Below are 57,671 nucleotides of genomic sequence, written 5' to 3' on the forward strand. Positions count from 1 at the left end.
TCCTGATTTAGATAAACCGAACCATAAAGCTCCGGCAGCACTGCACAAAGCACGTCATGTTTTTCCAAATCCATATTAAGATCTGACCACATTTTTCTGTAATCTCCCATAATATCCCTCCAAAAAATATCTTATAAATTAATTATACACTTGGAAAATATTATGTAGGTTTTGATTTATCTATAGTTCCAACGTATCTAATAGATAATTTCTATACAAAAATAGAGCATGTATTACGCTTACATGCTCTATCAAATACCAGTATAAATTTAGATTGCGGCTTCTCCTTCTTCTCCTGTCCTTATACGTACGGCTTCTTCCACATTATAAACAAATATCTTGCCATCACCTATTTCACCTGTACGGGCGCTTTTCATCAGCACACTTTTTATAATTGGCACATCCTCATCCTTTACGACCATGTCTATTACTACTTTGGGAAGCAAATCCATCTCGAATTTCTCACCGCGCCATGCCTGGATTATGCCTTTTTGCGTACCCTGTCCCATAATATCGCTTATCATTACGCCTCTGTAGCAGCCTTCTCTTTCCAAAGCCTCCCGAACATCTGCCAATTTCTCTGGTTTGATAACAGCTTTTATATGCTTCATGGCAATATCCTCCCCTTTCTATATAGCTTTCTTGCTAACATCATCTATTTCGGTATTTATATCTTTTGAAATCAGAGAATATGAAGGCCGGTGAGTCACAAATTCAGGATAAGCCTGATTGCCATGTTCGCCGATATCCAAGCCTTCGATTTCTTCCTTGAGGGATACGCGTATACCTATTGTCTTTTTAATCAAATACCATATAACAAAAGAGCTTATAAATGTAAAGGCACCTACACTTACCACGCCTAATGCCTGTATGCCCAAAAGACCAAGTCCGCCTCCGAAGAACAAACCGTTACCTGTGCTTACACCTGCAATTCCATCCTGTGCAAATAAACCTATTGATAATGTTCCAAGGACACCGTGCACAAGGTGAACTGCCAATGCACCGACAGGGTCATCCAATTTCATCTTATCAAAGAAAAGAACTGCATATACTACCAATACACCTGCAATAGCACCCAGAATCATTGAGCTTGTAACACTTACATATGCACATCCCGGAGTAATTATTACCAAACCTGCAAGCAATCCGTTTATCGACATGCCAAGATCCGGCTTTCCTACAACCAGCCATGCAGTTGCGGTAGCAGTAAGAACAGCCATAATACCTGCCGTGTTTGTCGTAACCAAAATATGTGAAATAGCCACAGGATCAGCAGCCATAGTAGAACCCGGATTAAAGCCAAACCATCCGAGCCAGAGTACAAAGGCTCCGATTGTTGCCAGACTCAAGTTATGTCCCGGAATAGGATGTATTTTCCCATCCTTTGTGTATTTGCCTACACGGGGCCCTAAGAGGATAACGCCTGCAAGAGCAGCCCAGCCCCCTACAGAGTGAACCACAGTACCTCCGGCAAAATCCCACATACCCATTTGAGCTAAGAATCCGCCTCCCCAAATCCAATGTCCGACTATCGGATAAACTAATAACGTAAGCAAAAATGAGAAAACAATAAAGGAAATATACTTAATACGTTCTGCTACCGCTCCCGAAACTATGGTTGCAGCTGTTCCGCAGAATACCAGTTGGAAGAAAAATTTAGCCCAGAATGGAATTCCTGTCCAGGAGATTGCAGAATATACACCATTGTAAGCATCCCCTACAGCAGGAGAATTATCCAGTCCGCTTGCCATAAACAAGCCCTTCATTCCTATGAATCCATTTCCGTCTCCAAACATTAAACCCCAGCCTAAAACCAAGAAACCCAAAGATGAAACCGCAAATACGATGAAATTCTTAGAAAGTATATTTACTGCGTTCTTTGAACGGGCAAATCCACTTTCTACTGCGGCGAAGCCTAAATTCATAAAAAATACCAACATGCCGGCCACAAGTACCCATAACGTGTCGAGAATAACTTTGATGTCCATTTTTTATCTTCCCTCTTTCTGTTTTTTGACAATAAAAAAAGACGTCATAAAATCACATTTGATTTAGACGCCTTTGTCCATTACCAAAAACTAAATTATAGATTAATTTTTTGATTTATAATACCAATTATTATAGCATCATTATATATACACTTCAAGCAGATTTTAATTACTTTTCCTTGAAAAGCTGGTTTTAAAAAACAATTTTTCCTTATACTTTTCCAATACCAAAAGCAGTGGATAACCTATGACATAACAGGAAATCAATTCACCGGCACCCACCGTTAAAATTGCAAACCAATAGGGAACGGAATAAAGATAACCTAAAAGGACTCCGACCACCACAGCATTTATTATAACCGGAGGAAGAGGGGCTAGGATCTTTTTAGGCATTTTATAGGTTGCAAAGGCGGCCAGCAAAGTAGCCAGACTTCCGAATATTACATCCCATATTCCCGCGCCTGTGACTATATTGGATATAATACAGCCTACAAAGAGCCCTGGTATGGCTGCCGGTGTTAAAAAGGGGAGTACAGTCATAGCTTCCGATACCCTTACTTGTATCACCTGGGAGCCTAAAGACCCTAAAGCGATGGTAAGTACTGCGTATATGGCAGCAATGACTGCTGCCTGAACCAGGAATTTTAAATTTTTATTCATAAAGCTCTCCTTTTAACAGTTCGTCCTCCTATGTTAAATAAGCACACTAAAATAACCCATTACACAATTAATATACTTTGCATCATCAATGAAAAGTATTCTTTATTGAAAATTATAATAGCAAATAAAAAAGGACGCAGTCGTCCCCTTATAAACATTATCACTACCTTAATAACCTTAAGTCAAATTTCACCTAAGGCAGTGTGCCCGTAGTTTTGTTTATAGACAGGATGGTTTCGAACTGTCTTATTAAATTTATTTAAATTCATTATACTTTAGGAAAATTTAATAATCAACCACTTTCAACGGGTTATAGAAATTTGCATATTATTTTATGAAATTACTGCCCCTGTTAGCGTTGTAATCATTCTTCAATATTATTTATATATTCAGCGTAACCGCTTGTAGGTTTGTCTTTAATTATGAACCACACTCTTACTTTGTCATCCTTCTCATCCCTGCTTCCGCTTCCTGTAACGAAATAGTAACCGGTAGAATTTATAATTGATATAATTCTTTCTTTTTCCCTATAATCACAAAGTACAAAATGCTTGTATTCTCTTCCTTTTTTAAACTTATTTAAAATATATTTTTTACCATCCCACTTATATCGCAGACTCTCATCTCTATCAAAAGACACAATATCTCCGGTCCGGTAAATATCCAACCCCTCATAATTGATATAAATCACAGAACTGCTAATACCATTACCTAGTTCGAATTTTTTTAATTCCTCAATAAAACCGGTAAAATCTGCACCTTCAGGTATACTTGATCCTACAGCACCGGCAACCACTTGAAAAATCCGCTCTTTTATTAAAGGTTCGGAAGCTTCTAGGGCTTGAAGCGAGGATAACGGCGTGGGAAGCTGCGACGGTTTCATACCGGAATGACATAATGGAATAACCGGAATGCCTCTCACGCATCCGGCGCCAGCCTCAAAATTAATCCAGGATCTTTTTATGGATTTTGTACTGCATAATATTATCATCATTTTACAATTTTTTAAATTCTTCATAACTTTTTTATACCAGTCTTGCCCGGCAGGTATGCATTCTGGATCAGAAGACACAAAAACATTTACCATATCTCTAAAGCTTGATATGACTATCTTTCGTAAACTTCCAGCCAAGGCTTTTTCTTCAGCTATATGAGATATAAATATGGTAGGCTTATCCATTAAATATCATCTCCTTATTTTCTATATAATAAGGATAGCATTAATTGCCATATATCTCCATAAATTTTTCTCTATTTAACTATACGAAACAAGCTAACTCGACCTGTTCATTTCCCAATTAAATTCTATGCTTTTATAATTCCAGCTTCCTTTCTCACTTTTTATTTTTTATAAATAGAAATAATGTTATTAGAATTTTAAACATAGTGATTTATAATAATATATAGTATATTGTGTAAACAAACAAAGAAATAGGAGGAATAATGCCATGGGATTAATGGATGGATTATTAGGCAATGCTTCAGAGGTAAAAATAAGTGATGTGCAAAAAGAGTATGCAAACATATTAAGCACAACTGAAAACATAGAAAAAGCTTACAAGCTCATCCGTGATATGTTTATATTTACTGATAAAAGGCTTATACTGGTGGATAAACAGGGAGTGACAGGCAAAAAAACTGAATATCATTCCATACCTTATAAAAGCATAACCCACTTCAGCATAGAGACCTCAGGCCATTTTGATTTGGATGCAGAACTTAAAATATGGCTTTCCGGAATGCCGGTACCCATAGAAAAGAAATTCAATAAAAGCCTTAACATATATGAACTTCAAAGCGTATTAGCTGCTTATGTATTAAAGTAAATATGACTATAGATATCTTAGCCCTGTTTAAATCAGGGCTATTATCTTTATTTAAAGGATTTTACATAATATAAGAATTGGAGCGTAACTGAATTATGGTTTAAAATAAAACCATAGGAGATGTATAATATGATGAAAATTGAAGAAATTATTTTCCGGGAAAGAGAAAATTTTAATATCCATGAATATGCCTTTTTGAAGCCCGCTGATGTTATCTTTTCAGATGAAGTAAGGATGTTTTGTGAAAAGAACGGCTGCGGTATGCACGGCACTTCCTGGGCTTGCCCGCCTGCAACAGGGAGTGTAGCGGAATGCAGAAAACTATGCAACAAATATAAAAATGCTTTTATTTTCAGTTCAGTTACCAAGCTTGAAAGCTCTTATGATATAAAGGGCTGGCGTACTGCCAGAATAACCCATGAAGCCATTACTGATAAAGTAGTAAAAATATTCAGAAGGGAATTTAAAAATCCTCTTATACTTTCTACAGAAGGGTGCACTGTATGCAAAAAATGCTCTTACCCTGATAACCCCTGCAGATTTCCCGACCGTATGTATCCGGCAACAGAAGGCTTTGGCATCTTGGTTATGCAGCAGGCCTCATTGTGCAACATGAAGTACAATAACGGCCCTGAAACGGTGACATATTTCAGCATGGTATTCTTTTAAATTACAATAGCTTTATACCCAAATATCAGGTTCACTTACTATATCTTTCATACAAAATTCACTAAATGGACAGCTTTGGCACCTTGGGTTTTGAGGGCTGCAGTATTCCCTTCCAACCTCCCAGCATAAGCTGTTAACAAGGCCGGGGAATTCAGGGTTCAATTCTCTGGCCTTCGCAATTGTATAAATACGGGCAATTTCCCCGTCAGGCACATAAGGGGTTAGGCCCAGTCTTTGGAATACCTTCAGTACATGGACATCAGGAGCTACATCTATAAAGCTGTAATCTGAGAATTCTATCCCGTAATGAGTATGAAGAATGCCGGCAGCCATATTTGCAACCTTAAAGCCGCATCCTTTAAAATCCAAAAACCTTAAAATCACATTGCAGCTTTTGGGTTTATTGCTCCATATTCTTGAGGCATCACCGTTCATATAGACTGAATCTTTAATTTTACGCACTCCGTTATAAAAAACACTTGCCTTTATTGCCGGATATCTGTGCCATTTCTTCTTTCCGCTGAACATATTCACATATTCCTGTTCATCTATCTTATAAAGCTCTTTTATATCAAAGGTACCTAATTTTTCAAAAACACGGTATGGAATGGTCCATGCCACATCGGAATCTACGCCGGTATCCATAAGACAGGCAAGAACAAAAGCATGAGGGTGTTTTTCTATATCCCTAAGGAGCTTATCTGCATTTTCTATGAAGTATTTATCTTCTGGTGCAAATGCTTTTTTAGTTAGCAAAGACTCTCTTATATAAGATTTATTTAAATATTTTTTATATGCCATATCGACTAAAGGATGCTTCATTATGTTTTTACCTCCGAATCAGACACCCTGTGCCTAAAAAGAGGTGCCGTCTGTTTTCTATTATATAGTTTTTGCGGTAGCTACCAATTGTTTATGTGTAATCTGGATCCCAATTTCTTTCTGAGGAATAATCTTTGCATTAGAAGGCTTGGCTTCTGCCTCTTAGTTGTTATTTATCATTTGCCACTTTTCTTTTGTAATTGCCATTTCATACATATTCCAATAACCGGTGGACGACTCCCTCGCTTTTTCCATGAATTTTTCTTCTGTAAACCCTACACTTTTATAGCACCTAACAGCCGGTTCATTAAAATCAAATACTCCAAGAGTTATCTTCTCAAACCCCATATCTTCAAAACCAATTTTCAATACTTCTTTTAATGCCTTTCTCCCTATACCTTTGCCCCTGTTGTTTTCTTCTCCAATCAGGAATCTGCATACTCTGCCAGTTTTATTACCTTTGTCTATTTCCCGCAATTCAACAGTGCCAATAATTTTATTTGTATGTTCATGCTGTATTTTATAAAGAAATATATTGGCATCCGGCTTTTTTACTTCATTTAAGAAATAGTTCTCGACCTGCTCCAACGTCAAAGGGTAATTATATGTTGGTCCTGCCCATTGCAATAAATAATCATAAGACTTATTTTCGTTCCATTTTACTATATTTATAAAATCCTCTTCTCCCATTATATTAAGTTTTATCATTTGACACCGCCCCAACGTTAATTAGCTCATCAATGCTTTTAATGATATAATCATATTCCTTTACTTTCCCAAAGCCATAGCTGGCATAGACAAAGGGGATATTAGCCAGTCTTGCTGCCTTTAAGTCTCCTGCGGTATCACCGACATATATTGGATGAGCCAGGTTATTCCTTGCCATGATTAATTTTATGTTTTCGCCTTTGGATAATCCTGTCCTTTCGGAATTTTCATAGTCAGTAAAGTATTTCTCCATTTTATGCAATTTAAAAAAGGTTTCAATATATCCGCCCTGGCAGTTGCTTACTATAAACAGCTTTCTTGTTTTTACAAGCTCCTTTAAAGTTTCCTCTACTTTTTCATAAAGAAATGTTGTATATTTCCCTAAAAATATACATTCATCCTTGCAGCACTGCATGGCTATTTTTACCCTTAATTCTTCTTTAATATAAGGGAATAGCTTTGCGGCAACATCCTTAACTGTCAATCCCATAATATCCTTTATATCATCCAAGGTAAGTTTATTTTTCACTTCTTTATACTTTTCTATAGTTTCATTCCAGGAGTGCATTACTCCTTCAGTTGCATCCCAAAGAGTGCCGTCCAGGTCAAAAATAATACCGTCTGCTTTCATAGTTGGTCTCCTTTTGTTTTGCAATAATAATTCCCCCGACCCGAAACAAAAATCATTCTTTATTTCTTATATACTTAAGACTTATGCTGGGATTGCTGGTTTTTATTGACCTTATTTCAAAATGATTCAGTGAAGACACAAAGGGTGTAAGCTTTGAAAATCCGTAGTTCCTGGTATCAAAATCCGGATATCTCCTATTAAGAGTGCTGCCTAATTCCCCTAAAAACGCCCAACCGTCTTCATCGGATATCTCGGTGATAATGGTTTTTATGGCTTCTATAAGCTCATCCTTGCTGGTCATGCCGACCTTTGGCCCTTCTTGTTTATTAACTTGTTTTGTGTTTGAAGCCTGTGCCGGTTTTGAGGACATGGAAGCCAATACTTCCAGGTATTTAAACTTTTCACACGCCGAGATAAAAGGCGTAGGAGTTTTCTTTTCTCCCATTCCCAGCACATACATGCCCGCTTCTCTTAATCTGGACGCCAGCCTTGTAAAATCACTGTCGCTTGAAACAATGCAAAAACCGTCAACGTTTTTTGAATACAATATATCCATGGCATCTATTATCAAAGCCGAATCCGTAGAATTTTTACCTGTGGTATAACTATATTGTTGTATCGGGCTAATTGAATAGTCAAGCAGTACATTTTTCCATGACGCCAGCTGGGGCTTTGTCCAATCCCCATATATCCTTTTATATGTCGGTGTCCCATGATTTGATATCTCATCGATTATATATTTTATGTATTTATCCGATACATTATCAGCATCAATCAAAACTGCAATTTTATTATCCTTTTCCATAGTTTTTCTCTCCTCTACTTAAAATTTTATTTGCTTATCCTTGCTATCAAGTCCTATTTAAGAAAAGTATATTCAGTCCTCCGCTGTATGTTATCTGGCATGAATATTGTCCTGTCGGTGGTTCAAATTTATTATGATTTCTGCAAAATCCTTATTCTCTTTAAATTCTAATGAATCCATATAGTCATTCCTCTGATTTATCATATTACCGCTATCCTTATACTGATTTGCAATAAGCATTTTTAAAACCGGCCCCCGCAGGTATATCATTTAGCATGACATTACGTTCATTTTACAGTATTATTCACCCGGACGGATCTGCCCAATATGCATTTAAAACATGTGTGCAAAGGATATCTACCGGCTGATTCCCGTCTAAAATCAGTGTTTTGCATGATGCGTCTTTCAAGCGAAGCTTATGATTTGCAAGTGAATTCACTGCATTTTCATCAGCAGTCAGATAAGTTTTACACCAGTCTATAAATTCGCAGGTTAACTGATAGTGATCTCCATCTGGAAGCATCCTTTCTCCAAATCTTGAAAACTCTCTGTCATAAATTCTTTTCATACGGATTTCTTCATCTATTATCAATAGTACCAGCATCTCCCTGTCATTGAACCCTTGAGGGTTCCAAGAATGCACCGACCCCGAGACAATATAATACTGATGATTGGCAATGTCATTATTATACATTTCAAAACGTTCTTCAACTGGATAATTTTCAGTAAAAGATGGGTCCTTCCATAGATATTTATCCGTATCAATCCAATAAACACCGGTTTTTTTACTGATATATTTGCCCAGCGTACTTTTTCCTGTACCAGAGGCACCAATAACCTGTATTTTCATATTAATGTTCCTGCCTCCTTTGTAAATTTTATAGATATCCAGATTATGAAAATATTATGAGCTAATGATAACACTTTAAAGTTCAAAGCTTTCACTTTTCTACTGAATAAATTAATCGCGGAATCATGCGTCCCTTTTTGAGAAGAGATTCTACTTCACCGCAATGTATCGCTCCCATGTTCACATAAAAACATTTAGCTTGAGGGCTTGTTACTATGGTAAATTCTTTGATGCCAACCTCTTTACAGTTTCTAATCATATAATTCCATAATAATTTTCCGTAGCCTTTTCCTATGTATTCAGATTCAATAAAGAAATATTCCAATGAAGTCTCATTCTTTTCAGTTAAAATGCCATAGAATCCAACAATCTTATCATTTTCTTCTATAATGGCAGTTATATTATTTCTGATAAATTCTTTACCCACATTGTAAACGGATTTGAATTTATTCATATAATCAGAATCATATCCCCAATAAGCTTCGGATTTTATAGCTATATCCGTTAATATTCCATATTCACTCTCCCTTGCACTTCGTATGTTTAGCATTATGTTATACTCCCTCATGAAATTTGAATCATATTATTTTACAGAGCCAAATTATAAGAACATCCTTTATCTATATTTAGATGCTAAAATCCACATTCTTCATTAACTATAAATAATCTCATTCTATTGATGTCCGACTGCCCCTCAATTATTGAAAGGATATTACATACTCTTTCTCGGGATACACAATCTACACACTTATTTAATGTCACACATGGTGGATTATATCCTGACCGTTTTGCATTCAGAGGACATGCAACATCTTTGACTCTTTTTATTGCTTCATCAACTGTTTCCACTAATTTATTTCTACCGACCACAATGATTACTTTATCCGGTCCAAAAGAAATTGCCGCAACTCTATTACCGCTATGATCAACATTAACAATACGCCTATCAGCAGTTACGGCATTGGAACCGGTGATATACCAGTCAGTAATGAGAGCTTTCTTTTTCAAGGCCTTACTTTCATTCTTCGTTTCTGCAAGTTCTTTATCATACACAATATTTCCTCTTTATATAAGTGATTGTGTAATACCCATCTTTTGCAGTGTCGCTGAATGCCCAATCCCGATTGTACTATCAACAGGTATAATATTTAATATATATAATTTAGCTTCTTCTAAAGTCTCAAAATATGAAGTTTCTATATTCCTCATTCTGCAATTTTCTTGTATTACACTGAACTCTTCAGCATCCATTATTGTTTCTCCTTAACTGCAAGATAAATTTATAGGAGGATTTTTTCATTCCGATTTTCTCGTAAAAAAGATGGCTTTTTTCCCTCCTTCTATTACTGCAGACTTCTATATTAATACAATTATTTTCTGATGCAATATTTTTGGCTGTCTCAAACATCATATGTCCGATACCGGACCCTTGCCATTCCTCTGTAACAATTAATTCCTGGATTTCAGCAATACTTCCTGCATGGTGCAAAAGCTGCTGGATGTGGATACTTATGAAACCAATTATTTTTCCCGGCTGTTCTGCAACAATGTAATGTATTCTACTATCCGAAAGATTATTTAGATATACAGTACAAAAATTGCTTTTATCCATCTTCCTTTCCTCCAACTCACAAATCAAAGAAAAAACATCTTCCATATCATTCTTTTCTGCTTTTCGGATATTCATAATAATCATCCCCTTGTCAAATTAGCTAATAGGAAATAAATTCTACTAATTTACATTAAATCCTTCATTATATAAATAAAAATGCACCAATTAAACAAGGTGCATAATTGATACTAAACTTTTATGTTTCGGCAACTATTCCGCCTATATCCTTTATATAACCTGCTTTTTCACAAACCACTACCAACCCCATTTACTTGTTAAAATCCATATGTTTGATTTATAAGAATCACTTTTATCCTATCTTTAATAAATTGTCCCGTGATGAGAACAAAGTCATTGCAAATCCTTTGCTCATGCCTGCAATCGATACATTTTCCCAGCTTTGTACACGGCGTATCCTTTTTAAGCCTTTTCGCATCTAAAGGCGCAGCAATCTGCCTCGTACGTTTGATAGCATCTTCTACGGTATCCGTCAGTTTATTGATGCCTGCTACAACAATTACCTGCTTTGGTCCGTACAGCATGGGAGCAACGCGGCTTCCGTTTCCGTCAATGTTGAACAGCTTTCCATCAAGGGTAATGGCGTTTGTACCTGTCAGGAATGTATCCGCATCAAAGTTTTTCAAGTATATCTCACGCTTTTCGTCCGGTGTCAGCCCCGGCTGATGTTTGTCATAAAAAATAAAGCCGCCCTTTCGAATAAAATCAAACACCCCCGTTTCCTCCAGCGTAACAGAATCTCCCCATCCAACCTTCTCGCCCTTTTTAACCAGTAAGGCCATGAGATTGAGCAATTCTTTCCTGTTCTCAACAAAGTAACCGGCCATATTGTTTCGCTGCAAATTTGAAATTACTTTTTTTATCCTTTCGTCCATACATACCTCCAGGGACCGTTTCTACGGTGATAAAGAAATAGTTATATAAATTAATCTAATATATCATAAAATTTGCATGGCAAATTTTGTGTCGCAATAAATTCTGAAAGAATTTATTATATCATATTTTAAAAATTGAGGGGCAAAAAGGCAAAACATTTTTATCGGATACTACATTCTATCGGGAACTTCTATCCCTAATAAATCTAAACATGTAATTAAAACATTTTTTGTTAAACTAATAAGATTTACCCATGAATATTGTTTCTGGGGGTCCCGCTCTGAAATGATTTTATTTTCATGATAGAATTTATTGAATTCATTGGATAAATCATAAATAAATTGGCATATTTTATGGGGAGAATAGTCCGTAAAGCTGCTTATTACGACCTCATTGAACTGAGTAAGTTTAAGCATTAAGCTGCCCTCACTTTCACTGCAAAGCAATTGTAATGATATTTCCCCTGTTTTATATTCAGGATCCATGGATAAAAATTTATTAAGTATGGACTTTATTCTGACTACCGTATATATAATATACGGCCCTGTATTTCCTTCGGAGGAGGTAAATCTATCCAAATCAAACATATAATCTTTTGATATTTGATTGGATAAATCACTGTATTTAAGGGCCGCCAATCCTACTTTTTTAGAAATTTCTTCTGCTTCTTCTTCCCGGATTCCTTTATTTTCGATGATTCTTTTATAAACTTTGTCACTGGCCTCCTTAATAAGATGCTCCAGACGCATTACTCCTCCATAGCGGGTTTTAAAAGGTTTACCGTCTTTGCCGTTCATTGTTCCAAAACCCAGGAAGATAAGCTTTGTATCTGGCGAAACGAGTTTTGTTTTTTTTGCACATCTGAAAACTTGTTCAAAATGCAATTCCTGTCTTTTATCAACGATATAAATGATCTCATCCGGCTTGTATAATTCCATTCTTTCTATAATGGTTGCCAAATCGGTTGTGCTATATAAGGTTGCCCCATCTGATTTTACCAGTATGCATGGAGGCACCTCTTTTGTATCCCTATCATCTTTTACATCCACTATGAGAGCCCCGTCGCTTATATATGCAAAACCATTGTCCTTCAAATACTCTATCATTTTAGGAATATAGGGCTGAGCATCGCTTTCTTTTTTCCATAAATCAAAATAAACATTTAAATTGGCATAGTTCTTTTTTAGATCTTTAATTGACACATTCAGAATATGCTTCCATAATGCCACATAGCCCCTATGGCCATTTTGGAACAACAGGGTTGCTTGTTTTGAATCTTCCATAAAAGCAGCATTAATTTTGGCATAATTGCTTGCTGTAGGATAAATCTCCTCAAGCTCGGTTATAGTAAAAGGAGCTTCTTCCGGATATTCACCCTTATAATCTATATTAAAATAAATTAAATCAGGACTTCGCCTTTTAAGTTCTGCTATGATCAATCCTATTTGTAACCCCCAGTCCCCTAAATGGACATCCCCTAACGTATTATACCCTAAAAACCTTCCCATTCGTTTGATGCTTTCTCCAATGACCGCCGTCCTTAAATGCCCTACATGAAGGGGCTTTGCAACATTAGGCCCGCCATAATCCACAATAATGGTTTTATTCTCCCCGATTTCTTCGCAGCCAAATTTTTTTGACTCCATCATAGTATTAAGAAAGTCAATGATAAAACTGTCATTTAAAGTTATATTAATAAATCCTGGCATAACGCATGTTACGTCTTTAAAGTCTTGATGTTCTTTTAGCGAGTTTACAATTTCAGTTGCGATGGTAAGAGGAGGCTTTTTATATTTTTTAGCAGCTGATAAGGCTCCGTTACATTGAAATTGACATAAATCAGGCCTGTCGGATAACGTAACTGACCCATATTCCGAAGAATAGCCGCATTTTTCAAATGCAGCCTTAACTGTAACCGTAATTAATTCTGTTAATTTTTTCATTTCTTACATCCTCCCGTATTTTACGTTAAATTTCTCTACGTCGGCTACGTTAACTACTATGTTTTAATCGCGAGTTTTCATATAAATTACTGACAATAAAAAAACGCCTCTTAATATAATAAGAGACGGATATATCCGCGGTACCACTCTAGTTGATTGTATTTACAATCCACTCATGGCTTTAACGCAGCCAACGTCACACCCTGACTTATAAAGCTCAGGCAGCTCCTCCAAGTACCTTTTCTCCAAATAATATCTTGCAGGACTTTCACTCTGTTCCTGCTCGCTGTCAGAAATCTTATAAGGATACTTCACTTTTCATAGAATTTCACTGTTTTGAATATTATAATATAATAGTTTCCCGTGTCAAGGCTGAAATTATTTATAAAACGTCAAAATGCTTTGTATAAATTCTGTTTTACTTTCGGTATAGGCAACCCATCATCTCTAAATTTCTGGCAAGATTAATTTTTAAATCTTCATATTCTTTTCTGGCTTGAGGATGGCTTCCCTTTTACCTTCACCAGCTCTAAAACGTCATTCAGATCATCCGAATCCGTAACCCTGTAATGAATCCAGCCGCCTTGTTCGCCGCAAGGATACCTGTTTTGCCACAATTCCTTTACCTTTTGCGACAGGCCCGGAAGAATTTGATTGATTTGAGGAGCACAATTATCTCCAAGTTGCAGCGTTATGGTAAATGCACCGGATTCAAAAAATGCATAGCAAAGGTGACTTGACTTATGACTATACTTATATCCCCAGCCATAATTATTTCCAAAGGGAAATTTCATTTCCCTGGATATATGGTAATTATGGTTTAAAAAATCTTCGAACTGAAGCAGTAAAGTATAGCCTTTTACCCCCATAAGCTCACTTATAAAATTCTCTGCAGGAGGATTATTTTTATCAAGCAAACGTTCATACATCATCTTTCACCACCCAGACCCATAATCTACCTTTTGCGTAAGCACTACCGGAATAGCATTTAAATGAAGATCAAACTCTGTAAAATGTTTTTTTCTTATTAATTGCCTGTTTTAAATAAAAGCAATCATTTAAATGAACTATTTGATGCCTTGTAATTGGCATTAAAATAATGCCTGCTACATCCTTTTTGCCCCAAAAATCCAGTAACCAAATAGAATCCGGCTTGTTCAATATTCCACCATAATTCAATATTTTCTCTGTATCTTTTTTCTCAATCTTACGTTTCATATCCTCATATTTTAAAGACGATAAGATTTTCTGCGTTTGCACTCCAACAGCAGTTCTATATTTTAACAGTTGCCCTATATTAATGTATTTGCTGAAATCCATTATTTCGTCATCTGTCATTGCATTTCCTGTGTCAGTAACATTAACTTTAAGCCGTGCCAGCCAATCATTGTTTAACACTTGTTCCAATTGGTTCACTAAAACATTAATAGTTAAATCTTCGATTCTTGTAATATGCCAAATATTCCAAGCAATAGTAACGTCTTTATCTGTCGGCATAATAGCATAATCTCTTTCCAGCAATCCGTTCACAAACTTATCCATGACCGTTGCTTCTTTTGCGTTGCTTACTTCCGCAAAATGAACCGTTCCATGCATGGAAAGAAATAATTCCTTAGCTTCACCGAACTTTTCTGCCTTTCTTATTATTTCTTTCAAATGTTTTTGTTTCAAATTCCATTCGGATACTATACTCACTGCTGTTCTCACTCCCATTAATTATCGTTCCTTTATTAATTTTTAATCAAATACCGCATAATGGGTCTTGTATCCGACCGGCGAACTATTTCTGTAAAACCTGCCTTTTCAAAAGCCGACATGAACCCTGTAAATGCAAACACATCAGGCATTTTACTTTTTTTAGGTTGAACAGGATATCCCTCTACAATTAATGCTCCATTCTTCTTTGCGTATTCTATTGCAGCTTTTATTAGCTGAATGGTAATTCCCCGGCATCTATATTGTTTCGCCACAAAAAAACATACTATTGACCAGACAGGCTGATCATCTACTCTTTTTAGAATCCGGGATCTATCCAATACCGAAAATTCATCCCGTGGGGCCACTGAACACCATCCGACAGGAAGCTTGTTTATATATGCTATAATCCCGGGAACGATACCTTTTTCTACTATCCGGTACATGGCACTCTTATTGCCTTCACCCTTTTGCTTATCAAATTCCTTACGGCGTAATCTCCACCACATGCACCAGCAACCTCCGCAAGCTCCGGTCTTGCCGAAGAGCTGTTCAAAATCTTGCCATGTTTCAAGAGTCAATGGCCTAAATGATAATTCACCATCATACAGCTTATTTTCATCTTCCATATTTCTCATCACCTCTATAATTTTAATGAATTCATACAATATTTTAAATAATAGCCCATTTTAGTCTCATCATTTTCTATACCTAAAATGAAACTGTCTTTTTTTAATGAAGATACTTCCTTATAGGTTTCTGAAATCCACGCTAAAAATATTCTTTAAGTGGAATATGTCCGTATAAAAAATTAGCTAGTTCTTTTTCATATTTGTTTATAATTTTTATATTTATTGTATATCTCCAGCTATTTACAAATACCGCAATGGCAGCAACTGCTGCAGTTGGAAACTCTGTATTATACGAAGTTTTCAGCCTATCTGTTTCTCGCATATATTGCTGACGGGACATATTATACACTTTTCCCTACTGCGGCAAAATCCATAGTTATATGATTCTGTTAAAGAACAATAAGTATATATGCCTTTATTCACTTCCCTTAATGAATATTTCATATCTAAACTATTTATAAAGTTTATTACTTCTTCCCTATTTATTTCTTTAATCAATTTATCAATTCCCGTAGCTTGAAAAAAATATATATTATTTACATCCAACTTAAATGACGCTGTTGTTATTCCATCTGCTTCTTTTAAATCACCTAATATAAAATCAAACACATTTTCACCTATTCCATAAAGTTCATTCCAGGGTTTAACTTGTAATTTAAAATCCTCCCATCCTTCCTTGCTACATTCTAAGATATAGCTTTCTAAGACATCGTTAGTTCCTTTATACTGCGAAAACTTCTTCCTTAAATAATTTGAAAAGCTTGAGTTATAATTTTCTTTTAAATAATGGGTACAAATTAACATCTGCCAGAGTAAAGACCAAAATCTGCTACCTGGTTTACCAGCTTTAGTATTTAGAAATTCTTCAATACTTAAATAAAAAGCATTTCCAACTTGTCCATATCTGCTTTGTTTTAAATCTGTATAAAAAGTTGATTCTAAACCACCTGCATAGTCTCTCTGATATTTTTTCTCACTTTTATAGTTACCCATAACTGAACCAAGCCTATCAATTGTATAAATCTGACTCTTCTTTAGTAAAGGTACTAACTTAAAAAATTCAAAACCGCCTTGTTCATAACCTCGTCTAATAATAAGTTCATCTATGTCTGCCCAGCATTCATCATATTTTCTCCATCTTGGCTCCGTAACTTGGACAACATAGGAAATTATTTTTTTTGCTTTCTTAATATCCAAAATACCCACCTTTTCCTTCACAATAACGTTTTGCATACATGAAGTTTCCGAGCCTTAGAGCGACAGCTCTTAGATTCAGAAATGCATTGTTAGTGGATGTTATCACTTCATAATAATTTTTTCAAACCATTTCAGTTATTTCCTATACAATGCACTTTCTTATTACTAAAAACATAAAAGTGTGTAGTATTCTTTATTTTATTTAGACAACTTTCTTATTTGGTTTTTTCTTGATTTTTATCATTTCTATAAGTTCATTTAAATAACGATCATCTTCAATTCTTATTAATAGCCATTTCCCATCATGATATTGTTTAGTAGCATCATAGATTGAAGTTATAAAACTACTATATTCATTTTTTCTATTTTCAAATTGCTCAATTTCTTTCTTGCCATACACGAGAACAATAGAAAAGCCATTCTTCTCAGGAAATATTGATAATAGAGTCTTCCCGTTTTTACGAAATCTTACCAGTACACCATAATTCTTTCCACCAAAATATATCTCTTTATCAAAATCATAGTTTTCTTCAACAAATTCTATTAATCTGTCAAATTGCATTACAGCAATGTCACCAATAAAATCCCGTATTTCATCATAAGATGGCAACGGTCTTTATTATATATCCTTTCATATTCCATTTTGAATCCTCCCTCAAATTTCCAAAGATTAAAAATACAAGTCCTACTTTCCGCTATAAGATAAATCGACCCCCAAGCCCTACCTTATCACCTTTATTGGATTTCTAATAAAATAAATTCTACTAATTTACTCCAATTCCTTCATTTGTTATATTAGTTATTGAAGTTTAATTTGCACAAAGCACGCCACTTCCATAGGAATGTCCATCAAAGTATTACATAAGTTCTATAACTTTTACCGTCTGCTGCGATTTTTCATAAAAACAGTTAAAGATGTACCGTAACTGTATGCACTACAGCTTAAGTACATCTTTAACTCCTTTTTACAAACTTTCGCGACTCATTAAACTTCTGAGGTTTCCCTCATTGGCTTTTGCTTATTCATTTATATAAGTATTCACTCTGTCCTGTATGGTCTTTGCAGTATCTTCAGCAGTCTTCTGGCCTGCGAAAAAGGCTGCTGTCTCTTCCCGGATTATTGACAATACTTTCTGGTCGGCATTTGTATATTTTTCTGCATCAGTTAAAAGCTCCTGTATAACTTTAACATCTTCCTCGGTAATTGGTTTATTTAAATTAATAGACTGGCCATTCATGTTCATCATAATTTTTGCATTACCGTTACTACTGCTGACCTTCTTTGACATTTCAACTGCGTTCTGAGCGGATTTTTCTGATGCAGTTTTATTAACCGGCAGCCCCACTAAAGAGTTTTGTGACATCATTTCATCGGAAGCTAAGAATTTAAGGAACTCCCATGCCAGCTCTTTATTGGAAGAATTATTGCTGATTCCATATAAGGTATTGGTAGTGAAGGATAGTCCGGCACCCTCTCCCGGGTAATTGAGAAATTCCACACCGTCACTATAAGTCTGCTTTGCCATCATCATATCCATGTAATTCCTTATGCCGCCTGCGCTGAATACTGTGTTTCCCCTTGCAGCCAGGTCGGTGATTTTGCCCTGGGAAGTATCTGTATTCACATAACCACTATCGATCATAGACTTAGCCATATTCAAAAGGGCAACGAATTCCCTAGAATCAAAGCCGGCAGCCTTTTCATTTTTATCTACGAATTTATCATAGCTTTCCGAGACAAGTGATGACATTATAGTGCTCCCATCCATTCCTGACAGTGCATACATACCTTGAGCACCATCTTTTTTACTGTTTTCTACAATCTCTTGTGCTGCCTGTTCAAAATCCTCCCAGCTCCATTTGCTGTCATCGATATCTATATTATATTTATCAAGCAATGCTTTATTTGCTTCCAATACATTTAAGTTTACGCTTAACGGCAAACCATAGAGGTTTCCATTATACTTCATGGCATCAAGGATATTTGCATAGTATTTACCCATATCGAAACTTTCATCAGACTGAATCATATCGCTCAAGTTTACAAGCATATTCTTATCAATATAATTTTCGTAGGGCAGAGGGCTTAATAACATAATGTCGGTCCCATTTCCGGACATAAGCTGGGTATTCATGGCGCTGACATATTTTTCAACATCTTCAGGCTTTTCACCTACCCTGATGCTGGTATTTTTTCCGTCACTTGCCGGCAAAGGGTTGGACGTATATTCTTTCACATCGATGGTCACACCGGGATGCTGTTCTTCAAACAGCTTTACTGCTGTGTCCAGATACATATCTTTCGTCATCACTGAAACTGTTAAAGTGTTATTGCCTGAGCTGGTCTCTTTACTGTTGTTATTTGCAGTACTACCGCATGCCGTTATGGCTGACGATGTAAATACTGCCAAAACCAGGCAGGTAATCCTTTTTAAAATTTTTTTACTTAATGAAAGGTGACACACCTCCACTTTCAGGCTTGATTTTGGGTTGGGAGGTATGTCCCCAACTAATAAATTATTTTTTAGCATTTTTGGTAACACTCCTTTTATAGTTTTTTATATTTTTATTGTCCTATTTTGAGTATGTGCAGCTGCACGGTATATTGAGAGGAATATGAATGCCAGCACAACGGACACTCCTTTTATATCAACAGCTACCGGCATTTTGAATATGAGTAAAATCAATACACCTAATATAATTGAAGAAATTAAACACAGGCAGCTATACAGCAAAAGTTTAATGCAATTCTCTTCTTTAAGTTCCAACAGTTTAAGCCCCAGATAGTACAGGGGAAAACCTATAAGAAGTCCAATGCATGCATTCCAGTTCTGCATTATATTCAGTACATTCATCTTCATTTCTGTGTATGTTGGGACATATCCGGCATTTTGAACTTTTGTCTGTGCCAAGCTCTTAAAAAGGCCGGAGAAAAAATCAATGTCTATAAGCTCATTGGGCACATACTCCGCTGGAATATAAAGGCTGAATTTGATGTTGTCCCACAGAAGGTAAATGAATACAAATATCACTACCATTTCCAGCATAGTCATGGTTATCATTAGGCATTTCAGCTTTAAAACATCGCTAAAATAGTCTTCTTTAAGCCCGGATTTTATAATGCTGTATATATCAACAGCTCTTTTTTTAATCAGGTAAAGCAGCATTATGATTGCTGACATACCGGCCATAAAAATGCACAGCCTTGTTTTCTGCGACACCAGTATATTTTCAAGGTTATAATCTATTATTTTATAATCTAAAGCATTTTTTCCTATGGAACCAAGGGCTTCTTTAGCTTTACTTATATTTTGTCCGGTTATATTCCCACCGGCTTTAACCTCGAAGGAAGTTATTTCTGAATTTTCATCATATATAAGCATTTGTTCCACAGGTATATAAATATTTCCCAGTCCGCTGTCTGTAATGGCCTGCACAATGGACTCATCCCCTTTTATAACTCCGATTATTTTAAACTCCTGCCCATAGAGCTCTATGGGCATCCCAACAACATTGTCATTGTTAAATAACTTCTCTGCCAGGTTTTCATCCACCACGGCGACTTTTTCATCCTTATTGCCTTCTGTTATAAAACTTCCCGACTTAAACTCTATTTGATGAAACATGCCGTATTTATAATTGACACCGTATACTTCAGCTTCGGTCCGGCTGTCTTTATATGAAACTGCAGACTTTTCTGCTGAAGAATAGGCCATATCAGTATCTTTAAAAGAAAACTCCTGCATGTGTCTTATGTCATCCATGGTAAAAGCGCTTCTTTCCTGTGATGCTGAACCTTTTAGCACATTTACCGAGACTTTATTGGTTTTATATACCCCATTAGTTTCACTATATTTTGATGTTATGGACCACCCAAATAAAGAATTAAAAATCAGTATGAATATACCGGCAGCCAGTATAAAATAGGCAGGTTTAAATGCTTTCAATTTTTCACCTCTTTTCACATCAGGTACAATCTACTGCTCCACGACCACCACCTTGTCGCCGTCGGACAGGGATTTAGTGCTGTCTGTTACAATCTTGTCCATTGGCATTATTCCATTAACTATAGCCGACATTGTGCTGTCTGAGTCTTCAACGGTAACATCTGCTCTCTGTACATAATTTTCAGTGCCCAGGGGACCGTCATTTTTTTTAATTACAAATACATAGTAACCGTTATTGTCGGTATACACGGAGCTGTTTGGCACCAGGGCAGAATACTGTTTGGTCTTATTAGAAATATAAATCTGCCCCTTCTCTCCTCCCTGCAGCTCCTGGTCATTAACATCTATTACAAGCACCTTATTATCTCCATTCTGCAGTTCTTCCTTTATCTGGGCGACTGCACCTTTTACTACTTTATCACCGAGGGAGGTGATGCGGACATCCACTGAATCTCCTATTGTTACATAACCTGCCAGGTCCCTGTCCACCGGTATGTCAACCTGAAAACCTCCGGAAGTTTCAGCCAGCTTGAAGAGGGGCTTGGAGCTGTTAGCCATGGAGCCTTTACTGAAATTGACCTCGGTTATTATACCGCCGGCTGAAGCCATATATATACCGTTGTTGGCCACCTGTTTTTCTAAAGCTTCTATTCTTCTTGCTGCTATTTCCAGATTAAGCTGGCCATTTTCAATATCCTGCTGGTTTTCCTTGATATAGGATTCTTTTGCCATGAGAGACGAATCATAACTTCTTTGTGCGGTATTCATGGCTGCTTCTGCGTTTTTTAAATTTTTTTCCGATTCATAACCATGCTCATAAAGGGTTTTTATATCCTGATATTCCTTTGTCTTTTGAGTCAAATTTTCCAGGGCTGTTTCAATATTATTGTCCAGGGTTATTATATTGCTGCTGTCCTTAAGCTTGTTTAGGGAAATTTGCTGCTGCTGATATTTGGCCTTTTCATCCTCCAGGCTTGATTTGAGGCTGTCTATATCAAGGCTTAATATCTGCTGCCCTGCCCTTACGGTATCGCCTGCCTGTACATTAACATCCAAAACCTTCAGGCTTGTATCGGTATATTCTTCTATAACTAACTTTGCTTCAATTATGCCTTCGCCGCTTATTTCCTTTATCAATGCCCCTCCCGACGGTTTTTCAAGGGTGACTCTCGGTAGAGTAAAATTATTTATTGTATTGGAGAAAAAGGTTAATAAGACCATGGTTATCATGAATATTACCAACAGCTTTCCCGTTATTTTTTTTCTTTTGGCGTAATCCATCAGTTCTTCACGGACCAATTTTGCATACCTCCTATTCCTTGATTCCTGAATGTTGTATTCCTTCTATTAAATAATTCTCACCATATAGAAACATGAGGAGCACTGGCAGCATATAAATACTGGAAGCGGCAAAAGCAAGCCCTCTTTCTCCGCCGATTATTTTTGAAAGATAAACGGAGAGAGGCTGTTTTTGGACATCCTGAAGAAATATCAGCGGCTGCTCCACCATATTCCAGTTGTCGATAAAACCTAAAATAAACATGGCTGCTATCCCGTTTCTGCACATAGGCAGTATAACTTTGAAAAATATCTGAAACTGCCCTGCTCCATCCATTTTTGCGGCTTCAATATAAGAATCGGGGATCTGCTCCATATACTGCTTAAGGAGAAATACTCCGAAAGTGTTAAATATACCGGGAAATATAATTGAGAGATAATTGTTAACAAGGCCAAACTTATCCGCTACGAGATAATTAGGAACCAGGGTTACCTGAAAAGGCATCAGCATTACAATAATGTATATAAAAAACAACTGGTTTTTACCTTTGAATTTAAGCTTGGCAAAGGCGTAAGCCGCCATGCTGGAAATAATAGTTTGACCTGCCACTATAGGGACAACAATTATAACTGAATTCCAGAACATCAACAGAAACTGTGACTTCTTTATAAGCACTTCATAATATTGCCCGATTTCCACTACATCCGGTATGAGTTTTAACTTTGCGTAATTATCGGTTGAACCGTCATTTGAGGTACCGGAGCTGTTTGTTGAGCCTATCATGCTGTAATTATTTGAAATTTCCGCCTCACTCATGAATGAATTTGAAACCGTAAGTATCAGGGGAAATATAAAAATTATTGCAGTTACCGACAGTATTACGGTAACAACTATTCCTTTAAGCCTTCTTTTCATGGCATTTCTCCTCTCGCAATCTAATTTTAACTAACCATCCTGTTTATCTTTCTTTCAATAACAAAGAGTATAAAAACAATAAGCACTATGAAAACAGCCATTACAAAAGCTGCGGAAGTCAGCTTCTGGTAATCAAGGCTGGCAAACATATTATTCATATAATGCTGCAGCATATAAATACTGCTGTGAGGGTGGTCTCCCGATATAAGGTAAGTCTCCCTGAAAACCTTAAATGAGTTTATTATTGACATAATGAATACGAAAAAGGCCGTAGGTGTAAGATAAACCATAGTAATATTGGTAAACTGCTTCCAGGAATTAGCACCATCAATTTTTGCGGATTCATAATATTCAACTGGTATATTTTTAAGCCCGGAGAGAAAAAGTACCATGCTGTACCCTATGTTTTTCCACAGGTAAACTATGATAACAGCAGCTCTTGCCCATTCTGTCTTCATCCAGTCCACAGGGTGCTGACCAAGGGACGTTATCAGCCCATTTAAGACCCCGTTAATGTCAAACAAGGACTGCCACACCAAAACCACTGAAGCCACAGGTACTACAAGGGGCGTTATAAACAGGGTACGGAAAATGTTTCTGCCGTATGTATTTGCATTTATAAGAAGCGCAAGACAAAGAGACAATATCATATTCAATGGCACACTTATAAAGGAAAACATAGCGGTATTTATTACTGCCTTTATAAAACTGGGGTTTTTAATTAAATTAAAATAATTCTGCAAACCCACAAATTCTCCGTTAATAGGGCTGCTTACAAGTGAATAATAAAGCCCTCCTAAGAATGGGACAGCATAAAAAACTGAAAAACCTATTATGCTGGGAGCCAGAAAAAACCATGCAAGTTTATTCCCATTTATTTTAAATATTTTCTTCATTGCAGCCTCCTTGACAATGTTAAGGTATACGCCTTTTCTATTTCAGACTTTTCCCAAGTCGTGAATCCGGTGAGTTTAAGTTTACTAAGCTATCACATCAAGTTAACTTAGCACTCACCTACATGCTATCAACGGAAGCTTTAGATTTCCTTTAAAATAAGCAAAATTTTTGCCATACATAAAATTCTAAAGAAATTTAAAGAATTGTATTGTAACATTATTTTTGAGGTGATATTGTGAGACTATTACTGGTAGAAGACGAAAAGCGGCTCTCAGATGCCCTGGTATACATATTGAAGAAACATAAATACTTGGTTGACGCAGCCTATGACGGCGAAGATGGAGAAGATATGGCGTGTACGGAAATTTACGATCTTATAATATTGGACAGGATGCTGCCTAAAAAAGAAGGCATAGATATATTGAGGAATATCAGATCCCGGGGAATTAAAACTCCTGTACTTTTTCTGACTGCCAGAGATACCATAGAAAACAGGGTGGAAGGCCTGGATGCAGGAGCCGATGACTATTTGGTGAAGCCTTTTTCCACCGAAGAGCTTCTGGCAAGGGTGAGGGCTCTTTCAAGAAGACAGGGAGAGATATTGATGGACAAAAGCCTGCACATAGGGAATGTAACCCTTGATCCCTCTCACTGCGAAGCTTCAATCGGAGAAAAGATATCTATAAAGCTTACGCTAAAAGAATGCCAGCTTCTAGAGCTCTTAATGAAAAATAAAGGGCGGGTTATTACCAAAGAGCAAATACTTGACAGGGTGTGGGGATTTGATATAGATGCGAATTTTAATAATGTTGAAATATATGTTCATTATCTGAGAAAAAAATTGGATGACGGTGCTGCAACTATCCGTATTGCCACAATACGGGGAATAGGCTACAGCCTGGAGGAGAAAAGTAATGTTTGATAGGCTTAAGTTAAAGCTCACACTGGCAAATGTAGCCGTAGTTGTTTTAATCTTTATAATTGTCTTTACAGGTGTTTATATTACAATGTACAGATCTATAACCGGCCAATCAAACCAGCTCTTAAACATGTTGACTTACAACATTGTAAACGGGGGGGATCTTCAAGACCCTAAATTTTTGAGGCTCCTTGGAAACCAGGACTTTTTTATCGCCGATATATCAAATTCAGGAGAGATAACCGGTCTCAATAGCAGCCAGCTTATCCTGCCCTTAACAGACGAATATATTCATGAACTTGTTGGCAAAGCAATGATGCAGAACGGTAATAACAAGAATCTGCTTAAATTTTTTAGTATTACCGATCTTCCTGAAACCAGCCAAACAATTATTATAATGAAGCTCAGTACAATACAATCCAGTACAGGATATACTTATCTTACCGAGGTTTTAAAAAAGGCAGACAACAGCCTATCCATAATATTTATCAATGTTGATTATGAGACCAGCCTGTTGAGTTCGCTGCGATTTAATCTTGTTATAGTGGCACTGGTCGGCCTTTGCCTGGTATTCATAGGGAGCCTGTTCATGGCAGGCAAAGCTGTAAAACCCATTAAAGAAGCCTGGGAAAAACAGAAAAACTTCACTGCCGATGCCTCCCACGAGCTCAGGACACCTCTCTCAGTCATTCAGGCTAATCTGGAGCTTGTAATGGAAAATAAGTATGATACCGTTGAAAGCCAATATAAATGGCTGGAAAATATATATTGGGAAAGCAATCATATGACTAAACTGACCGGCGATTTGCTGCTTCTTGCCAGGGCTGATTCAGGTCAAAAGCTTTTGGAAATGGAAAACCTTTTATTAAGTTCATCAATTGAAGAAGCTGCAGCCCCTTTTGTGCCTGTTGCCCATGAAAAGAATATAAAGATGGACTTTTCAATTGAGCCAAATGTGACTTTTTTTGGTGATGAATTAAGGTTAAAGCAGCTGGCAGTTATTTTAATAGACAATGCAGTTAAATATACACCTTCAGGAGGCAGCATATCCCTTGGACTCAAAAATAACAGGGACAACATAGAAATAACTGTTTCAGATACCGGAGAAGGTATAGATAAAGAACACCTTGATAAAATATTCGAGCGCTTCTACCGGGTTGATAAAGCAAGGAATAGCGAAAATGGAGGCACCGGCCTCGGGCTTTCAATTGCATGCTGGATAGTAAAAGAGCATCATGGTACAATTAGTGTCAACAGTGCATTAGGGAAGGGCACAACATTTAACGTTATGCTTCCCAAAAATATTAAATAGTATTAGAATATGTTCTGTCCTGTTTCCTTATCAAATATATGGACCATTGACATATCAAAACTTAAGCTTATGACATCTCCGGGCTTTGCTTTGGACTGTGCACCCACCCTGGCAGTCAGCTCCACACCGGATATATTGAGGTACAGATATGTCTCAGAGCCTATAAGTTCCGTTACATCAACCCCGGCATTAATTATACATTCCGGATGCCCGTTCAGGAATATTTCATCATCATAAAGGTCCTCAGGCCTTATTCCTATCACTATATCCTTTCCCACATAACCTTTTTCCTTAACAACCTGGGCCCTGTCATGGGACAGTGGAAGTATGAACCCCTTGAATTCTATAAATACCCTTCCGACTTTTTCCATGGCTCTTGACTCAATAAAGTTCATCTGGGGACTGCCTATAAACCCGGCAACAAAAATATTAACCGGATAATTATATATAAACTGGGGGCTGCCAACCTGCTGCACCAATCCGTCTTTCATAACGACTATCCTTGTACCCATAGTCATGGCCTCTGTCTGATCATGGGTAACATATACGAAGGTTGTGGCCAGCCTTTTATGAAGCTTTGAAATTTCAGTCCTCATCTGAACTCTCAATTTTGCGTCAAGATTTGAAAGAGGCTCATCCATTAAAAATACCTTAGGCTCTCTTACTATGGCACGGCCAATGGCGACCCTCTGTCTCTGGCCGCCTGATAATGCCTTTGGTTTTCTGTCCATCAAATGCTCAATATCCAATATCTTTGCGGCATCTTTTACCCTCCTGTCTATTTCTGCTTTTGATATCTTCCTCAATTTCAGGCCAAATGACATATTGTCATAAACGGACATATGAGGGTACAGTGCATAGTTCTGAAAGACCATGGCTATATCCCTGTCTTTGGGTGCTACATCATTAACCAGCCTGTCACCTATTAAAAGTTCTCCTGAAGTTATTTCCTCAAGACCTGCAATCATTCTAAGGGTAGTGGTCTTTCCGCATCCGGACGGACCTACCAGTATGATAAATTCCTTATCCTCTATTTCAAGATTGAAATCCTTTACTGCGGTAACATTACCTGCATATGTTTTATAAATATGCTTCAGGGATAAATTTGCCATAATGCCCCTTCCTTTCATAAATACATTTTCTGCATTAATGTTAACAGCAGAATCTTTAAATTTCCTTTAAATAAAAATACACCTGCTAAAGCAGGTGCATAATTAAAAATAGTATTTATGATATTAAATTGATAAAAGACAAAATAAAGTCTAAAACTTATGTATTTATATTTATGCCAGGCTATTGTCGGCGCTATAACTGTATTTTATGTCTCTGCGACTAATTTACCTAAATCTTTTAAATCATATCCGCCTATTCCTTCAAGCTCTGTTTTGAATTCTCTGGAACGGATTATTTCAAGTACTGTTTTAAAAGGGGCCTTTTCAATATCCTCTTTTTTTATTATCATGTCATATCTTTCCGTCTGCAGAGGTATAAAATCAATGCCTTTTACCTGCAGTCCCGACTTTTCGTTGCCAATACCTATATCTGCACCTCCCCGGGCAACGGTACTGGCAATGGCAAGATGGGATGTGCTTTCACGGTCATATCCTTTAATATTTCGCCCTGAAATTCCAAGCTTTCTTAAATGCTCATCCAACAAAACTCTTGTCCCGCTTCCTTTTTCACGGTTAATTATGGTTATATCATTTCTTTTTAAATCTTCCCAGCCTTTTATCCCTTTAGGATTGCCCTTTGTAACGTAGAAACCCTGAAGGCGGCCGGCAAGATGTATTATTACTGCCGGAACCCCTGGAATCATTCTTTTTACGTACGGTACATTATACTCCCCTGTATCACCATCCCACAGGTGAGCTGTGGCTATTTGAACATTTCCCTGATACAATTCATAAAGTCCGTTATAGCTTCCCACATAAGCTCGCAAGGCCTGGATACCGTGAGGATGCATTTGAAGATAACGTGATAAAATATCTAACATAACATCCTGTCCGCATATTACAAAACCTCCGCTCCTTATAAATTCTTCAGTTATTAATGAACCGGCTCCACTTCGTTCATTAAAATTACCCAGATGGCTGTCGCTTTTTATACTTTTTGTCCTGTTCTTATATTCCTCTACATCTTTTACATCTACTCTTACCTTTTTACCTACCCTGTAGGCATTTAGTTCTCCTCGCTTAATTAGCTCATAAACAGTGTTCTTCGCAATTTTCAATATATCTGCTACTTCTTGTGGGGTTAAAGCAGAATTCTCATCCATAATGTTCCTCCTTATATGTTCGGGACACTCCTTCTTTCTTTAAAAGGAAAACTTTCAGAAAGTCAAGGCAATGTCCTCAGCTTAAATCCTCGTAATTTTAGAAAATCCTATTAAACTAAATAGTTAACAATTTATCATATTTTAAATTATACTCAGTTTGTACTAAATAAAATTTCAGTTTATATCATACTTACTGTAAAGATACAAAAACTAATACAACAATGCATAATATAACAATACAATATACTACACATTATAATTGTATTATATCTTTTTAACTTAATTATGGCAAATAAATAAAAAAACTAAAAGATTGTTTGCTGCATGTTGATTTTTATTTCTCAAACATTTATAATAAAACAAGATATAACATGACAAAAACAAACGTATATAATTAATTATTATCATGTTATATGTAGTTTTAGTCGTGACATAGTATTAAAATTTAAATTTTAGGAGGAACATCATGAAAAACTTAAAAAAGATAGTGTTATCGCTTGTAACTATCGCTCTTTTGGTGTTAATGGTTGCCTGCGGCCAATCAGGTAATCAGCATGCAGCAACACCTATCCCTACTGTAACGCCTGAACCTACACAGGCTGCAGAACCTGTTAATTTGACAGTATCAGCGGCTGCAAGCTTGACAGATGCCATGGAAGAAATAAAAGCTGCTTACATAAATGAGAATCCAAATGTCACTATTGATTATATTTTTGCTTCTTCCGGTTCATTGCAGCAGCAAATTGAAAACGGTGCCGAGGTTGATGTATTCTTATCTGCAGCAGTCAAGCAGATGGATGCTCTAAAAAACAAAGGATTGTTAATAGACGAGACACGTAAGGATTTTTTGGAAAACAAAGTGGTTCTCATAGTTCCGAAAAATTCCACAAGTGTTACCGGTTTCAAGGACTTAACTTCAGAAGCTGTTAAGCAAATAGGCTTGGGTGAACCAACAAGTGTTCCTGTAGGCCAGTATTCCGAAGAAATATTAAAAAATCTTAATCTTTTAGACTCAATCAAGTCCAAGGTTGTGTACGGCAAAGACGTAAGAGAAGTATTGACTTGGGTGGAAACTTCCAATGCCGATGCAGGAATGGTATATGAGACGGATGCTAAAATATCTGACAAAGTAAAAATCGTTGCCCATGCTCCCGAAGGATCTCATGTCCCTGTTTATTATCCGGCTGCTGTTATTAAGGCAAGTAAAAACGTTGACGCTGCCACAGATTTTGTTAATTTCCTGTACAGTGAAAAAGCTAAACCAATATTCGAAAAATACGGATTTGCATTTATGGTAAAATAATAAGCAATTGTTTGGAGTGAGCATAAAAATGGACTTTTCACCTCTATGGATTTCTATAAAAACCGCAGTTACTGCGACTATAATAACTTTCTTTCTCGGAATTGCCGCAGCATGGTTTGTGGCAGGATATAGGGGTAAATTAAAAGGCGTTATTGACGGTATACTTACATTGCCAATGGTGCTTCCGCCTACAGTAATGGGATTTTGCCTTCTGGTTTTTTTCGGAAGAAATGGTCCCGTTGGAAACTTCCTTTATTCTTTAGGCATCCAGATTATTTTCTCTTGGTCAGCTACTGTTATTGCGGCTTCAGTTGTGGCATTCCCTCTGATGTATAAAACAGCCCGGGGAGCATTTGAGCAAGTAGACAGAAATTTGATTTATGCGGCAAGAACTCTTGGTGTATCCGAGTGGAAAATATTCTGGAGGGTAACTGTTCCTATAGCATGGCCCGGCATAGCAGCCGGTGCCGTGCTTTCCTTTGCAAGATCCTTAGGGGAATTTGGCGCCACACTTATGATTGCAGGTAATGTCCCTCGTAAGACTCAAACCATACCTATGGCAATTTTCTTTGCCGCAGAAGGCGGCCAAATGGAAAAGGCATATTTATGGGTAATTTTGATTTTCTTAATCTCTCTTGTTGTCATGACACTTATGAATTATTGGACAGAATACCAGAGAAGAATGTTAACTAACATGGGGAGGAAATAGCATGGATTTGTATGTGGACATAAGAAAAAAACTCCCGGGCTTTACTCTGGATGTCAAATTTGAATCAGGTTCAGCCGCCTTAGGCTTGCTTGGAGCTTCCGGTTCAGGAAAAAGCATGACCTTAAGATGTATAGCAGGCTTGGAAAAGCCCGACAGCGGCAAAATTATATTAAATGGCCGCGTTTTGTTTGATTCTGAAAAAGGAATAAACATACCCAGCAGAAAACGTAAGATAGGAATTTTGTTTCAAAATTATGCACTGTTTCCTAATATGACAGTGGAAGAAAATATAGGATTTGCACTGGAAAATCTGGACAAGACAAAACGCAACGAAACAATTGGTAAAAATATAGAAATGATAAGGCTTCAAGGATTGGAAAAAAGATATCCCTTTCAATTATCCGGCGGACAGCAGCAAAGAGTAGCCTTAGCGCGCGCGCTTGCCATCGAGCCGGAAGCACTGCTCTTAGATGAGCCCTTTTCGGCTTTGGATGACCATTTAAGAAACCATATGGTCAAACAATTAATGGACACATTAAATGATTATCACGGTGTCACCCTTTTTGTGACGCATAACATGGAGGAAGCCTACAGGATATGTAAAAATCTCGTTATTTTGACCAACGGGAGTGTAGAAGCAAAAGGCGGAAAAGAAGAATTGTTCCAAACTCCTCCAACCTTTATATCTGCACAATTGACAGGATGTAAAAATATTTCTTCAGCAGGCTTTTCATCTCCCTATGAGGTAAATGCCCATGATTGGGGAATAACCATTAAAACTGACAGCTTGCTTACTCAAAATATAAAATATGTGGGCATACAGTCCCATTATATAAGATTAGCATGCGAAAATGACGAGGAAAACATATTTAGCTGCTGGCCCAGCTATATAAGTGAAGCACCCTTTAAAACCAATATATATTTATCTCTTAACAAAGAACCTTCTGACAGGGATGATTATCAGCTTCAATGGGAGATCTCCAGGGAAGAATGGATAAATATTAAAGAAAGAGCTCTGCCATGGAATATATATGTTGATCCTTTAAAACTTATAATTCTTGATAAATAATATTATATTTTATTTTGCACATTTAAAATTAACCCAGCTTAATTTTAAGGAGGGCAATTTTGTGTATAGATTACCGCTTTTTGCTTTGATTTATAATACTGACGATGAAATAGACCTTATAAGAGAAAAATTACATCAGGATAAAAGTAAACGTATGCGCATCAGATACCTTGTAATACTAAGTCATTTACATGGTCATCAGAATATTGACATAGCTATAACATTGGGGCTTTGCCCCCATACAGTTGGTACTTATATTCGCAAATATAAAAGAGGCGGCCTTGAAAATTTAGTTCCGGCTCCTATTCCCGGTGCACCACGAATGCTTACTAAAGATCAGGAAAGACAAATTATTGAACTGCTTACCACAAAAACCCCAAAAGAAGCCGGTTTTCCTCATAAAAAGAATTGGAATTCCCTTCTTGTAATGGAATGGATAAAAAATAATTTTGGTATAAAGTACAGTCATAGCGGTATGGTATATGCTTTAGGCAGGCTGAGCATTAAATTTTCAAAATCAAAATCCCTGTGTACAGACTCTGGTATATTTATTAAACAATCTGAAAAAATAGCGAACTAATTTATAAAATATAAATTTTTATATAAATTAAACAGCAGGAATAATTATTTTATTACATTTAAAACCGCCATATACGGCTTCGTATATGGCGGTTTTAAATGTATATCTGAATAATCGGACAATATTAAATTCAGTTAAAGAATAGCGGGAATCAGTCAAAAAGACTGACCTGCTTATATTCCAATACTTGTTTTTGTTCAAAAGCATTCTCCCGTATAAGCTGTTCTTCAGATATATCGGCAATAAAGGGAGATGGCTTGCTGGACGTCAAAAGTATAAGCTCATCCCGTGCTCTTGTCATAGCCACATAGAAAAGTCGTCTCTCTTCTTCAGTATCAAAGCCATGGCTGATGTTTCTTAAGGGAATCATACCGTCGTTTACACCGGTTATGAACACTATTGGAAATTCAAGGCCTTTTGACCCGTGGATAGTCATCAGCGAAACCGCATCCTGAGAATAAACCTTGCTGCCGCTTCGGACAATATCACTTTCACGGCCCAGCACAAGATTTTGAATAAAAGAAGACATTTCACTATGCATAATGGCTGTATTTAAAAGCATTTCCATGGACTTTACACCTGACAGGCTGTTGTCACTAATCCAGGATTCTATTATCTTATATGGCTTTTCTTTGCTGATGACAGATTGATATTTTTTCAGCATTTCTATAAAATTTACAGGCTGACCCTGTTTATACAGCGGCAGCTGAACCCCTTCCATGACCCTTATAAGAGATGCTATGCTTTTTTCGCTCAAAGCGTAATCTTCCATAAGCTTTCGGTTAAAGTCTTCTGAATATATGTTTTCTGCTTTAAGGTATAGTAATAATGAAGCCATATCTTCGGGGTTAAGCAAAAATTTGAAAAAAGTAATGGCCTCACGGACTGGTTTTTCCGAAAGAAACTCGTCCCGCCCGACAACCACATATTGTATACCCTCTTTTATAAAGCACTGCTCCAGAATTTCTGCCTGCCGGTTGGTACGGTATAGTACAGCAATATCCGAAAATCCTTTTATATGTTTTTCAGCATTTCTTTTCCCGTGATGCGCCAATATCGCATGTGCATCAATCATATCTATGCCGCCAATAATGCGGTTTATTTCCTTTGTAATAAACAGCGCTTCCGAAAATCCGTCCCGTGCTTCTATAAGTCGTATTTTACTGCCGCTTTCTCTTTTTGCATCAAGAGAGCGGTCATCGGCCCCTTCTGCTTTCTTTGCAATTACCGATTTCGCTGAAGCCACTATCTCCGGGGTCGATCGGTAATTCTTAGTCAACCGGACCTGCCGGATATCAGGAAAATCATTTTTAAACCTTTCAAAATAGCGGAAATCCGAGCCTCTGAAACCGTAAATCGACTGGTCGGGGTCGCCTATAATGAATATGTTCTTACATTTTCTGCCCCACTCTTTTATCAAGCGGTATTGTATTTCGTTAATATCTTGAAACTCATCTACCAGCAGATATGAAAAAGAACTCTCAAGCCCCTTGTCTAATATATCTTCCGTATTTCTATTTTCAAATTCCTGAAGCACTTCAAGGAGTATATCATCATAATCCATTACGCCATAACCCTTAAGCTGAGAGCGGTACAAGTCGTATAAGGCATCAATATCTGATTTTTTATTGTCTCCCTCCCCAGATGTGCCGTTCTTAAGGAGCGATATTTCTCTTAAGGCCTCCCGGGGAGAAATCTTCAATTTCATGTCCTTTATTATTTCTTCAATTATTGAAAGGGCATTATATTCATCTATAATATTTATGCTATTCCTGCCCCGCTCTCTGGATAAAACTTGAAGGCATATGGAGTGGAATGTGCCTATTGTCATCGCGCCTGCTATCCTTTTGCTTTCAAACTGCTTCTCTAAGCGAAGGCGCATCTCTTTTGCAGCTTTGTTGGTAAAAGTAACGGCAGTTATCTGTGACGGGAGTACACCGCATTTTTCAACAAGATATGAAATACGGGATACAAGTGTTTTTGTCTTTCCGGTCCCTGGTCCTGCGATTACGGCAATTGCAGGTTCAGAGGATGAGACAGCTTTCCACTGTTCTTCATTTAATCCATAAAGAATATCCGGTGAAACAATTTCTACCTCATCTTCACCATCCTCTGGAGGAAAGGTATCATCCAAAGCGGTCGCAACTTCCCCTTCACTGTCTAAAATCTTTATGTCTTCAATTGATTTCGGTAACGGCGCCTTTTTAATATATGTATTTATATCCTCAATAAAGCATAACTGGCCTGAAAGCATGTCTATTTCACTTTTATCTATTATTTTAATCTTTCCGTATTCCCCGTCAAATCCGGGTTGCACTTCGACCTTGCCGGCTCTTAACCTTCGTATCCCTTCAGCTATGCACACTCCTGACGCTGATTCAATATCTTTTAGAGGCGCCTCACGAAGTATATAAAGCTCCGTTCCAAGACTCTTAATCATGTCATCATACTGGTTCTTCACCTTAGCGCTGGTAACAGTGTAACCTATGGAGGATGCTATAACCTCATAAAGAGGCACAATGCTTTCAAAATGCTTTGCTCCCGCCGGTACAAACCCTTCTTCCCTGTCTGCAAGGGCTTCAACCCTGTGAAGCACTCCCACTGTAATTCTGCCGCCGCATACGGGGCATATACCTCCCGCTGCTTTTGTATCCGAAGGTTTGCAGCATACATTGCATGCCCTATGCCCGTCATAGTGGTATTTGCCTTCCTCCGGAAAAAACTCTATTGTACCGTAAAATTCTTTTGTACTGCGGTTTTTTAGTGCCTTTAACATACACTGATAAGACATATCGGTATCAAAAATACTTGCCTCTCTTGCCAGGTTTTTAGGAGAATGGGCATCAGAATTGGAAACCATGGTGAAGTTATCCAGGGAAGAAAGGCGCCAATTCATTGGAGGGTCTGAGGAAAGGCCTGTTTCCAGCGCATATATATATCCGGTGAGGTCTTCAAAGCACTCTGTAATGTCATCAAAGCCTGAATATGCACCATATAGAGAAAAGTGGGGAGTCCATATATGTGCAGGTATGAATATGGCATCCTGGCATATATCAAGTACTATCTCAAGCAAATCCCGGCTGTCAAGGCCCAATATAGGCCTGCCGTCAGAGTGCAAATTTCCTATGGCTTCAAGCTTGTGAGATATTAATTCAGCATGTTCTAAGCTTGGCAGGAGCACAACATTGTGAACCTTTCTTACCCTTCCGTTCTTTTTGTATATGGAACTAATTTCACCAGAAACAATAAACTGAGGTTTAAAGCCCGGCCCTGCAATTTTATCATCTTTACGGAATTGATCTTTCAGGACATAAAGCCCATCTCCTGTGGGTACAAACTTCTCCTTTAATTCCTCCCGCCAGGCCGGATGAGTGAAATCACCCGTACCGATGACGTCTATTCCCTTTCGCCGTGCCCAGAATTCAAGTATTTCAGGCACGCAGTCCTTGCTCGTAGCTCTTGAATATTTTGAATGTATATGAAAATCAGCAATAAACATAATAATGCACCCGTTTTTTTAAAAATTTTATATTTAAACATACTGCGTATATTATATCATGAAAATTATTGCATAATTTTCATATCGAATGAATTCTTTTGGAATTCATTATATCATAAAAAGAAAATACTGCCTGGGTTTTATGCTTACTATGCTATAAAATGATGAAAAGCTTAAGCTAACGAAATAGTAAAAAAGCTTAGTTAAACTAAGCTTTTTAATTTAGTATCTTCTATGTTGTTTTTCAACGCTCTTCTTTCTTTACCGACTATTCGGGATAGTACGATACTAGCTTCAAATAATAAAAGCATAGGCCCGGATAATAAAAGCTGTGAAATAACATCCGGCGGTGTTATTATAGCTGCCACAATAAATATGGCGAGAATTACGATTTTTCTGTTTTTCTTAAGCATTGCATCATTTATTATGCCAAATTTAGTCAAAGCCACAGACAATATTGGCATTTCGAATACCGCCCCAAAGGCCAACAGTATGGAGCCTATAAAACCTATATAATTCTCAAAGGAAATCATCGGCTTTATAGAATCTATTGTGATGTTCATAAAAAATTTTATAGTCACAGGAAGCACTGCCTTATAAGCAAATGTCACACCCAGAGCAAAGAATACAAAACCTCCCAGAATTGAAAGCAACACATATCGTTTCTCCCTTCCTGTCAATCCGGGCTTTACAAACAGCCACACCTGCATGAGTATCACAGGCATAGAGAGAGTAATACCTATAACAATAGATAATTTTATATAGGCCATAAAAAGCTCCGGGGGAGATAAGTATATAAACTCCAGTTGACTGCCTATCTTCAGTAGCTCATTTACAAAGAACTCAATATAATAATAGCTTAAAGAGCTTAATGCAATTATGGCAATGGCAATTACGACAAACCTTTTTCTTAGTTCAGCCAAATGTCCAACCAATGTGAGCTTTTTATCATTCACTCTTTTCAACCCCTAGTTTTTACTGGTTTCACTTTCTTTAACAACTTCAGAAGTTTTGTTGGTATCAACATCCACTTCCAAGTCTTTTGTAACCTTGTTAGCGCTGCTCTTGAATTCATTTATGGCTTTACCTAAAGATTGACCTATCTGCGGCAATTTAGCCGGTCCAAATATAACAAGAGCAATCGCAAGTATCAATATTAATTCTCCAGCACCTAATCTTCCAAACATAGTAATAGCCTCCTTATAATTTGTTTATTTTTAATATAAAATTTATTAGCACTTACCGAAATGACAGTTAGGGAAAAGACATACCTTACAGTTTAAGCATTGTCCGCCATATCCCAATCTTGTGATTTCACGCCTTATAACCTTCTCACCTGCCATAACCCTGGGCAGTAAAAGATCAAAAGCAGTAGTAGCATTAAACATGACGCATCCCGGAAGTCCAAAAACAGGTACATCATCAAGATATGCGAAAAGCAGCATAGCACCCGGCAAAATGGGAGTACCGTATGAAACTATATTAGCCCCCGTCGATTTAATGGCTCCCGGCGTCTTATCGTCGGGATCTACAGACATACCTCCGGTAACTATTATAAGTTCAGCACCCTTGCTCTTGAAATCCAGAACCGCACTTTTAATTGCTTCCAAGTCATCCGGCAATATGGTTCTTAAAGATACTTCATTTCCAAACTGAGCAAGTTTTTTCTCTATAACAGGCCCGAACTTATCTTCTATCCTTCCTTTATATACTTCGCTGCCTGTTACAATTAAAGCTGTTCTAAGAGTTCTAAAAGGCTTGACTTCAAATACCGGTCCTTTATTCTTTAGAATTTGCTCCACAGCCTGTATTTTTTCCTTTTTTATAACCAGGGGAATAACTCTGCATCCGCCTATCAATACCTCTTCATCGATTATTCTATCCCCTTGAATGGTGGCAATACAGATATCCTCTATATCGTTTATGTCATCCAGCAAATCTCTGTTTACCTTTAGCAAACCTTTTTGTTCAGCTACTATATTAACTTTCCCTTCTTTTGTTCCCGTAAAATATACTCCCTTTCCGCAAATGAGATTGCCCAAAGCTACTGCAGCCTCATCTTCGTGGAGTTCATCTTCCTTTAATTCAAATATATATAAATGCTCCTTGCCAATCCTTAACAGCCTTTCAATATCCTCTTGTTTAATAACATGCCCTTTTTTAAAAGCTGCTCCCTTAAATTCTCCCGGGACTATCTCGGTAATATCGTGCCCTAGGACCATTCCAACAGCCTTTTCCGTTTCGACAACCTTCATATTTTCACCTCAGTCAAATAGTTTTATTTATATTTACCATAGGCCTCAAAATTAACTTACTGCATAGCAGCAATTTTTTCTCTTAATGCTGCTTTTTTCTTGCAGACGGAACACTGTTTTTCATCCTCATTGCGTGGAACAAATTCCTTATTACACGAAATGCAAGCAGACAAATTCATTTCTTTTTTCAAACTATAAATGCTTATATCATTCATTGGTACCTTTCCGGCACTTATTGATTTCGCAGGGCAAATTGCTTCACAAATACCGCAGCTGTAACACTTGCCGGCATTATGATAAATCTTAAGTTTATTTTCTTCTTCGATAATTTTCCAGGCTCCTTCAGGACATGAAGCTTGGCATTTTCCGCAGCCAACACAGCTGCCGTCCACATCAAAAGAGCCAAAGAGCACGGCATCATCACAAGCTGCTTGTGCTATCGTATCTTTTTCATTTTCCAAAGCTTTTAATAGAACTTTTCTTATGGATAAAAAATCGTGTTTATCACTGACGATAATATCTACGGCTTGTATAGCCACATTGCTGGATTCTTTTCCTATAAAGGAAAACAATTCTCTTCTCGATACAATTGTTTCAGGTAATTCTTTTAATTCATTCTCATTGGCAATCATTTTATATTTGGGTTTTAGGCCCATCAATTTTACAAACCCAGCTGCTTTATTGAGGGAGGATAAAATCAGTAACTCTTTATTACAGTTGACTTTGCAGTTTTTACAATCGCTGATTATAAAATTAAAGACTTTGTCTTTGCATAAAATAAACAGAGCGGCCAGCAGTTCCGGATGCATTGCATTTAAACAGCTTATTTTCAATGTGCCTGGAATATTTGACTTGGAACAATAAAATACTATATTTTCCTTTTCCCTGATGGTACGTAAAATATTCTCCTCACCTAACCCTTTCAACAGTATCGCTTGTGTTGGGCAAGCAGCTTTGCAGACACCGCATTTATTGCATAGCTTCTCATCAAAGCTGACATTATCTTGAGTGAGCTTTACGGCCTTTTCCGAGCATACATTTAAGCATTTACTGCAGCTATTTAATGACTTGTTTATATGAATGCATCTCTCCTTTTGTATCTCGGGGTAACTTTCTTCCAAGAATTTTTCAATTAAAAAGTCCATTATCATAATAATCTCCCCCTCAATACAATTATAAAACTTATATGGTTTCGAAAGCTATATTATTTGATTAAATATGATTAATTTCCTTTGCTGTGTTTATATATAGAAGGGTTAGGGCTTAAAAGCCTTTAGCCCTCCTACATCAAACACATTTAAAATAATAATTATGGGAGCAATTTGAGTGATTCCAACTGATCAGCTACATCCTTCATTCCTAATCTCTCAAGAGTAGCTCTTGTGGGTGCCCCAGTCTTTTCGTCCCAGCCATATTCTTTGTAAAGCATTGTAATAGCTGTTTCCATGTCTTTCCTATCTAGCTTTACAGTTCCCGGAGTATAAGCTTTCTTATCAGGATCTGCATCGAATACCCAATCAGGAATGACATCATGTTCTTTGCGTAAGTTTACAGTCCCCATCCTCTTTATAGTTTCACATCTTGCAAGAGTGGTTATTCTTTCACCTGCAAGGTCAAGTTCTGCCTCAGTAGTTTCTATCCCCGTAGCAAGTGAGAAGAATTTGGCTTCAATCGCTGTATCTCCTCTGTAGTTTCTTGATTTTGAAGGGGAAACAGTCATAGGCCATGTATAGTTGCATACTGTAATTGAGTCATGAAGATAGTTTCTGTCCATTGACCATTTTGCAAATTTTGCTTTGTATATATTCATCGGTGTATAATCATTAGGTTTATCCAAGGCGTCAGGTGAACCCCAAACTTCGCCGGCAACTTCTTTCAGGACTTCTATGGGAAGACCTGCGCCTATGAAGTTCATATGGGTATGTGAGTTTGCATCCCTGTTCTTAAATATCTGAATGAGGGTTCCGACATGAGAACCTGCTTCATTACTGTGATGTTTTGGGAATGCCATTTTTGACCAGATGTTGTTACCCTTGTATGCCCAATAATCTTTACCTAAGTTCCATGCTTTATCCAGCCAGTATGGGCCGTCAGCCACATGATAGAATTCACCCTGCTTTAATGCTATTCTCTTATAGAATTCCAAAAGGAAGGCAGGATCACCTTTTTCCAACAGATCCCACGGAATGCTGTCATATTCTTCTTTCGGAAGTTTTTCTTTTAAAATACCGTGCTCATAGACATATTTAAAGTCTCTTCCTAATTGAGCATAATTGCTCCAGATACCATAATCGTCTGCCAGCCTTGAACCCAAGCATTTAGTTATGAATGCGTCCATGCCCTTTGAGTCTCCGTCTGCAGTACCCTTAATCATTATGCTAAGAGGTGACGAGTAGTTGATGCACGTACTTGTAGCATAGCCTGACAAGCCGTATTTTTCAAGCTCAGGAACCAACATATCGGAATGGCAGCGGATTGGGCAGGAATGACATCCATCCATTCTTATTGTTCTCTCCTCAGCTACAGGTCCTAAATCAAAGAAACCTTTTTGAGTACGAAGACCTACCCAGTTTGTATTTCCGGGAGGGCACTCCCCTGTTTCCACCGGAGGCTCCGCAGCTCCCCAGAACAAATCTTTTTGACCAGTCCAACGTGATCCGGGATCACTATATTCAGCCCAGGGCTGTGGTGTACTTGGAACGACATGCTGGTTGTTGGCGCCTACGATTTCTTTCATGAAATAATCATTAAGTTTTAGCCAATCTTCTGCTTTACCGTCAGCTATTGGAACTGCCTTTGTACCTTTGATTCCGATAGCTTTAAGCTTTTTAGAACCTAGTACGGCACCGTGTCCGCCGGCAGAATGGCTGTTTGAATTAACTATTGATGATAAATTAATTAAATTCTCACCTGCTTGTCCAATGGATGCAACACAAGCTTCTTTTCCCATTATTTTAGCTATTTCTGCTGATGTATCACGGGTTCCCTTGCCCCAAAGCCCTGAAGCATCTTCTATAGTGACCTTGTCATCTTCTATACGGAGCCAAACAGGAGACTTTGATGCTCCTTCTATTACTATGGCATCATATCCCGCAAATTTCATCCAGGGCCCAAAATTTCCTCCCATGTGGCTGTCTGTGGCTGCATGATAAGGATTTGTAGGTGATAGTGAAACTATATTTGTTCTTCCGCTGCTTGGTACACCGGTTCCTGTAAAGGGTCCTACAGCTATAATCAGTTTATTTGCTTCGTCCAAAGCCTTTGTTCCTGCCGGAACTTCATCAAATAAAATCTTGTGACCAAAGCCTGAGCCCCCTATAAAATCTTTATATTTCATAGAGTCCTGGGTTGAAATACTTCCAGTGCTTAAATTTACTCTCAATAATTTACCAGTCCATCCGGTAATTTTAGCCATTGTTTTTCCTCCTATCTATAATCAATCTAATTATTAATTTAATCATTCACATTACCAGAATTAGTTTCTATTTATAGCCCTTAGGAAAGCTTGTATCCTTTTTTCTCAAGCCTTACTGTCACTTCTTTCCAAGGCATCATCTGTAATGCTCCTGTAGGACAATGTTCTGCACATGTACCGCATAAAATGCATTTTCCGGATTTTTCAGTTTCAGGATCTACTGTAGGCATGTTCCATGGACATGCATGTTCACAGGTACGGCAGCCTATGCATTTTTCTGTGTCGACTGTCCATGTACCTGTAGTTTCGCTGTAAGCTATAGCCTTTGCAGGACACTGTGCCATGCATTGAGGATCTTTGCACTGTCTGCATGCATCCTGAGTCATTAAGAAATTACCGTAATCACCTTCGCCGGTGGCGTAGTCAGCAGCCATTGTTAAACCATAATTGTAGTTTCTTGCAACTTTTATCCTTGAAATATAAGAGCTTGCCTTTCCATTATTCTTAATGGAGCAAACCATTTCACATTTTTGACATCCAACGCATCTGTTCCTTTGAGCTATAAGTATTCCTTTTGGAGTTACAGTTACGGTAGCAGGAGTATCGGAACCTTCGCCGGACTTTCCGCATCCCAATAAATTGAGGACGGAGGCTGTAACAGCCATAGTGGTTATACCCTTTCCGCTGATCTTTAAAAATTCTCTTCTGGTTCTTAACTTTTCAATAAAACCTTGAATTTCCTTTTCTAACATGATGGCTCTCCCTTCTAAAATAAATTTGCTGTGAGGATTTTTTACTTTAGTATTGCTCTTTTATAATGTCTATCTCCAGTGTTTATTCAACCCCCTTTCAAAAGGTTCAATAAAGAATTTACATATTCGAATATAAAATTACATGCAAAATAAATATTCAATAAAGAATTTACATATAAAGGCACTAGATTACTTTAAAAGTTAGTGAAAAGTTAAACTTATCTATACATAATTGATGAAATACTCAGATATAATTCAAGTTGTATAAATCAATTTAAGCAAAAATGAGAAGTAAATTTATATTTAATTATTGATTTTATAAAAATGTTTTATAGTTCGTTAAATAACTAACTTAAATGGAGATAAAAAAATCTAAAAGCAATTGAATACAATCTACTTTTAAATTTATGGATTTTCACTCAGTCCAACCTCCAGCCATTCCGTCAATGAATCCGCATAAGCCTGGGACATATAATTCTCTGAAAAAAGATAAATCACATTGTTTGAAGCTCTGGATTCTTTAATATCCGCATACTCAGGCTTTGCCTTTATCTTAACTAAAATATCATCAACTATTTCCTTGGAAAGATTAAAGGGGCTTTTTAGAAATACTCTGGGATTGGTAGGCCTGGGATATGTCTTTGAATCGAATCTTACGGTATCGGCAATCAATTTGAACATGTCTTTTTCCTCTACCAAAACCATCATCTTTGCGTAGTTAATGACGATGAATTTATCGGAAAACAGATATATGGCTTGTGCACCTTTTATAGTGTATATATCCTTGAATTCTTCCCGAAGCTTAAGCTCATCTATAGTGGAAAACACCTCATCAACCTCTAAAGAGAAGGGTTCATCCAACAAGTCTTCTGCACTTGTTATTTTGCATTCTTCTGATCTGTCTCTTATGAATTCGCCAATGAGGGTAATCTTATCTTTTTCAACTTCTTCCGTATCTTCACTTTCAGCTACTTCAGCTTGTACTTCTTCAAGCTGTTCATCTATTTTATCTTCAGTTTGATTATTCGTTTCGCTACTTAAATTATTATTTGAATCAAATTCAATGCTCATTTTTACCCCCTCCTACTCTTTTAATGATGTATAGAAAACACCAAAATAAATTTCAGTCCCATTGAATCCAAGTTAAATATATCACATGCCATATTAATCGGTCAACATTTTTCTTAAATATAAAGGTAATGTGGGCTTTATTTATTGTATAAATCCTGAAATATGATATAATTTAATCGTTGATTGATATTTAACTGTCAATTATCAATTTATTATATGTTTTATCCTAAATATCAGATAGGCGGGGTCAAATATGTTTGAGAGCATTTATAAAAATCTATTATATAAATTGAAAGACGGAAATGAATGTGTGATACTGACTTATCTTGAACCAAAGATAGAAAAAAGAGGTGCAATTTTAGACAAGCTACTTATATCAAGACAAGACCTTGAAGATAATTTGCATATGTTTTCCGAAGATATTAAAAGCGATATTTTAAAAGCTTTTTTAACAGGCAGTCCAATAACTTATTCAGATAACAAACAAACCATATTGATTGAACCATTCTTCCCAAGACCTAGACTGGTAATCTTGGGGGGAGGACATATTGCAAAACCACTTGTTGAGTTTGGCACAAAAGTAGGGTTTTCCGTTGTTGTATCTGATGATAGGCCTACTTTTGCCAATACTGCAAGATTCCCCGAAGCTGAAGATGTCATATGCGAGAGCTTTGAGAGAGTATTTGATAAGCTTAGATTAAGGCAGACAGACTTTGTTGTAATTGTAACCAGAGGGCACAGGCACGACGGAATTTGCCTGCGTAAAACATTAAATTATTCGCCGGCATATGTTGGCATGATCGGTTCAAAACGCAGGGTAAGAGAAATGATGCAGCAATTGGAAACCGAAGGATATTCAAGAGAAGTATTGGATAAAGTCAATTCACCCATAGGCCTAAGCATAGGTGCTGTTACTCCTGAAGAAATTGCAATTTCAATAATAGCACAAGTAATAAGTTATAGAAGAGCCATTGGAACAAATCTTAAAAATAAAGAAAAGTTTAATTGGCCGGAATTTGATACAGATGTAATCAGGGAGATATCAGAAGAGTCTTCTATGCCGAGAGCCCTTATAACCATAATTTCTTCCAAAGGCTCTGTGCCTCGGAAGGCAGGAGCTAAAATGATACTTTTTGCTGACGGCCGTTCTTTGGGAAGCATAGGCGGCGGCTGCAGCGAAGCCAATATATTGGTGCTATCCCGTGATATTATCGCCAACAAGGGTTATTCAATAGAATTTGTGGATATGACCGGCGAAGTAGCCGAAGATGAAGGCATGGTTTGCGGCGGTGTAATGGATGTTTTAATAGAAGCTTTTTAAAGAAAAATTATTATTATAAAAATCCTCCTGCGGGAGGAATTTTTATTCCGGGAGTGTGTACCATGAAAAGTATTTTTAAAATTGTTTATATAGTATTTTGCATTGTATTTACTTTTGTTTCTTTGTGCAGCTGCAACGCCAAAACTGGATTCAATGAAAATGCAGTTAAAATATCTGTCGCTGTCCCCCAAAGCCCGTCAAGTTACCCGCTTATGTATATGATAAAAAATAATTCAATGCAGGATTTTGCTGTCGAAACCCAGCTCATACCCTATTCATCCAATGATGAGCTAAACCAAATGGCAGTATCAAATCAAGTACATTTTATGATAGCCCCCATCACAGAAGCCATCAAGATTTATAATAAGGGAGTAAACGTAAGGCTTCTTGGAGTTACTCTATGGGGTGCACCTTATGTTATAAGCAGCGACAAATTCCTCAATGATATACAGGATTTGAGGGATAAAGAAATTGCCGTATCAAAAGAAGGCTGTCTTCCTGACCTTATATTAAGGCATATATTGATTGGAAACGGATTGAATCCAGATATTAATCTCAAGATAACATATATGAATGAAGCTGATATTTCAAACAAGCTCTCCGCCGGAGAAATTTTATATTCCGTCTCGGATGTAAATGACTCCGCTTCCATATTGACATATACAAATTATTATTATTTCAGAAAAGACGGATTTGATATAAAAAAACGACTATCCCTTGAGGAATATTGGTATAAACTGACCGGCAAACCCGGCAAAAAAATACCTATAGAAGCTCTGATTGCAGTTGGTGATACAATAGAAAACGAAGAAATGGTAATGGAGTTTTTAAATAAATTTAGGGAAGGTACAAAATGGATAAACTCCAATACATCTGAGATGAAACATATTGCTATTGAATATTTCCCGGAATATGAGGAACAGGAAATATTCGAATCTCTTGAATATGCAAATTTAAAGTTTGTATCCCCGAAAGAGAGTAAAAAGGACATAGAAGAGTTTTTTAATGAGCTTTTAAAAACAACGTCTATAGATATCATTAATGCTAAGCTTCCTGATGATAATTTTTATTATAAATAACAATGAAAAGAGACCTGTCTAATTGACAGGTCTCTTTTCATACTATTTAATACAGCAATTTATTTATTAGGGGAGTAATTTAAGCGATTCTAATTTATCTGCTACATCCTTCAAGCCAAGTTTTTCAAGACAAGCTCTTGTAGGTGCTCCTGTCTTTTCATCCCAGCCATATTCTTTATATAACAGAGTGAGTGCTTCTTCGGTATCCTTCTTATCAAGTTTAACTGTTCCAGGAGTATAAGCTTTCTTATCAGGATCAGCAGTAAATACCCACTCAGGAATTGCATCATGCTCTTTGCGCAGGTTTACAGTTCCCATTCTCATGATTGTATCGGCTCTACTTAATGTAGTTATTCTTTCGCCAACAAGGTCGAGATCTGCTTCAGAGGTTTCAACTCCTGTAGCTAAAGTGAAGAACTTTGCTTCAAGAGCCGTATCACCTCTGTAATTTCTAGATTTTGACGGTGAAACTGCCATTGGCCATGTATAGTTACATAATGTTATTGAATCGTGGAGGAAGTTTCTATCCATTGACCATTTAGCAAATTTAGCTTTATATACATTCATAGGAGTATAATCGTTGGGTTTATCCAACGCATCCGGAGAACCGAATATCTCGCCAGCAACTTCTTTCAGAATTTCTATGGGAAGTCCAGCGCCTATGAAGTTCATATGAGTATGGGAGTTAGCATCCCTATTTTTAAATACATTAACCAAAGTTCCAACATGAGAGCCCGCTTCATTGCTGTGATGCTTTGCATATCCCATTTTTGACCAGAGGTTATTACCCTTATACGCCCAGTATTCTTCTCCCAGATTCCAGTATTTATCAAGCCAGTAGGGTCCGTCTGCTATATGATAGAATTCACCTTGCTTTAGAGCTATTCTCTTATAAAAGTCCAACAAGAAAGCAGGGTCACCTTTTTCCAACAAGTCCCATGGTATGCTATCATACTCTTCTTTAGGAAGCTTTTCTTTGAATACACCATGATCATAGCAATATTTAAAGTCTCTTCCCAACTGCATGTAGTTGCTCCAGATGCCATAATCATCAACCAATCTTGCTCCAAGAGTTTTTACTATGAACATATCCATTCCCTTTGAATCTCCATCAGCTGTACCTTTGACCATAACACCCGAATGGCAGCCATAGTTAGCACAAGTACTTGTAGCATAACCTGACAAACCATATTTCTCAAGTTCAGGAACTAACATATCTGAATGGCAGCGAATGGGACATGAGTAACATCCATCCATTCTGATTGTTCTTTCCTCAGCGATTGGTCCTAAATCAAAGAAACCTTTCTGAGTACGAAGTCCAACCCAGTTGGTATTTCCAGGAGGGCATTCCCCTGTTTCTACCGGAGGCTCAGCTGCTCCCCAGAATAAGTCTTTTTGAGCAGTCCAGCGTGTCGATGGATTGCTGTATTCAGCCCAGGGCTGCGGGGTGCTTGGAACAACGTGCTGGTTGTTGGCACCGACGATTTCCTTCATAAAATAATCATTGAGCTTTAGCCATTCTTCAGCTTTGCCTTCAGCTATAGGAATTGCCTTTGTGCCCTTAACGCCTATTGCTTTAAGCTTTTTAGAACCGAATACCGCACCTTGACCTCCTGCTGAATGGCTGTTGGAATTTACTACAGACGACAAATTAATCAAATTTTCGCCTGCTTGTCCGATAGCTGCAACGCATGCTTCCTTTCCCATTATTTTTGCAATCTCAGCTGATGTATCACGAGTGCCTTTGCCCCAGAGATTAGAAGCATCTTCTATTGAAACTTTATCATCTTCTATGCGAATCCATACAGGTGTTTTTGACGCTCCTTCAATTACTATGCCATCATATCCTGCAAATTTCATCCACGGTCCGAAGTTTCCGCCCATGTGGCCGTCTGTAGCAGCATGATATGGGTTAGTAGGCGATAATGTAGTTATATTGGTTCTTCCGCTGCTGGGTACACCGGTTCCTGTAAAGGGACCAACAGCAATTACAATTTTATTAGCCTCGTCTAAAGCCTTTGTCCCCGGGGGAACCTCATCAAATAAAATTTTATATCCAAATCCGGCTCCACCTACTAAATCCTTATATTTCATAGAGTCTTGAGTAGAAATACTTCCTGTGCTTAAGTTTACTCTCAACAATTTACCTGTCCATCCGGTAACTTTAGCCATTATTTTTCCTCCTATCCATAAAAAAATAATATAAATATTTATGGTTACAGTATGAGTCTAAATTTCTACTATGCTATGCTATAGCCTTTCTTTTTAAGCATTACTGTAACTTCTTTCCAGGGCATTATTTGCAGTGCTCCTGCCGGGCAATGCTCTGCACATGCACCGCACAAAATGCATTTTGAAGACTTTTCCGTTTCAGGATCCACTGTAGGCATATGCCATGGACATGCTTTGGTGCAAGTACCGCAGCCTATGCATTTTTCTTCATCAACTGTCCATGTTCCTGTTGTTTCACTGTAAGCAATTGCTTTTACAGGACATTGCGCCATACATTGAGGATCTTTGCACTGCCTGCATGTTTCCTGAGTCATCAGGAAGTTGCCATAATCACCTTCACCTTTGTTATAGTCTGCTGCCATTGTCAATCCATAATGGTAGTTTCTTGCGACCTTTACTCTTGAAATATATGGACTGGACTTTCCATTATTCTTGATTGAGCATATAGTTTCACACTTTAGACATCCTACACACCTGTTTCTCTGAGCAATTAATATTCCTTTAGGAGTTACAGTAACAGTAGCTGTAGGTGTTGCCTGATTACCTGATTGATTGTTTCCGCATCCAAGTAAATTAAGCACTGTGGCTGTTACAGCCATTGTTGAGATACCCTTCCCACTGATTTTTAAGAATTCTCTTCTGGTCCTTAACTGTTCCAGAAAACTTTGAATCTCTCTTTCTAACATGATAGCTCTCCCTTCTTAATTAAATTTGTTGTAATACGAAATATTTTTCTATCGTATTGCCTCAGTCTTAAACTGGCTTTAATTTTCCTTCGGCCATACCCCCTTCCGGAATTAAATAATTTTATATACAGCAATAAGGCATAAGCAAATTAAGCAACATGACTATGGGAAGTTATCCAATAAATAATTTACATCGAAGACCATACTGAAGTTCACATCCAAAAGATTCAAGCTAGGATACAATCATAATTTATACTTTTGCATAAAAATTCGAATTAATGATAAGTTATTTTGCAGAATCGAGTATAACAAGGTTAAAGAAGCATTATTTCAGCCAAAGATATAAGTGATGCCGCAGTTTAATTTCCATTATTTTAAAGTTAGTTATTTAACTAACTTTACCTACAGATAAAAAAATCTAAAAGTTATTAATACTGCAAACTTTTAGATTAGTAAAGGTTAAATGATAATTATGAATACATATTTTAAAAATTATAAAACATTAAATTTACTAATCTGCCATCAAAAGCTCAGTGGTTACGCCATAATTTCCGCTTATTTGCTCGTTTTTTGGAAATTAAACATTTCGATTTTTAAATTCCTATTAATATGTTATTCATCAAGATTTTCCTTTATATTCGGATACCTCTTTATCCGAACCAATTTCTATTTTTCTTTAAAACTCAAGTTAAATATATCACATTCTTAATTATTAATCAATATAATTTTCCATTTATTATAGTATTATATATGTGTTTTATGGTATTAATTCTAAATTATGGTATTATTTATTTTTATATTGACTTTTTATTAACATTTGTTAAAAAATTGTTTTTTACTGGCCATATGACATGTTTATAAAGACGATTGACTGACTGTTTATACAAAATTAGCATATGAAATAAAGAATTAAACACAATTATAAATAAAAAATAACTATATTTATTAACTGCTAAATTATAATTTGCAGCATTTCATTAATTATAAAATTGTCTCCATGATAATTTTAAATAAAAAAATCTGCCTGATAACTCAGGCAGATTTTTTTATTTAAATTAAACTTCTTTAAACAAATCTGTTGATAAATATCTTTCACCGGTATCCGGGAGCAGCACAACAATTGTTTTTCCTTTGTTTTCCGGCCTCTTGGCAATCTCTGTGGCAGCGAATGCTGCTGCTCCTGATGATATTCCCACTAAAAGCCCTTCTGCTTTTGACAGCTTCTTTGAAGTTTCAAAGGCTTCTTCGTTTTTTACCTTGAATATTTCATCTGCAATTTCCTTATTCAACACATCAGGCACAAATCCAGCACCTATACCCTGTATTTTATGGGGTCCTGGATTACCTCCTGAAAGAACAGGTGAATCATTCGGCTCAACTGCTACTATTTTGATATTCGGATTTTTCTGTTTTAACACTTCGCCTACACCCGTTATGGTCCCGCCTGTTCCTACACCCCCTACAAATATATCCACCTTTCCGTCAGTATCATTCCATATTTCCTCTGCGGTAGTCTTTCTATGGATTTCGGGATTAGCAGGATTTTTAAACTGTTGGGGCATATATGAATTTGGAGTTTCGGCTGTCAATTCTTCAGCTTTTTTTATAGCACCGCCCATACCCTGGGATCCGGGAGTCAATACAAGTTCTGCTCCAAGAGCTTTAAGGAGGCTTCTTCTCTCTGTACTCATAGTCTCAGGCATGGTAAGAATAATCCTATAACCTCTTGCTGCTGCAACAAACGCAAGTGCAATTCCTGTATTACCGCTGGTGGGTTCTATAATTACAGAATCCTTATTTAAGAGCCCCTTATCCTCGGCGTCTTTAATCATTGAATAACCTATTCTGTCCTTTACGCTGCCGCCGGGATTAAAGTATTCAAGCTTTGCTAAAATTGTTGCCTCTGCTCCTACGCTGCTGCCATAATTACCCAGTTCTAAAAGTGGTGTATTACCAATAAGTTCTGTCAAATTCTTTGCTATTTTCGCCATTTTATATCCCTCCGTATATTTATATATTCTTAATTTTTAACTATTCCAATATGATTAGTTGGTTTTTATATAAATTTTTATATATTATATTTTAAATATAATATATAAAAGATGAATTATCCGTAATCTTTTTATATTCTATAACCAAATCTTCCAACTTTACCGAATTGACTATATCATCTATACAACTGTCCACTTTCTCCCACACATTGCTTGAAATAATATATTCAAATTTATCTTCAGTATTACTTTTGCTCTTATCATCTATAATAGACAGGCTGCCTTCAAGGGTTCTTAATATCTCTCCAATGGTGATATCTGAAGAACTTTTCCCAAGTATATACCCACCCTGAGCACCTTTTATACTTTTTACAAGGCCGGCTTTTCTGAGAGAAGAAAAAACCTGTTCCAGATAATTCTCTGAAATGCCTTGCCTTTGTGCAATGCTTTTTAATGCAACCTGATCTCCAAGAGAATTTACCGCCAAATCCAGCATTGCACGCAACCCGTATCTTCCCTTTGTAGAAATTTTCATAACTGACACCCCAAATCAATTCCTAGTAATCCTATATGCTTAATATAATAATATAATCTTCTACGCATATTGTCAATATGGATTAGAAATATTATAGAAAAAATATTTCAGTTGTTTCCATGGCTTGCATAACAAGATTATCTATATCCAATGCTGCTTCTGATGCTTCAATATCTGAAAGTTTTGGCTTTGTCTTTGGGTGTTTTGGCACGAAAATGGTACAGCAATCCTCATAGGGAAGTATTGATGTTTCATAAGTTCCTATTTGTCTTGACAGAGACATTATATCTGTTTTATCCATTGACACAAGAGGACGGAATACAGGACGGTCAGATACACTGTCGCTGACTACCAGGCTTTCCATGGTCTGGCTTGCAACCTGACCTATACTTTCTCCCGTAGTTACGGAATTTACTCCATACTTCTCCGCCAAGGCACAGGCTATTCTCATCATGAATCTTCTCATAATGATAGTTAATTCATCCTCTCGGCATTTTTCCATTATCTGCATTTGTATATCGGTAAAGGGAACAACACATAGCTTCATATGGCCTGTATATTCCTTCAATATCCTGGCCAATTCTTTTACTTTCTCTTTGGCCCTTTCACTGGTATAGGGATGGCTGTGGTAATATACGCAGCTTATATCCACTCCCCTTCTTGCCATTAAATATCCTGCCACCGGAGAATCTATGCCGCCGGACAGCATTAAAAATGTGCTTCCGTTTATTCCATAAGGAAGCCCTCCCTGAGCCTTTATCCTTTTTGAATATACATAGGCTTTTTCTCTGATTTCCACATTAACAACGCATTTGGGATTGTGTATATCTACGGATATACCATCCACATTGTTTAACACATATTCTCCTACGGCTCTGCTGACTTCCATGGAATTTAAAACAAATTTTTTATTAGCCCTGTTTGTTTCAATTTTAAAGGTAGAGCAAAAGCTATCATTAACCTCTTTAAATGCTTGAGCTTTTATTGAATCCATATCAGCCTCTACCTGGGTAACTATGCAGATTTCAGTGATTCCAAAAACCTTTTTCAATCTATCAATAATCTCATTAAAGTTCTCAGAATAAAGAAGCGTCCTTCCGGAATCCGTAACATATTCATAATCCAAACCCTTCAATGCATTATCAATATTGTTCTTCAACTTCTTTTCAAATGTATTTCTGTTAAGCCCCTTTAAGAATATTTCCGGGGCATATTTTAATAATAAAAGTTCTTTCATTTTAACCCCTCCTTAAAAATTTAAGGCATTTACTTAATGCGTTTATGGCTTTATCCACTTCACTAAATGTATTAAATTCACTGAAGCTGAAGCGTATTGTTCCTTTTATTTCCTCGTTTTTTAATCCTATTGCTTTGAGCACATAGCTGTCTTTAGTATCTCTTGCCGCACAGGCTGAACCAGTTGATACAAACACCGATTCTGCTTCTAGCATATGAAGCAGCACTTCTCCTCTAACTCCAATAAAAGATATACTTAATATATAAGGTGAAAAATCATTTATATGCTGTCCGTTAATTTTTATACCCTTCATTGATGCTATGGAGTTTAGAAAATGTTTCTTAATATTCAATACATGCTCAAAGTTTTTCTCTCTATTTTTATATATAATTTCTACGGCTTTAGCAAATCCGGCATAAGCTGCAAGGTTTTCGGTGCCGGACCTCAGCCTTTTCTCCTGCCCGCCTCCATATATAAGTGGTTTGGGGGTAAGGCCTTTTCTTATATAAGCAATTCCCGCGCCGCGGGGTCCGTGTATTTTGTGAGCGCTGGCAGACAAAAGATCGATACCTGAACTTTGTATGTTTATGTTAAGCTTACCATAGCTTTGTACTGCATCTACGTGGAATTTTGCCCTGCTGCTTTTTTCTTTTATAAGCTTTCCTATGGCTTCAATGTCCTGTATGATGCCGGTTTCATTGTTTACATGCATTATACTTACTAGCTGGGTATTTTTATTTATGCTCTTTTCCAATTCATTTAAATCTATTTTCCCTTCATTGTCTACATTGAGATAAGTTACTTCAACACCTCTGCCTTCCATCTCCATACAAGTATTCAATACGCTGGGATGCTCTGTTTTTGTTGTTATTACGTGAGCCCCTTCTTTAACAAACCCAGTCAGCAAAAAATTATTGCTTTCACTGCCGCCCGAAGTGAAAACTATTTCACTGGCGCTTACATTCAAAGTCTTTGCAATAGCTTCCCTGGCCTCATTGAGTTTTTTTTCAGCCATTAAGCCTAAAGAATGGGCAGAAGAAGGGTTCCCGTAATAGTTTCTCATTATCTCAGCCATTGTATCTATAACCTCATCGTAAGGTTTTGTAGTGGCGCTGTTATCAAAATATACTTCCATTTATTTCACCTCTTAATTGCAAATAACCTAATATATATAATAAATTAATTTGTTTATTCTTTAAATATACTGTTCAATAAAAATAATTTTATTATTTTAAATTTTCATAACCTACTAATCATACCGGATTAATATAGTATTTTCAATGACTTTACGGATTTTACTGCCTTTTATGCTTAAGAAATGCTGAAAATATGCCCTTGACAACGAAAATATAAGATGCTAATATTAAAAAAATTCAATAGAGAATGTTCTCATCCAGAGAGGTTGAGGGACTGGCCCAATGAAACCTCGGCAACCAACAGGTTCATTTACCTGGAAAGGTGCCAACTCCTGCGCCCTGGTTAAGCTTGGGTCGAAAGATGAGAGGGATAACTTACATTTTTGTATATACAACCTCTTTCATCCTCTCGATCAGGTGAAAGAGGTTTAATTTTATTAATAAAAAACATAATGATTTAAAAGGAGAGATAATAATGAGCGAAAGAGTATTAAAATTTGACACCCTGCAGGTACACGCCGGTCAAGAGGCTGATCCAACTACAGGTTCAAGAGCTGTTCCAATTTATCAGACCACTTCCTATGTATTCAATGATACCCAGCATGCAGCAAACCTTTTTGGATTAAAGGAATTTGGCAACATTTATACAAGGATAATGAATCCAACTACCGATGTATTCGAAAAAAGAATAGCTGCCCTAGAGGGCGGAATCGGCGCTCTGGCAGTAGCTTCAGGTTCTGCAGCCATAACATATGCAATATTAAACATTACCCAGGCAGGAGATAACATAGTATCAGCCAGTACTCTTTATGGCGGAACATATAACTTATTTAAATATACACTGCCCAAATACGGCGTTGATACCATATTTGTAGATCCAGATGATACAGATAATTTCAGAAAGGCAATTAATGATAAAACAAAGGCTTTGTATATAGAATCCATAGGCAATCCGGGAATAAACTTAATCGACATTGAAGCTGTTGCAAAAGTAGCTCACGATAACGGAATACCTCTGATTATAGACAACACCTTCGGTACACCTTATTTGATAAGGCCAATTGAATATGGTGCTGATATAGTGGTTCATTCTGCAACAAAATTCATTGGCGGACACGGAACATCCATAGGCGGGGTAATCGTTGATTCAGGTAAATTTGACTGGGCAGCAAGCGGAAAATTCCCCGGATTAACTGAACCGGATCCAAGCTACCATGGAATTAAATACACCGAATCCTTCGGAGGATTAGCTTACATTTTAAAAGCAAGAGTAGTTCTTTTAAGGGATACAGGAGCAGCTTTAAGCCCTTTCAATTCATTCCTCTTCCTTCAGGGACTTGAGACTTTATCTTTAAGAGTGGAAAAACATATTTCCAATACAAAGAAAATTGTAGAGTTTTTACAGAACCACCCTAATGTTTCATGGGTTAATTATCCCAATATAAAAGGAAACAAATACTATGATTTAGCGCAAAAGTATTTCCCCAATGGCACAGGCTCTATATTTACATTTGGTGTAAAAGGCGGAATTGAAGAAGGGAAGAAATTTATTGACAGCCTTGAGATATTCTCACTCCTTGCAAATGTAGCCGATGCGAAATCCCTGGTTATCCATCCTGCCAGCACAACTCATTCACAGCTTTCAGAGGAAGACCAGAAAGCTGCAGGTGTTACACCTGATCAAGTCAGATTATCTATAGGTATTGAAGATGCTGATGATTTAATATATGATTTAAATCAGGCTCTTAATAAAATAGGCTAATAGTATTATTATATAAAACTTTTTTCACAACCTAAAAGGGACTCTCTATATAATTTAAAATTATGGCTCTTCTGGAACTATTCTATTTATCGGAGAGTCCCCCTTATTTGTAATATAAAATAGCAATGAAAAGAGGAGTAAGTATGGGTACGAAAGAGGTAAGACAATTTTTTCTTGAGAGAAGCTTACCGGATCCTGTATTTGAACTTTCTGACAGCGGTGCAACTGTGGATTTGGCTTCAAAAACCTTAGGAGTTGAACCCGGGCTAATTGCCAAGACACTTGCATTTAAACTGAAAGACAGAAATATTTTGATAGTTATGAGCGGTAATTGCCGAATAGACAATAAAAAATTCAAACAATACTTTGGTATTAAAGCAAAGATGCTTGAGCACGATGAGGTTTCAGATATTACCGGCCATCCTGTAGGAGGGTTGACACCTTTCGGATTAAAAAATGGACTCGAAATCTATCTTGATATTTCCATCAAAGAATTTAAATTTGTATATCCTGCTGCCGGTTCAAAAACAGCAGCATTAAAGATATCTCCGTCACTTATGCAGGAGCTTACGGATGCAATTTGGGTTGATATATGCCAGTAACGTGCAGGGTTATCGTTTTAGGTTTGCTTATATGACATATATCAAACTTGACATATGATAAGTTAAATGTTAGTATATTTTAAAAATGAATTATTCAATTCTCATCAAGAGAGGCAGAGGGACTGGCCCGATGAAGCCTCGGCAACCTTCAGGTTCATTTATCTGAAAAGGTGCCAACTCCTGCGCTGGATTTTAAAAATCCAAGCGGTAGATGAGAGAGGAAGCCTTATTCAGGTTCTGATAACCAAGCCTCTTTCATCCTAAGCTTTAAAGATGAAGAGGTTTTTTTATTTGACATTATTGGAGGTTAAATCGTGGATAAGGTAAGGATAGCACTATTAGGTTTAGGCAATGTGGGGAAAGGTGTATGGAAAATATTAAATACAAATATTGAAGAAATTAAAAAACGCTCCGGGTACGAGATAGAAGTTTCAAAGATACTTGTCAGAGACCTTAATAAGGACAGGAGTATTTCAATACCTCCAGGGATATTGACTGCAAATCCGGATGATATATTAAATGATAACAGTGTAAAGATTGTCGTAGAATTATTAGGCGGAATGGACCCTGCCAAAGATTATATACTAAGATCAATTGAAAATAAAAAGCATATTGTTACAGCAAATAAGCTTCTGATTGCCACTGCAGGAGAAGAACTCTTTTCTGCCGCTTATGAAAAAGGGGTACAACTATGTTTTGAAGCAAGTGTCGGCGGCGGTATACCTATAATTAAAAATATAACCGAAAGTCTTACTGCCAATAAAATCGAAGAAATTATAGGTATTGTAAACGGCACAACAAATTACATTCTTTCTAAGATGGCCGATGATGGAGTGAATTTCCAGAACGCTTTAAAGGAAGCACAAATAAATGGACTTGCCGAGGCAGATCCTACTTCCGATGTGGAAGGCTATGATGCTTTATACAAGCTTTTAATATTAGCTTCCCTTGCTTTTGATACAAAAATTGATGTTAATACAATCCACAGAGAAGGAATTCGAAACATTGAATCAATAGACATTAAATATGCACAAGAATTAGGGTATGCAATCAAGCTTCTGGCTGTTGCCAGGGATAAAGGTGATAAATTAGAGCTTAAGGTTCATCCGGCAATGGTGCCTGCTTTCCACGCACTTTCAAATGTTAAGGATTCCTTTAATGCAATCCTAATTAAGGGGAATGCCGCAGGGGACTTGATGTTTTACGGAAGAGGGGCAGGAGATTTGCCAACCGGCAGTGCAGTAGTGGGAGATATAATATCCATATTGAGAAATAAAAGGGATTTACCCTTCAAAAGGCTGTTTAAAAATGATACTATTCAAAAGAAGGTCTGCTCTGCTGAAGAAGTCGTATCATCATATTATATCAGGGCTAGTGCCGGGAATATTCCCCATGTTTTCGATAAAATAAAATCCATATTTGCAGAAAATGATATCAATATTTTAAATATTATTAAAAACGTTGAATCTCAGAATACTGTTTATTTTGCGTTAAAGACCGGCTGTACGTCAAAAACAAATTTAGATAAAGCTTTAAACAAGATAATGGATATTCATTATGTTGATAAAGTTGAAAATATAATAAGGATAGAAGATTTATATTAAAATAAGCTTATTGCTGCGAAATACAGCAATAAGCTTATTTATTTAACAGCAAAGAAATCGACTGTTTTATCTGCCAATGGCTTGTTCAAGATCCTTTATTAAATCAGTTACATTTTCTATACCTATGGATAACCTTAAGAGCTTGTCTGTTACCCCCAGCCTGTTTCGCATTTCTACCGGTATTGCTTCATGTGTTTGCACATAAGGATAGGTAATAAGACTTTCTACTCCCCCCAGGCTTTCCGCAAAAGTAATGACCTTCACATTTTTTAATATTTTTGCTACCATTTCCACAGACTTTACTGTAAATGAAATCATTGAACCAAACCCGGTAGCTTGTTTAATGGATACCTGATA

Annotated in this window: 56 protein-coding genes, 1 pseudogene, 2 riboswitches and 1 other annotated feature (2 of these 60 cut by a window edge); of the genes and pseudogenes, 13 read left to right on the forward strand and 44 right to left on the reverse strand. The window is 37.0% G+C overall.

The window, feature by feature from the left end; all coding sequences use genetic code 11:
- From OXPF_RS01155 to OXPF_RS01175, 5 genes are all read right to left on the reverse strand, one after another.
- A protein-coding gene (locus tag OXPF_RS01155; RefSeq protein ID WP_054873383.1) for a double-cubane-cluster-containing anaerobic reductase crosses the window boundary here: on the reverse strand, positions 1–110 show its 5' portion. 1,150 nt of this gene lie to the left of the window's left edge; only the first 110 of its 1,260 coding nucleotides appear in the window; its start codon is at positions 108–110; the stop codon falls past the left edge of the window.
- A gap of 159 nt (positions 111–269) precedes the next feature.
- Entirely contained in the window at positions 270–611 is a 342-nt protein-coding gene (locus OXPF_RS22940; RefSeq protein ID WP_054873384.1) for a P-II family nitrogen regulator, read from the reverse strand.
- Between the two features lie 18 nt (positions 612–629).
- Complete coding sequence (locus OXPF_RS01165) at positions 630–1,988, reverse strand: ammonium transporter (protein ID WP_083479630.1); 1,359 nt, start codon at positions 1,986–1,988, stop codon at positions 630–632.
- Between the two features lie 165 nt (positions 1,989–2,153).
- Positions 2,154–2,648, reverse strand: a complete 495-nt coding sequence (locus OXPF_RS01170) for a QueT transporter family protein (RefSeq protein ID WP_054873385.1) — start codon at positions 2,646–2,648, stop codon at positions 2,154–2,156.
- 364 nt (positions 2,649–3,012) lie between these two features.
- Complete coding sequence (locus tag OXPF_RS01175) at positions 3,013–3,828, reverse strand: toll/interleukin-1 receptor domain-containing protein (RefSeq protein ID WP_054873386.1); 816 nt, start codon at positions 3,826–3,828, stop codon at positions 3,013–3,015.
- A 268-nt stretch (positions 3,829–4,096) separates the two neighbouring features.
- Between OXPF_RS01175 and OXPF_RS01180 the strand changes: the two genes are divergently transcribed.
- Positions 4,097–4,474 (forward strand): PH domain-containing protein, encoded by a 378-nt coding sequence (locus tag OXPF_RS01180; RefSeq protein WP_054873387.1) that lies wholly within the window; start codon positions 4,097–4,099, stop codon positions 4,472–4,474.
- 129 nt (positions 4,475–4,603) lie between these two features.
- Complete coding sequence (locus tag OXPF_RS01185) at positions 4,604–5,143, forward strand: DUF2284 domain-containing protein (protein ID WP_242854288.1); 540 nt, start codon at positions 4,604–4,606, stop codon at positions 5,141–5,143.
- Positions 5,144–5,155: 12 nt separating this feature from the next.
- Here OXPF_RS01185 and OXPF_RS01190 read toward each other — a convergent pair whose 3' ends face one another.
- The 22 genes and pseudogenes from OXPF_RS01190 to OXPF_RS01290 form a co-directional block, all read right to left on the reverse strand.
- The gene (locus OXPF_RS01190; RefSeq protein ID WP_054873388.1) at positions 5,156–5,965 is read right to left on the reverse strand and encodes a hypothetical protein; all 810 of its coding nucleotides are present in this window, start codon (positions 5,963–5,965) and stop codon (positions 5,156–5,158) included.
- Positions 5,966–6,127: 162 nt separating this feature from the next.
- Positions 6,128–6,673, reverse strand: a complete 546-nt coding sequence (locus OXPF_RS01195; RefSeq protein WP_054873389.1) for a GNAT family N-acetyltransferase — start codon at positions 6,671–6,673, stop codon at positions 6,128–6,130.
- Complete coding sequence (locus OXPF_RS01200; RefSeq protein ID WP_054873390.1) at positions 6,660–7,304, reverse strand: HAD family hydrolase; 645 nt, start codon at positions 7,302–7,304, stop codon at positions 6,660–6,662. The genes OXPF_RS01195 and OXPF_RS01200 overlap by 14 nt, the downstream gene beginning before the upstream one ends.
- A gap of 52 nt (positions 7,305–7,356) precedes the next feature.
- Positions 7,357–8,109: an NYN domain-containing protein gene (locus OXPF_RS01205; RefSeq protein ID WP_054873391.1), complete on the reverse strand. Its 753-nt coding sequence runs from the start codon at positions 8,107–8,109 to the stop codon at positions 7,357–7,359.
- Between the two features lie 90 nt (positions 8,110–8,199).
- Complete coding sequence (locus OXPF_RS22250) at positions 8,200–8,349, reverse strand: hypothetical protein (RefSeq protein WP_160317123.1); 150 nt, start codon at positions 8,347–8,349, stop codon at positions 8,200–8,202.
- 64 nt (positions 8,350–8,413) lie between these two features.
- The gene (locus OXPF_RS01210) at positions 8,414–8,959 is read right to left on the reverse strand and encodes an AAA family ATPase (RefSeq protein ID WP_054873392.1); all 546 of its coding nucleotides are present in this window, start codon (positions 8,957–8,959) and stop codon (positions 8,414–8,416) included.
- Positions 8,960–9,050: 91 nt separating this feature from the next.
- Positions 9,051–9,509 (reverse strand): GNAT family N-acetyltransferase, encoded by a 459-nt coding sequence (locus OXPF_RS01215; protein ID WP_054873393.1) that lies wholly within the window; start codon positions 9,507–9,509, stop codon positions 9,051–9,053.
- A gap of 83 nt (positions 9,510–9,592) precedes the next feature.
- Positions 9,593–10,210: pseudogene (locus OXPF_RS01220) on the reverse strand (lactate utilization protein).
- Complete coding sequence (locus OXPF_RS01230; protein ID WP_054873396.1) at positions 10,200–10,646, reverse strand: GNAT family N-acetyltransferase; 447 nt, start codon at positions 10,644–10,646, stop codon at positions 10,200–10,202. The pseudogene OXPF_RS01220 and the gene OXPF_RS01230 overlap by 11 nt, the downstream one beginning before the upstream one ends.
- Before the next feature lie 200 nt (positions 10,647–10,846).
- A complete protein-coding gene (locus OXPF_RS01235) occupies positions 10,847–11,464 on the reverse strand; it encodes a lactate utilization protein (RefSeq protein ID WP_054873397.1) in 618 nt (205 codons plus the stop codon).
- A 171-nt stretch (positions 11,465–11,635) separates the two neighbouring features.
- On the reverse strand, positions 11,636–13,408 hold the full coding sequence (gene argS / locus OXPF_RS01240) for an arginine--tRNA ligase (protein WP_054873398.1): 1,773 nt from the start codon (positions 13,406–13,408) through the stop codon (positions 11,636–11,638).
- 118 nt (positions 13,409–13,526) lie between these two features.
- Positions 13,527–13,739 (reverse strand) — a binding site (T-box leader).
- A 148-nt stretch (positions 13,740–13,887) separates the two neighbouring features.
- Positions 13,888–14,340 (reverse strand): DUF3788 domain-containing protein, encoded by a 453-nt coding sequence (locus tag OXPF_RS01245; RefSeq protein ID WP_242854289.1) that lies wholly within the window; start codon positions 14,338–14,340, stop codon positions 13,888–13,890.
- A gap of 67 nt (positions 14,341–14,407) precedes the next feature.
- The gene (locus OXPF_RS01250) at positions 14,408–15,121 is read right to left on the reverse strand and encodes a DinB family protein (protein ID WP_054873399.1); all 714 of its coding nucleotides are present in this window, start codon (positions 15,119–15,121) and stop codon (positions 14,408–14,410) included.
- Positions 15,122–15,138: 17 nt separating this feature from the next.
- Complete coding sequence (locus tag OXPF_RS01255) at positions 15,139–15,732, reverse strand: GNAT family N-acetyltransferase (protein ID WP_054873400.1); 594 nt, start codon at positions 15,730–15,732, stop codon at positions 15,139–15,141.
- A 142-nt stretch (positions 15,733–15,874) separates the two neighbouring features.
- Positions 15,875–16,057 carry a hypothetical protein gene (locus OXPF_RS22255; protein ID WP_160317124.1) on the reverse strand — a complete coding sequence of 61 codons (183 nt, stop codon included), beginning with the start codon at positions 16,055–16,057 and terminating at the stop codon, positions 15,875–15,877.
- The gene (locus OXPF_RS01260; protein ID WP_054873472.1) at positions 16,036–16,932 is read right to left on the reverse strand and encodes a hypothetical protein; all 897 of its coding nucleotides are present in this window, start codon (positions 16,930–16,932) and stop codon (positions 16,036–16,038) included. Before OXPF_RS01260 ends, OXPF_RS22255 begins: the two co-directional genes overlap by 22 nt.
- Positions 16,933–17,134: 202 nt before the next feature.
- Positions 17,135–17,542 (reverse strand): DUF3788 family protein, encoded by a 408-nt coding sequence (locus OXPF_RS21540; RefSeq protein WP_242854290.1) that lies wholly within the window; start codon positions 17,540–17,542, stop codon positions 17,135–17,137.
- Positions 17,543–17,951: 409 nt separating this feature from the next.
- The gene (locus OXPF_RS01270; protein WP_083479635.1) at positions 17,952–19,463 is read right to left on the reverse strand and encodes an ABC transporter substrate-binding protein; all 1,512 of its coding nucleotides are present in this window, start codon (positions 19,461–19,463) and stop codon (positions 17,952–17,954) included.
- A 27-nt stretch (positions 19,464–19,490) separates the two neighbouring features.
- Positions 19,491–20,879: an ABC transporter permease gene (locus OXPF_RS01275; protein ID WP_054873401.1), complete on the reverse strand. Its 1,389-nt coding sequence runs from the start codon at positions 20,877–20,879 to the stop codon at positions 19,491–19,493.
- A gap of 30 nt (positions 20,880–20,909) precedes the next feature.
- Positions 20,910–22,178: an efflux RND transporter periplasmic adaptor subunit gene (locus OXPF_RS01280; protein ID WP_054873402.1), complete on the reverse strand. Its 1,269-nt coding sequence runs from the start codon at positions 22,176–22,178 to the stop codon at positions 20,910–20,912.
- A 13-nt stretch (positions 22,179–22,191) separates the two neighbouring features.
- Positions 22,192–23,073, reverse strand: coding sequence for a carbohydrate ABC transporter permease (locus tag OXPF_RS01285; RefSeq protein WP_054873403.1), 882 nt, complete (start codon positions 23,071–23,073; stop codon positions 22,192–22,194).
- A gap of 26 nt (positions 23,074–23,099) precedes the next feature.
- Complete coding sequence (locus OXPF_RS01290) at positions 23,100–23,969, reverse strand: carbohydrate ABC transporter permease (protein ID WP_054873404.1); 870 nt, start codon at positions 23,967–23,969, stop codon at positions 23,100–23,102.
- A 236-nt stretch (positions 23,970–24,205) separates the two neighbouring features.
- Between OXPF_RS01290 and OXPF_RS01295 the strand changes: the two genes are divergently transcribed.
- Both OXPF_RS01295 and OXPF_RS01300 read left to right on the forward strand, forming a co-directional pair.
- A complete protein-coding gene (locus OXPF_RS01295; protein WP_054873405.1) occupies positions 24,206–24,892 on the forward strand; it encodes a response regulator transcription factor in 687 nt (228 codons plus the stop codon).
- A complete protein-coding gene (locus OXPF_RS01300; protein ID WP_054873406.1) occupies positions 24,885–26,201 on the forward strand; it encodes a sensor histidine kinase in 1,317 nt (438 codons plus the stop codon). Before OXPF_RS01295 ends, OXPF_RS01300 begins: the two co-directional genes overlap by 8 nt.
- Before the next feature lie 2 nt (positions 26,202–26,203).
- On the opposite strand, the gene OXPF_RS01305 is transcribed toward OXPF_RS01300, so the two are convergent.
- Together OXPF_RS01305 and OXPF_RS01310 are read right to left on the reverse strand one after the other, a co-directional pair.
- Entirely contained in the window at positions 26,204–27,313 is a 1,110-nt protein-coding gene (locus OXPF_RS01305) for an ABC transporter ATP-binding protein (RefSeq protein WP_054873407.1), read from the reverse strand.
- Between the two features lie 206 nt (positions 27,314–27,519).
- On the reverse strand, positions 27,520–28,476 hold the full coding sequence (locus tag OXPF_RS01310; protein WP_054873408.1) for a substrate-binding domain-containing protein: 957 nt from the start codon (positions 28,474–28,476) through the stop codon (positions 27,520–27,522).
- Positions 28,477–28,942: 466 nt separating this feature from the next.
- Between OXPF_RS01310 and modA the strand changes: the two genes are divergently transcribed.
- The 4 genes from modA to OXPF_RS01330 all read left to right on the forward strand — a co-directional run bounded on the left by modA (position 28,943) and on the right by OXPF_RS01330 (position 32,137).
- Complete coding sequence (modA, locus tag OXPF_RS01315) at positions 28,943–29,779, forward strand: molybdate ABC transporter substrate-binding protein (RefSeq protein WP_054873409.1); 837 nt, start codon at positions 28,943–28,945, stop codon at positions 29,777–29,779.
- Positions 29,780–29,807: 28 nt separating this feature from the next.
- Positions 29,808–30,488, forward strand: a complete 681-nt coding sequence (modB, locus tag OXPF_RS01320) for a molybdate ABC transporter permease subunit (protein ID WP_054873410.1) — start codon at positions 29,808–29,810, stop codon at positions 30,486–30,488.
- A gap of 1 nt (position 30,489) precedes the next feature.
- Positions 30,490–31,557 (forward strand): sulfate/molybdate ABC transporter ATP-binding protein, encoded by a 1,068-nt coding sequence (locus OXPF_RS01325; RefSeq protein WP_054873411.1) that lies wholly within the window; start codon positions 30,490–30,492, stop codon positions 31,555–31,557.
- 61 nt (positions 31,558–31,618) lie between these two features.
- A complete protein-coding gene (locus OXPF_RS01330) occupies positions 31,619–32,137 on the forward strand; it encodes a helix-turn-helix domain-containing protein (RefSeq protein WP_054873412.1) in 519 nt (172 codons plus the stop codon).
- Between the two features lie 151 nt (positions 32,138–32,288).
- Here OXPF_RS01330 and OXPF_RS01335 read toward each other — a convergent pair whose 3' ends face one another.
- The 8 genes from OXPF_RS01335 to OXPF_RS01370 form a co-directional block, all read right to left on the reverse strand.
- A complete protein-coding gene (locus tag OXPF_RS01335) occupies positions 32,289–35,636 on the reverse strand; it encodes a UvrD-helicase domain-containing protein (RefSeq protein ID WP_054873413.1) in 3,348 nt (1,115 codons plus the stop codon).
- A 203-nt stretch (positions 35,637–35,839) separates the two neighbouring features.
- On the reverse strand, positions 35,840–36,592 hold the full coding sequence (gene tatC / locus OXPF_RS01340; RefSeq protein WP_242854291.1) for a twin-arginine translocase subunit TatC: 753 nt from the start codon (positions 36,590–36,592) through the stop codon (positions 35,840–35,842).
- A gap of 12 nt (positions 36,593–36,604) precedes the next feature.
- Positions 36,605–36,823, reverse strand: a complete 219-nt coding sequence (locus OXPF_RS01345; RefSeq protein WP_054873415.1) for a twin-arginine translocase TatA/TatE family subunit — start codon at positions 36,821–36,823, stop codon at positions 36,605–36,607.
- Positions 36,824–36,868: 45 nt separating this feature from the next.
- Complete coding sequence (locus OXPF_RS01350) at positions 36,869–37,891, reverse strand: molybdopterin-binding protein (RefSeq protein ID WP_054873416.1); 1,023 nt, start codon at positions 37,889–37,891, stop codon at positions 36,869–36,871.
- A gap of 56 nt (positions 37,892–37,947) precedes the next feature.
- Positions 37,948–39,042 carry an NADH-quinone oxidoreductase subunit I gene (locus OXPF_RS01355; protein ID WP_054873417.1) on the reverse strand — a complete coding sequence of 365 codons (1,095 nt, stop codon included), beginning with the start codon at positions 39,040–39,042 and terminating at the stop codon, positions 37,948–37,950.
- A gap of 158 nt (positions 39,043–39,200) precedes the next feature.
- Positions 39,201–41,306 carry an aldehyde ferredoxin oxidoreductase gene (locus OXPF_RS01360; RefSeq protein WP_054873418.1) on the reverse strand — a complete coding sequence of 702 codons (2,106 nt, stop codon included), beginning with the start codon at positions 41,304–41,306 and terminating at the stop codon, positions 39,201–39,203.
- Positions 41,307–41,386: 80 nt separating this feature from the next.
- Positions 41,387–42,058 carry a ferredoxin-like protein gene (locus OXPF_RS01365; protein WP_054873419.1) on the reverse strand — a complete coding sequence of 224 codons (672 nt, stop codon included), beginning with the start codon at positions 42,056–42,058 and terminating at the stop codon, positions 41,387–41,389.
- Positions 42,059–42,463: 405 nt separating this feature from the next.
- Positions 42,464–43,129, reverse strand: a complete 666-nt coding sequence (locus OXPF_RS01370; RefSeq protein WP_054873420.1) for a YdhW family putative oxidoreductase system protein — start codon at positions 43,127–43,129, stop codon at positions 42,464–42,466.
- Between the two features lie 253 nt (positions 43,130–43,382).
- Between OXPF_RS01370 and OXPF_RS01375 the strand changes: the two genes are divergently transcribed.
- On the forward strand, positions 43,383–44,450 hold the full coding sequence (locus tag OXPF_RS01375; RefSeq protein ID WP_054873421.1) for an XdhC family protein: 1,068 nt from the start codon (positions 43,383–43,385) through the stop codon (positions 44,448–44,450).
- 62 nt (positions 44,451–44,512) lie between these two features.
- Positions 44,513–45,529 (forward strand): ABC transporter substrate-binding protein, encoded by a 1,017-nt coding sequence (locus OXPF_RS01380; RefSeq protein WP_054873422.1) that lies wholly within the window; start codon positions 44,513–44,515, stop codon positions 45,527–45,529.
- 66 nt (positions 45,530–45,595) lie between these two features.
- Here OXPF_RS01380 and OXPF_RS01385 read toward each other — a convergent pair whose 3' ends face one another.
- The 6 genes from OXPF_RS01385 to OXPF_RS01410 all read right to left on the reverse strand — a co-directional run bounded on the left by OXPF_RS01385 (position 45,596) and on the right by OXPF_RS01410 (position 53,345).
- A complete protein-coding gene (locus OXPF_RS01385) occupies positions 45,596–47,701 on the reverse strand; it encodes an aldehyde ferredoxin oxidoreductase (RefSeq protein WP_054873423.1) in 2,106 nt (701 codons plus the stop codon).
- A 68-nt stretch (positions 47,702–47,769) separates the two neighbouring features.
- Positions 47,770–48,447, reverse strand: a complete 678-nt coding sequence (locus OXPF_RS01390; RefSeq protein WP_054873424.1) for a ferredoxin-like protein — start codon at positions 48,445–48,447, stop codon at positions 47,770–47,772.
- A gap of 1,055 nt (positions 48,448–49,502) precedes the next feature.
- Positions 49,503–50,438, reverse strand: a complete 936-nt coding sequence (gene cysK / locus OXPF_RS01395; RefSeq protein ID WP_054873425.1) for a cysteine synthase A — start codon at positions 50,436–50,438, stop codon at positions 49,503–49,505.
- A gap of 91 nt (positions 50,439–50,529) precedes the next feature.
- Positions 50,530–50,973: an RrF2 family transcriptional regulator gene (locus tag OXPF_RS01400; protein ID WP_054873426.1), complete on the reverse strand. Its 444-nt coding sequence runs from the start codon at positions 50,971–50,973 to the stop codon at positions 50,530–50,532.
- Between the two features lie 91 nt (positions 50,974–51,064).
- Positions 51,065–52,210, reverse strand: coding sequence for a tRNA uracil 4-sulfurtransferase ThiI (thiI, locus tag OXPF_RS01405; protein ID WP_054873427.1), 1,146 nt, complete (start codon positions 52,208–52,210; stop codon positions 51,065–51,067).
- A 1-nt stretch (position 52,211) separates the two neighbouring features.
- Positions 52,212–53,345 (reverse strand): cysteine desulfurase family protein, encoded by a 1,134-nt coding sequence (locus tag OXPF_RS01410; RefSeq protein ID WP_054873428.1) that lies wholly within the window; start codon positions 53,343–53,345, stop codon positions 52,212–52,214.
- 251 nt (positions 53,346–53,596) lie between these two features.
- Positions 53,597–53,714: riboswitch (SAM riboswitch) on the forward strand.
- Positions 53,715–53,821: 107 nt separating this feature from the next.
- On the opposite strand from OXPF_RS01410, the gene OXPF_RS01415 reads away from it, so the two are divergent.
- The 3 genes from OXPF_RS01415 (at position 53,822) to OXPF_RS01430 (ending at position 57,314) form a co-directional block, all read left to right on the forward strand.
- On the forward strand, positions 53,822–55,108 hold the full coding sequence (locus OXPF_RS01415; protein ID WP_054873429.1) for a homocysteine synthase: 1,287 nt from the start codon (positions 53,822–53,824) through the stop codon (positions 55,106–55,108).
- A gap of 143 nt (positions 55,109–55,251) precedes the next feature.
- Positions 55,252–55,710 carry a YbaK/EbsC family protein gene (locus tag OXPF_RS01420; protein ID WP_054873430.1) on the forward strand — a complete coding sequence of 153 codons (459 nt, stop codon included), beginning with the start codon at positions 55,252–55,254 and terminating at the stop codon, positions 55,708–55,710.
- A 98-nt stretch (positions 55,711–55,808) separates the two neighbouring features.
- A riboswitch (SAM riboswitch) is annotated at positions 55,809–55,928 on the forward strand.
- Positions 55,929–56,024: 96 nt separating this feature from the next.
- Positions 56,025–57,314: a homoserine dehydrogenase gene (locus OXPF_RS01430; RefSeq protein WP_054873432.1), complete on the forward strand. Its 1,290-nt coding sequence runs from the start codon at positions 56,025–56,027 to the stop codon at positions 57,312–57,314.
- Between the two features lie 66 nt (positions 57,315–57,380).
- Here the strand turns inward: OXPF_RS01430 and OXPF_RS01435 are convergent, their stop codons facing one another.
- Positions 57,381–57,671, reverse strand: partial view of a trans-sulfuration enzyme family protein gene (locus OXPF_RS01435; RefSeq protein WP_054873433.1) — the 3' end only. It continues 861 nt past the right edge of the window; only the last 291 of its 1,152 coding nucleotides appear in the window; its start codon lies beyond the right edge, outside the window; its stop codon occupies positions 57,381–57,383.

Origin of the sequence: Oxobacter pfennigii (assembly GCF_001317355.1) — a bacterium.
GTDB lineage: Bacteria > Bacillota > Clostridia > Clostridiales > Oxobacteraceae > Oxobacter > Oxobacter pfennigii.

Excerpts from the sequence above, each read along its gene's own strand:
- OXPF_RS01345 (WP_054873415.1), bottom strand. The coding sequence starts at position 36,823 with ATGTTTGGAAGATTAGGTGCTGGAGAATTAATATTGATACTTGCGATT.
- OXPF_RS01195 (WP_054873389.1), bottom strand. The coding sequence starts at position 6,673 with ATGATAAAACTTAATATAATGGGAGAAGAGGATTTTATAAATATAGTA.
- OXPF_RS01300 (WP_054873406.1), top strand. The coding sequence starts at position 24,885 with ATGTTTGATAGGCTTAAGTTAAAGCTCACACTGGCAAATGTAGCCGTA.
- OXPF_RS01205 (WP_054873391.1), bottom strand. The coding sequence starts at position 8,109 with ATGGAAAAGGATAATAAAATTGCAGTTTTGATTGATGCTGATAATGTA.
- OXPF_RS01310 (WP_054873408.1), bottom strand. The coding sequence starts at position 28,476 with ATGGATGAGAATTCTGCTTTAACCCCACAAGAAGTAGCAGATATATTG.
- OXPF_RS01370 (WP_054873420.1), bottom strand. The coding sequence starts at position 43,129 with ATGAGCATTGAATTTGATTCAAATAATAATTTAAGTAGCGAAACGAAT.
- OXPF_RS01245 (WP_242854289.1), bottom strand. The coding sequence starts at position 14,340 with ATGATGTATGAACGTTTGCTTGATAAAAATAATCCTCCTGCAGAGAAT.
- OXPF_RS01290 (WP_054873404.1), bottom strand. The coding sequence starts at position 23,969 with ATGAAGAAAATATTTAAAATAAATGGGAATAAACTTGCATGGTTTTTT.
- thiI (WP_054873427.1), bottom strand. The coding sequence starts at position 52,210 with ATGAAAGAACTTTTATTATTAAAATATGCCCCGGAAATATTCTTAAAG.
- OXPF_RS01270 (WP_083479635.1), bottom strand. The coding sequence starts at position 19,463 with ATGCTAAAAAATAATTTATTAGTTGGGGACATACCTCCCAACCCAAAA.
- OXPF_RS01180 (WP_054873387.1), top strand. The coding sequence starts at position 4,097 with ATGGGATTAATGGATGGATTATTAGGCAATGCTTCAGAGGTAAAAATA.
- OXPF_RS01170 (WP_054873385.1), bottom strand. The coding sequence starts at position 2,648 with ATGAATAAAAATTTAAAATTCCTGGTTCAGGCAGCAGTCATTGCTGCC.
- OXPF_RS01375 (WP_054873421.1), top strand. The coding sequence starts at position 43,383 with ATGTTTGAGAGCATTTATAAAAATCTATTATATAAATTGAAAGACGGA.
- OXPF_RS01255 (WP_054873400.1), bottom strand. The coding sequence starts at position 15,732 with ATGGAAGATGAAAATAAGCTGTATGATGGTGAATTATCATTTAGGCCA.
- cysK (WP_054873425.1), bottom strand. The coding sequence starts at position 50,438 with ATGGCGAAAATAGCAAAGAATTTGACAGAACTTATTGGTAATACACCA.
- OXPF_RS01185 (WP_242854288.1), top strand. The coding sequence starts at position 4,604 with ATGATGAAAATTGAAGAAATTATTTTCCGGGAAAGAGAAAATTTTAAT.
- OXPF_RS01365 (WP_054873419.1), bottom strand. The coding sequence starts at position 42,058 with ATGTTAGAAAAGGAAATTCAAGGTTTTATTGAAAAGTTAAGAACCAGA.
- OXPF_RS01350 (WP_054873416.1), bottom strand. The coding sequence starts at position 37,891 with ATGAAGGTTGTCGAAACGGAAAAGGCTGTTGGAATGGTCCTAGGGCAC.
- OXPF_RS22940 (WP_054873384.1), bottom strand. The coding sequence starts at position 611 with ATGAAGCATATAAAAGCTGTTATCAAACCAGAGAAATTGGCAGATGTT.
- OXPF_RS01250 (WP_054873399.1), bottom strand. The coding sequence starts at position 15,121 with ATGGGAGTGAGAACAGCAGTGAGTATAGTATCCGAATGGAATTTGAAA.
- OXPF_RS01175 (WP_054873386.1), bottom strand. The coding sequence starts at position 3,828 with ATGGATAAGCCTACCATATTTATATCTCATATAGCTGAAGAAAAAGCC.
- OXPF_RS01355 (WP_054873417.1), bottom strand. The coding sequence starts at position 39,042 with ATGATAATGGACTTTTTAATTGAAAAATTCTTGGAAGAAAGTTACCCC.
- OXPF_RS01165 (WP_083479630.1), bottom strand. The coding sequence starts at position 1,988 with ATGGACATCAAAGTTATTCTCGACACGTTATGGGTACTTGTGGCCGGC.
- OXPF_RS22250 (WP_160317123.1), bottom strand. The coding sequence starts at position 8,349 with ATGCTTATTGCAAATCAGTATAAGGATAGCGGTAATATGATAAATCAG.
- OXPF_RS01410 (WP_054873428.1), bottom strand. The coding sequence starts at position 53,345 with ATGGAAGTATATTTTGATAACAGCGCCACTACAAAACCTTACGATGAG.
- OXPF_RS01335 (WP_054873413.1), bottom strand. The coding sequence starts at position 35,636 with ATGTTTATTGCTGATTTTCATATACATTCAAAATATTCAAGAGCTACG.
- OXPF_RS01390 (WP_054873424.1), bottom strand. The coding sequence starts at position 48,447 with ATGTTAGAAAGAGAGATTCAAAGTTTTCTGGAACAGTTAAGGACCAGA.
- OXPF_RS01210 (WP_054873392.1), bottom strand. The coding sequence starts at position 8,959 with ATGAAAATACAGGTTATTGGTGCCTCTGGTACAGGAAAAAGTACGCTG.
- OXPF_RS01200 (WP_054873390.1), bottom strand. The coding sequence starts at position 7,304 with ATGAAAGCAGACGGTATTATTTTTGACCTGGACGGCACTCTTTGGGAT.
- OXPF_RS01215 (WP_054873393.1), bottom strand. The coding sequence starts at position 9,509 with ATGCTAAACATACGAAGTGCAAGGGAGAGTGAATATGGAATATTAACG.
- OXPF_RS01400 (WP_054873426.1), bottom strand. The coding sequence starts at position 50,973 with ATGAAAATTTCTACAAAGGGAAGATACGGGTTGCGTGCAATGCTGGAT.
- modB (WP_054873410.1), top strand. The coding sequence starts at position 29,808 with ATGGACTTTTCACCTCTATGGATTTCTATAAAAACCGCAGTTACTGCG.
- modA (WP_054873409.1), top strand. The coding sequence starts at position 28,943 with ATGAAAAACTTAAAAAAGATAGTGTTATCGCTTGTAACTATCGCTCTT.
- OXPF_RS01385 (WP_054873423.1), bottom strand. The coding sequence starts at position 47,701 with ATGGCTAAAGTTACCGGATGGACAGGTAAATTGTTGAGAGTAAACTTA.
- OXPF_RS01415 (WP_054873429.1), top strand. The coding sequence starts at position 53,822 with ATGAGCGAAAGAGTATTAAAATTTGACACCCTGCAGGTACACGCCGGT.
- OXPF_RS01420 (WP_054873430.1), top strand. The coding sequence starts at position 55,252 with ATGGGTACGAAAGAGGTAAGACAATTTTTTCTTGAGAGAAGCTTACCG.
- OXPF_RS01325 (WP_054873411.1), top strand. The coding sequence starts at position 30,490 with ATGGATTTGTATGTGGACATAAGAAAAAAACTCCCGGGCTTTACTCTG.
- OXPF_RS01190 (WP_054873388.1), bottom strand. The coding sequence starts at position 5,965 with ATGAAGCATCCTTTAGTCGATATGGCATATAAAAAATATTTAAATAAA.
- OXPF_RS01230 (WP_054873396.1), bottom strand. The coding sequence starts at position 10,646 with ATGAATATCCGAAAAGCAGAAAAGAATGATATGGAAGATGTTTTTTCT.
- OXPF_RS01285 (WP_054873403.1), bottom strand. The coding sequence starts at position 23,073 with ATGAAAAGAAGGCTTAAAGGAATAGTTGTTACCGTAATACTGTCGGTA.
- OXPF_RS01305 (WP_054873407.1), bottom strand. The coding sequence starts at position 27,313 with ATGGCAAATTTATCCCTGAAGCATATTTATAAAACATATGCAGGTAAT.
- OXPF_RS01235 (WP_054873397.1), bottom strand. The coding sequence starts at position 11,464 with ATGGACGAAAGGATAAAAAAAGTAATTTCAAATTTGCAGCGAAACAAT.
- OXPF_RS01380 (WP_054873422.1), top strand. The coding sequence starts at position 44,513 with ATGAAAAGTATTTTTAAAATTGTTTATATAGTATTTTGCATTGTATTT.
- OXPF_RS22255 (WP_160317124.1), bottom strand. The coding sequence starts at position 16,057 with ATGCGAGAAACAGATAGGCTGAAAACTTCGTATAATACAGAGTTTCCA.
- OXPF_RS01360 (WP_054873418.1), bottom strand. The coding sequence starts at position 41,306 with ATGGCTAAAATTACCGGATGGACTGGTAAATTATTGAGAGTAAATTTA.
- argS (WP_054873398.1), bottom strand. The coding sequence starts at position 13,408 with ATGAAAAAATTAACAGAATTAATTACGGTTACAGTTAAGGCTGCATTT.